The sequence below is a fragment of the Enterococcus quebecensis genome, assembly GCF_001730365.1.
In the GTDB taxonomy this organism is placed as follows: Bacteria; Bacillota; Bacilli; order Lactobacillales; family Enterococcaceae; genus Enterococcus_L; species Enterococcus_L quebecensis.
In genome coordinates, this window is record NZ_MIKB01000016.1 from 57,672 (window position 1) to 115,342 (window position 57,671).

A 57,671-nucleotide genomic window follows, 5' to 3' on the forward strand; every position below is an offset into this window, starting at 1 on the left:
CATTATATTGTCGATTATTTAGGACGACTATGGCCGTTTGGAGAAATCCCTGGTAATGATCCAGTCTTGATTTCAAATATGATGATCAAGCGTGTAATTGCAGAAAGTTATACGAATGAATATGAAGAAGCCTTTTCCTTTGATGTACTGCGTGCGACCCAAGTATTAAATCAACAAATTTCTACAGCATACATGACGACAGAAGATGCGATTTCCTATTATGAAACACTTTCTGGAATCATAGCAACGGAGTAGAGTATAAAAACGTAAAGAACGGAGCATGTTATGGGCTTTCACGTAGAAACAGCCGAAATGAAAAAGGCGTTGGAACAGTATCAAAAACTATCAAGAACCGCACAAGAACAATTAGATAATGCGAAAAGTTCAATGAATGGTATTATTAACAGTAATGCGATGCACGGTCAAGTAGGCCAAGCAATCGCATCAGATATCAATAATAATAAAAATGCCGTACTTGTTGGCTTAAAAAATAGCTATAAGTTAGTAGAAGCAGATCTCCAAAATACTTACGCAGATTTTGCAGGAACCACAGGAGAAACCTCACAAAGCGCGGTGTTAGATGAAGATGTTTTGACTAAGGCAAAAACAGCCATTGATAAATTTAAGACGGAACACAAAGAAAAAAGACAAACCATCAAATCCACTTACAGCGATATAGCCGATCTGATTTCGCTTTCCATGCCAAGCAGTAGTACCTTTACTAGTGCCTGTGATGAAGCAAAAAAACACTTGGATAAGATCATTCAAAAAGTTAATGAGTTTGATAGTAAGCAACAACCAAGCTCAGCAGAAGAGATTATCAATGCTCTATCTCAACAAATTAAAATGTCTGAAACAGCGAGTGGCTTAAGCTACACAGATCCAAGATTTATGGAATTTGTCTCACAAACAGGGTTAGCAGAATCAATCCAAGATATTGATAGTCAAATAGCCAAGGCAGAAGCAGATGCAAAATTAGCAGCGGAAAAAGCTGCAAAGGAAAAACAAGAACAATGGGCCAAAGATCATCCGCTAGAGAATGCCTTACGTAATTTTTCAGATGGCATCGGTTCTTGGTGGGGCGGGATTGTCAAAGGAACAAAAGGGCTTAATACAGAAGGCTTTTTCCTCTTAGAAACAGGCAAAGGCATTTTATTAGCCTTAGAATCTACAGTAGAATTTGTAGGAGAGGGAATCAGTTCATTAGCGATTGGTAGTGTACAAGTTGGGCAGCTTTTAGGTGGAGGAGTCGCAACAGGGATCAATAATTTACGGGGAGTAAAATCCCCAGATTGGATCGGAAAAGATTGGTCAGGAGCTGTTAAGAATGTTCAGGCACTGACGCCTTCTGCTATTCTTGAAATGAGTAAAGCCGCGATAGGCTCAATGGCTGATGACTTTAAACGTGGAGATATCTATGCTATGACGACAGATATTCTGACAGTAGGAACGATGTTAACGGCAGCGAATGGATTGAAAAACACTGCAAAGAATGTTACAACTAAGTTGAAAGCGCCAAAAGTTGGGTCAGTTGTGGATGATGTGGCTAAGCAAGCTAACAAAGCTGAAAAAATAATGAATAGCGCGGATGCTGAAAAATACGCTTTTAATGCAACAAAAGGTGCTAACAATTCAGATTCTATTGTATTAGGAAAATTTGACGGTGGTGGACCAACCGCTTATACTACTAAAGCTAAAAGAATTGGTGCACAATACTTTGAGTTGGATAATTGGGATGAATTAAGTAAAATGTATAGTGACAAAGAAATTTGGAAAATTAATGAAAAATTCTTAGATATACAAATTGCTTCTGGAAGAGATATATATTTTTCACATAATCCACTCGATTTTATTGGTGATGGTTCATTTTATTCACAAGAAATAGCATATTTGCAGAGTCACGGATTTGGATTTGAAAAGATAGGAGACCTTTGGCATGTTATCAGGTGATGAGAAATTTATTAATAAACACTATCTAGACTATACGAAAAAAAGTTTTTTGGAGTATTTTGGGCAAAATATATTTTTAAAAAAAGAAGAATATTCTAATGAGGCAGCAGGCATGGGATTCTATAGACTTAATTATGAATATTCAAAGTATCAGATAGTCTTCGAGTATGAAAGATTACGTTTTACAATTAGAATCAAATGGAAAGATGCTGTTTCAAATTTTTTCTCACAACATAAAGAACTATCAAATAGTTTAAAAGAAGAAGATATAAACCAGTCAATTTCTGTTCTAAAAAATGATATTGATAATGGTTGTTTGGATTTTTTTCGCATTTCAAAAAAAGGTGAAATAAAGAAGATTGAAGGGGCGCTTATTGATGGATCAAAGTTTTAATTTTGATAAACAAGTTGATGAGAAATATTTAAATAACAGATTACGAGTTTTGGAATACACAAATCAAGATATGAATTTAAGCCTTGAAAATAATAATCAAGTTTATATTGCAGTATTTGATATTCCAACAAAAACTAATATTATCGGTTTTCAGACTGAAACCTTAGCTTTAGTTTTTGGTTTAAATGTTCATCTTTATCATGGAAGTGGTTCAGTAATTACAAATTTAGAGCAATATCCAGAGGTGATGAAAGCAATGCAATCTTTATTACTTAGTAGCTCCCAAGCATTACCATATATGAAATTAATTGAGGATTTTAATTTCTACAATAGTGAGTATGTGAGAGTCTATTTAAAAACAGAGCAGGGTGTACATTTTAAAGAACTCAATAAAAAAGATAAAATTGACATTTTTTTGCAGAATATGATGAATTATGTTTTAAATGAGATTACGAAAACTAATGCTTTGAAATAAAAGGCACCTAATCATGAAACAGATAGCCAAGTGATTAAGCGTTGAATAGTAAGGACTAAACTGCTAATAGCTAACTAAACCCAAATGTAATTAGCTAATTAGTGTAGATTATGGGAACGGTATTGGTGGATAAGATACAATCACTAATGCCGATTTTCGTATATCAAAATTAAGAGGATAAATTTAAGAAAAATCCTAATTCAGATGTGTCTTCGTTGGAAATACATAAGCATATATGACAACAGAAGATGCGGTTTCCTATTATGAAACACTTTCTGGAATCGTAGAAACAGAGTAGACAGTAAAACATTAAGAAAGGAGCATATTATGGGCTTTCATGTAGAAACAGCCGAAATGAAAAAGGCGTTGGAACAGTATCAAAAACTATCCAAAACGGCACAAGAACAATTAGATAATGCCAAAAGTTCAATGAATGGTATCATTAATAGTAATGCGATGCACGGTCAAGTGGGCCAAGCAATCGCGGCTGATATCAATAATAATAAAAATGCTGTACTTGTCGGCTTAAAAAATAGCTATAAGTTAGTAGAAGCAGACCTCCAACAAACTTATGCAGATTTTGCAGGAACCACAGGAGAAACCTCACAAAGTGCGGTGTTAGATGAAGATGTCTTAACGAAGGCAAAAACAGCCATTGATAAGTTTAAGACAGAGCACAAAGAAAAAAGACAAACCATCAAATCAACGTATAGCGATATAGCCGATCTGATTTCGCTTTCTATGCCAAGCAGTAGTACGTTCACTAGTGCTTGCGATGAAGCAAAAAAGCAGTTGGATAAGATCATTCAAAAAGTTAATGAGTTTGATAGTAAGCAACAACCAAGCTCAGCAGAAGAGATCATCAATGTTTTATCTCAACAAATCAAAATGTCTGAAACAGCGAGTGGCTTAAGCTATACAGATCCAAGATTTATGGAATTTGTCTCACAAACAGAATTGGCAGAAGCAATCAAAGATATCGATAGTCAAATTATTAAGGCGGAAGCAGATGCAAAACTAGCAGCGGAAAAAGCCGCAAAGGAAAAGCAAGAACAATGGGCAAAACATCATCCAGTAGAAAACTTCCTTCAAAATATGTCAGATAGCATCGGCGATTGGTGGGGAAATGTTGTCCAAGGAACAAAAAATCTTTCTATTCCAAAAGGGTTTAAAGATATTCTTCTATTTGGAGAAGGGTTTCTTGGTGGAGCAGGTGAGATGGTCAGCTCAGTAGCCATTGGCGGTAGTCAAGTCATTCATTTAGGGGTTGAACTAGTCGAATGGGGACTTGATTCAGCGAGAGGTATTGAAACACCACAATGGAAACTAGACGATATCAAAGGGGCATGGGAAAATACGAAAGCGATTGGTAAAACATTAAATACGCTTGGAATGGGTATTCAAGCGGCAACGAATCCATGGTTATTGGCAGTGAGTCCAACGCATCGAGAGGCGTTGAAAGAAACCTTTGACATGGGCGCAGGAATCGTTAATACTATAGTTAACGATATAAAAACAGGAAATGCCTATGCGATAGGTGGCTATGTATTTGATGTAGCGAGCATGTTTGTCGGAGTTGGAGAAGTAAATGCGGCTCTGAAAGGCACGAAGGTAGCTGGTAAAATAGCTGAGGGATTAAATGCGTTCAAAGCAACAACGAAAGCTACTACGTTAGGTAAGTTAGGCAAAGTGACGTCGATGGTCGATAAAGGCTTGAAGTATGGAGATGATGCGTTAAAAGCCTTTATGACAAAAGTAAAGAATATTCCAATGCCAATAATGGACGAAATAGCACTTGCAGGTGGAGGAAGCGTCAAAGTTGTTGGTAAAGGAACATTGGATGATTATATGAAGGCAGCAAAAGCTAACTTTAGTAAGGGGAGCAAGTTAGGAAATAAATTAGACGATTTTGCTGCTAAGCTAGATGAAATAGAGGTAAGCTTTAAGAAAAATGCTAAACATGATGCAGAAGAATTTGCTCGTCAATTGAAAAATCAAGAAAAGGGAATGAATGAGCTGACAGTTGAAGAATATTTAGCTAATCGCGAAAGATATCTTGCAGAGGGTAGGGCGTTGGAAGGGAATATAGCACAACAAGCAGCGCGAGAACAAGCTTATACTAAAAAATTAAATGAATTACAAAAATCTGGCAAAACACTTTCTCAAGCAAAATCTGAAGCAAAACAGTGGTTAGACAAGCAAGCCGCATTGCACAATCCAGACCAGATAGCTGGCGGAAAAGCTAATATTATTGGAGGAATGGGTGACAAAGGAATTAATTCTTCATTAGGAAGTCAGTGGCGATATAGAATAGAAGCAGTTGATGAACAAATTCGAGCGATGGCAAAAAATATGACACCAGAGCAGTTGAAGAATACTCATTTAAATGTAAAATTGACTCAATAGATTGAGGGGGGACATATGTGGAAAAAGTATTGAATGATTTTAAGTTAGAGAAGAAAGTGCCTAGTGAATTGATTGATAAGTATGTAAACTTAGTTCCTGAAGAGATAATAGTAATGTGGAAGAATTATGGATTTGGAACTTTTATGAATGGATACTTTAAAAGTATAAATCCTGATGATTTTAAGGATATTTTATTGGAAACCTCACAAAGATATCAAGATGCAATTGTACTTTTTGCAACAAGTATGGGGGATTTAATTGTATGGTCAGATGATTATGTAAGACTGCTAAACTATAGATATGGTAAAGTTACTACTATTTTGCATACTTTTGATTTTTTCTTTAGTAACATTAGTGATTTGGAATTCAAGATTGAGGATTTACATTGGTTACCGTACCCAGATGCAATTGCCCGCTATGGAGAACCTTCTTACGATGAATGTTTTGGATATGTTCCGATCTTAGGGATGGGTGGTATGGAAAAAGTAGAGAATTTACAAAAAGTGAAACTCCGTGAACATATTTTAATTATTACCCATTTTATGGGGCCAATAAAATAATGTAAAATTATAATAAATTTAACTCAAATTAAAAAAGACAACTAGATCAAAAAGATGTTTGATCTAGTTGTCTTTTTACTGAAATATACATAGCGTGGGAGTAGTAATAGTTGCCACTATAAAATATATGATGTGGGTAATCACTATGTGGTAGTCGGTTTGGATTTCACTAAATTTGGTATCCATAATTCCACTTAGTATATAATGAGGTACGCGTTTCTAGAAATTGGGCGAACGCACCAAGATAAGATGTCTATAGAGAGGAGAAATTTGTATGTTTGAAGTAAAACAAGATAGTATTCTAGTACCTCCATCTGATGAAATAATAGAAAAATTTGAACGTTTTTATAGAGTAGCGTTACCAAACGATTATGTTGAGTTTTCGAAAAAGTATAATGGAGCAGTCCCTATCACTAACGTATTTAGTACGGAAAAGAATGAATACTTGATTGAGCGATTTTTATGTCTGCTTTCTAATGAAGAGAGAGACAACTTGGAGAATATAAGTTGGAGTGAAATAAGAGTAGTATTAACAGATTTAGATGCAAGACTGATTGATGATGAAGATTTACTGGGTATGAATATAATCCCTATAGCATCGCTTTTTGCGGGAGATTTTATATGTTTAGATTTTAGGGAATCTGAAAAAATTCCAAATATTTGTGTTTGGTTCCACGAAGAATCAGATGAATTTTCACCTGTTGTTGAGAAAATATCTTCTAACTTCACTGATTTTTTAAATAATTTACACAAATAACTTGATTTTATAATTATTTATCAATTAATTTTATAAAAAATATATAATGGTGTTAAAGTCAGAAGATGGTCTTCTGACTTTTTGCTATTTAAGAATAATTAGGGCACATCATTACAGAACCAAGCAATGTTGAACAAACTCAGTCTCGTTTGTTCTCAGAAATAAACTCCATAATATCCGCAGGTTGGCAATCAAGAGCAACACAAATCCTTTCAATAACATCCATCGAAACTTTCTCGTTTGCAGAAAGTTTTGCTAGAGTTGCAGTTCCGATCCCTATTTCTTTTCGTAATTGGGTTTTTGTCATTCCTTTATCAATTAATAGTTTCCATAAACGATTATATATAATTGGCATTTGTGAGGACCTCCTATTTTATTTGTCTCTTTAGTATAAAATCCTTATATTCATTAGTCAACATAATAAATTCGTTTAAACGAATAAATAGTTCTGTAAATAGAATTTAGTTTTTGACTGAATATTCATTTTGTGGTATTATATATTCATTAAAGCGAATAAAAAATTCTTTTTTACGAATGGCAAAGTGAGAGGAGCGTTAGAAGGTTTTAAAATAAGCAGGCAAAAAAGAAGCAGAGCTTTAATAAATAAGAAACGAATTTCTTGAATTAAAACTCTACTTTAGACAAGTAAATCATATCATAATTCAAGAAATTCTCCAAGTTTACAGAAAAATTCAAAGGAGAATTATTATGAAGAAAAAACTAATCATTGCTAAACAGAATAATCAGCCATTACCAAATGTTCCGCAACAAGACGTTTATACTATTGCAAATACGTTAGAACAACTTGCTTCATGGAATCTTATTTTAAACTTGCTTAACCAATTTTTTACTGAAAATCTCCAACCACTCGATAAGGATAAAGTAATGAGGGAATACTATGTTTGTTCAAAATTATATACTAATTTTCACAAAGATTTTTCGCAAACTTTACAAAAAATGGAAAGCCAGATTATCATTTTGAGAGGCAAAGAAAAAATTTAATTAAGTTGAATTTTATTAAATAAGCAGAATGGAGAGCCACTTTTAAAGTAGATAGAGAAGTAACAATGACGACATTACTTTATATCAAAAGAACAATTCAATCAGAAAAAAAGCTGATGGGGTTGTTCTTTTTTACTTGTCGTTATATGCTGTATAAGTAAGAATTAATAATGTTTTAGTTAATGATATCAAATAATAAATACATAAATTATAGATTGCCACAAAGATTGAGCTAGCAACTTATTTGGTGAATATTCACAGAACCAAAAAAGGAATAATACAGAACAAAATTAACGATTATTCCTTTGAAAAATATTTTATAGTTTTTATTCTTGATTACTACTGAACAGTTAAGAATATTTAATAATCTACGACTTTTTGCTAAAAGAATCGTAATAATCAACGGCATTGCAGAATTAGTAGACAAACTTTTCTTAAATCCAGAAGAAGTCGCATTTCTTTTAAATGGTGGTAATGATCACTTGCAACTTCTATTTATGGATAGTTTAACCAAAGTTGGAAATACGTACGGCGGATTGACGAATATGGTTAAAGAAAGTGTGTATCAAATTCTATTTGGTGGTAGTTTACAAAATCAATTATTTATAGAGAATTTACCATATACACAAAAAAATGTCGTCGTTCCTCGCAATGTACTTCATAGTTTGAAGGATGATTTATTCGAAGATATTGTTATACCGATGGAGGTAGGAGAATGAGAGAAGAAATGAGCACGCCCTTTTTGCCTCTAGGGAGTATTTTACGATTAGAAGAACCTGAAAATGATCAAATACTTTATGTAGTAGTTGCTCGAGCCATTGCGAAAAATGAAATGGACGCAATTTTTTCAAGATATAAAGTTGCGCCCCACCCATTTGGCGATGTACCAAGCCAAGAAGTATTCACAATTAGTGCTGACCAAATTGCTGAGATTATTTTTGAAGGCTATTCAGATCAAAAAGATCAAGAATTTTTAGATGATTTGTTAGTAAAGATGGCCAACGGTCCTATAGTTGCTCCAGAAGCACCCGAGCCAGAAGTGATTCAAGAACCTGAACCAATTTTGGATGAAGCGGAACAATTACAAGAAGATCCATTTTATAAATTTAGAGAGTAAGGAGAGAGAGTATGGGGAAGATTGCATCAAATCAAGGAGTGGCTCAAAATGCAGTTGCAGGAATTAGCAAAGTTTCCGTTAAAAGTGGAAAGACTTGTTCTTTAGGAAGAAGTAACATTTCGAGTATGAAACAAGGAGCTAAAGTAAGTAATCAGATTTTATCCGATTTATCGAAATTAGTTAGTTGTGTAAATGAACAAGCCAATAAATTCCCTAAACTTGCGGCAGTTATTGCTTCTCGTGATAGTCAAACGAGATTTAAGTAGGGAGGAAAACGTATGGCACAAGATAAAAATGAGAAGTTAAGAACGGAGTATACGCAAAAAATTGTTGAGAAAGAACGTCAAATTGACGATTTGAATAGTGAAAAACGACAGATTCAAGAAGTATTTGAGTCATTAGAAACGGAACTAACTCGAAATTTCCGACAGCTACAAGAATTAAATGATGAATTAATAAAAGAAGGGAGTTCTTCTGCTCGATGGGAGCAAGAAGAACTTCATGGGAAAAAGAAGCATTTCGGACAATTTTTTAAAGAACAAAAGCAAGAGTTAGCAGAAATGTATACAAAATCAGCTGAAGAGTTAAACGAAGAACGCACAGAAATCCAGAAAGAAAGGAATGAACTAACATGGGATTAGTCTATTCAAGTGGAGACTCTTCAAAATTGATGAGTGCCATGTCTAGTAATTTATCGACGGCAAAAAGCACCGTGAGTGACTTACGATCAGGAAGTCAGCGCTTAACCGCAGCCGTGGATGGACGTACCTTGTCAGGTGCGGCATATAATGCAGGAAAAGGATTATTTTCAGAATTAATCCTTCCAACGATAAGTCGTGTTACCACATCAATGGACGGCATACAAAATGATTTAGTAAAATATACAGGAGCGAATGCAGCGATTTCAAGTGAAGGTTTTCTAGATGAAGATAAGTTGAACATGCAGATGCAACTTTTGAAAGCATCCAAGGCTTGCTCTAGCAGCTTCAGCAAATGCGGCTGGAAATTTAGCGGCAGGGAATCCAGTACCAGGATTGAAAGATATGTTAAAGCATGCGCAAAATCGGTTGAATCGTATGGCAAATAGCATGCAGGATGATATCGACAAGGTACAGAAAAAAATTAAGAAGTTACATGATTTTTCGAGTCAGACGAATGGACTTTTTAGTAATAGCTTAAATGAGTTAAGTATTGCGATGCAAGGTGTGCTTGTATTGAATGGAACAGTTGTTAATAGTGACGGTTCTTATTCATTGCCAAAAGGGACGGATAAAAGTTGGTTTTCAAAAATGCATCCAAATTCAAACAAAATTCTTGGACAATCGTCTACTAATACTTTTTTGGAATTGTATAAGCAAACAGAAGCTTTACTAAAACCGGTAAAAGGAGGCAAGACAGACAATATTAAACGTTTTGAAATGTTGTTAAAACTTTATCCAGCCTCTGTAGTAAAAAAACTGCTTGCAAATGATGAATTTTGGATGTTAGCGAATAAACTTCCTTCTGGGTGGCAAACCAAACTAATTAATGGACTAGCTAAGTATGAAGCCTTTGGGAAGGCTGTAGTACAAGGAAAATGGATTCCCAAAGTAGATACATTAGGAAAAGCTTACGAATACTTTGGTAAAATTACGAATCCAATCAAAACTTGGGTAGGTGAGAGTCTAAAAAATTCCCAATTTGTTCAAGGTGCAAAACAGTGGGGCGTAGCAAAAGGGTTAGGGAAAGCAGCTACGGTAGCAACTTATGCACAACTAGGGATTACGTTTGTATCAAGTGGAGTAGAAGCTTATGGAAAGACAGGAAGTATTGGTAAAGGAGCTATCGGTGGAGCGATAGATACGTTGAAGAGTGTGGGGCCCCTTGAAGGAATGACAATTGGAGCAGCAGCAGGTGGACCTCTTGGTGCTGCTATAGGTGGAGCATTAGGTGGAATAAATGTTGCGGCTCAGTTTATCAATCCCCATTTATATGATGATATGAAAGATGGAGCTTACAAATTATATGATAAAGGTGCTGAGACAGTCAAAAATATTGGAAAAGGAATAAGTCAAGGCGTTGATACAGTGAAAAACGTTTTTAAAGACGTTGGAAATACTGGAAAAGCATTAGGGGAGGCTATATCTTCGATTAAACTCCCTAATCTTAAATTTGGGTGGTAGCTATGAAACAAAAGAATATTATGACTGCTAGTTTTGAAAAAAGTTTGAATTTATCCGATGATAATTTTATTAAGTATATGATAGAAGACACGAAAGAACGAAAAATTTTTAATGGAAAAAGCAAGATTGGTGTGACTCTTATATCTATTTTTTTGATTGGAATATTATACGTTTTGGCTATCTTTTCTACAAAGGGGATAGAGACTCCTTTTAAAGACAGCCCTGTCCCGCAACCAACAATCAATTTTTTGCCAATATGGTTATTTGGAATTTTATTAATAGTATGGTTTGCTTTTTGGGGATATTCAAGCAGCAAGAGCTATTTAAATGAAAAAATGTTTGCGAATTTTTTTAATGCGCATAATTTTTTGATATGGATAGTTATAGAGGCTAATTTATTGTTTTTGACTTTTTTTTTAAAATCTTTAACAATTATCGGAATAATTATTCTGTTTGGATATACAATTTTAATAAGCAAAAAACAATCTTTAGAAAAACAATTATTTAATATAAAATCAGAAACAAATAAGGTTGATAATACTATGCATAAAATAATTCACTATATGCTTAAGTATGGATGGCTAATAATATTACTTTGGATAGTATGGAAATTTATATTCCCGAATACTGACGGAGCTCGTACAGATATGATGGGATTTATTGGAATTGTTGCTATGTGGATAGCAATTGATATTGGATTTATTGTTCTAGAAGCATATTTATTTTTGCCTTATTTATTGTATGGATACTATAGATATAAATACCCAGAAGAATACAGAGATTGGGAAGGAAAGACCCAAATAGAATGGTATGGAGAGAAATATTTTAATAAACATATTAAAGGAACAGAGAAAGAGGAGAAAATAAATGACTGAAACAAAAAAATTATTACCCTTAGGAAGTGTTGTTTTACTTGAAGAAGGACTTCAAAAACTGTTGATTGTAGGTCGTGGAGCAATTTATACAGACCAAACTACAGGAAAAGATACTTTTGCAGATTATATGTCAGTATTATATCCAACGGGACTGAATCCAGAAACGACAATTTTCTTTAATCATGAAAATATAGATAAAGTGGTATTTGAAGGGTATTCAGATGAAGAAGAAGAAAGATTTATGGAAGTTTATGCAGAATGGAAAGATGGATTAGACGCACAAGATAAAGAAACAGGCAATTCAAATGAGTCAATTGGATTTTAGGTAGAACGATTATTTAAATAGCTACATCAGCGTATAATATAGATATATAGAAAATAGAAGTAATTGATGAGTATTTATTTGATAGATAATTAACAAATATACGCTATATAAAAAGGCAGTGTAAGTACTGAATTTTGGTATTTACACTGTTTTCCTATTCGTTTCAACCAGTTGTTCCAGACATATTTCTACTATATGAACCATTCTATGTAAATCAAAAAAAGCACTTCCCATTTCTGAGAAGTACCTGAAATAATCATATAAAAAAGAAAAATATTTCCATCACTCGACCAAAAAATCGCTTGCTTCGTCCGTATAAAACTCCCCTAAAATCTCCCGAACCTCATCCGTCGATTTCGTACCCATCAACTTAACCCGCAAATCACTAGCACCTGGAAATCCCTTAACATAAATCTTAAAGAAACGATGCAGTCCGACAATTGAACGTGGAACCATTTCAGCATACTGATCCTGTAAATCAACCTGCATCTCCAATAACCCCAGTAACTCTCGTGGAGAATGCTCTCTCGGTTCCTTCTCAAACGCATAAGGATTCTTAAAAATCCCTCGACCGATCATAATCCCATCTACACCATACTGTTCTGCAAGCTTTAAACCAGTTTGGCGATCAGGAATATCTCCATTAATCGTAATCAGCGTGTCAGGCGCTACACGATCTCGAATCTCCATAATTTGAGGAATCAGATCCCAATGAGCATCCACTTTACTCATTTCATTCCGTGTGCGCAAATGGACAGACAGGTTTGCAATATCTTGCTTCAATAAGTGAGTGATCCAATCTTCCATTTCTGCTATTTCGGCATACCCAATTCGTGTTTTTACACTAACAGGTAATCCTCCTGCTTTTGCAGCGTCAATCAATTCTGCAGCAACTTCCGGTCGTAAAATAAGTCCGCTCCCTTTTCCGCGACCAGCAACATTAGGTACAGGACAGCCCATATTAAGATCAATCCCTTTAAAGCCCATTTCAGCTAGGCCAAGACTCATTTTTTTGAAAAATTCTGGATTATCTCCCCAAATATGAGCCACCATCGGCTGTTCATCTTCAGTGAAAACTAAACGACCTCGCACACTCTCGATGCCATCTGGATGACAATAGCTATCTGAATTCGTAAATTCAGTAAAAAAAACATCAGGTGCGCCCGCTTCTTTTATGACATGGCGAAAGACCACATCTGTTACATCTTCCATTGGTGCTAAAACAAAAAAAGGCTTTGGTAATTCTGCCCAAAAATTAGTTGTCATTATATAATCTCCACTCTATTGCTCGCTATTAGTTTCGTAAAAAGCATAATCATTATACTAAGAATGCTGGAAAGAATCAAAGGGAAGATTTTACTGTTGGATTTTTTCTCTAAGAACTATTTATTTCACTTATTTTTAGTAAGTGATACAATAGGTTTATGAATTTGTTCCACAATAAAAAATGTAAGGGAGTTTTTGAAATGGCAACTATTAGTATTTTTGGTAAAGGAAATATGGGAACCGCAATTGGCGGTAATTTTGTAGATGCAGGTAATGAAGTAACGTATATCACAAAAGATAGTACGGTTGATCAATTGGGAGACATTGTTGTCTTAGCTGTGCCATATCCAGCAATTGCTGCTATTTTGGATTCATATAAGAACCTACTATCTGGAAAAATCGTGATTGATATTACCAATCCTGTTGATTTTAATACGTTCGATGGCTTGGTTGTCCCAGCAGATAGCTCCGCAGCAGCAGAAATCGCTAAAAAATTACCTAACTCAGTTGTGATCAAAGCGTTTAATACTACATTTGCGGCTACTCTAGCAAGTAAAAAAGTAGCGGGTGAGCATCAAACCACTGTTTTACTTGCTTCAGATGATTCAAAAGCAAAAGAACAATTAATAAATGTGTTAAATGGTAGTGGTTTAGGCATTATAGATGCAGGATCATTAAAACGAGCACGTGAACTTGAAGCGATGGGCTTTTTGCAAATTACGTTGGCTTCTGCTGAAAAAATCAGTTGGACTGGCGGATTTGGTATTTTTAAATAATTAAGAATAGAAATAAGGCCTGATAGCATGGTGTCTGTCAGGCCTAAAAACGGTATTGTATAAGTTTGTAAATAGAATCAGAAAACAGTTATAACTCCAAGTGATTCCTATTTTTAAATTGTTGTAACAAAATCCAATAGGTCATGATTAAAAATAGCCCGATCCAACGTAAAAACAAGCCATTTTCCTCATTCGTTTTTGGAAGTAGTTTTTGCGCAGTGTCTACAAAAATGGGGGCTTCTCTATAAACTTCGACAGTCACTTCACTCACGACATCTTCGGCACTTGCTATATTAGGGGAATAAAATAAACCAATAATGAATATCAGCAAGAGTGTTACAAGGAAATTATTTTTTTCTTTTGTAAAAAACATAGCTGGCTCCTCCCACGACCATTAAAGTAATGACTACAGCAAGTATGACCCAGATTCGATTATTATTTGAAAGGACTTCTAAACCTTCATTAAGGTAACCTGAATCAGATCGTGAAATGGAAAAGTCACTTTCCCAAACTGCATCAATATCCTTCGATTTTCCAACGATTTTTAAGACATAATCACCTGCTTTTAATTTAGAACTTGCAAGAGATAACTCAGGGGAGAATAGACTGTTTGGTGCTATTTCGACTCCAGACTTATGATCTTTATAAAGAATATCTGATGGTTTTCCTTGTTTATAAATTTCAAATGATAAATTTAGATCTCTGATAATATTTGGCATAGGATTTTCAAAGGACATATCTATTGCTTTTCCAAGGGGATTTTTTGCTAAAACCATGCCTTTATAGTTTAACTGGATATTTTTATTTTCTTTATTCACTCGTATTTTTACTGGAATGTTATAAGCAAAGACATTATTTAATCCCGCAGCAGGTTGCTCTTCATCTTCTTTTTCATGTATGTTGACTGCTCCCAAAATCGTACCGTCAAAATTATCCGTCTGAGATTTTAGCAGTACCTTGACTTGTTGGGTACTATTTGCGTTGACAGTAATTTCTTTTTGCTCTACAGAAGCAACTTGTGAAAATTTATAGCGTTGGCTTTTGTCGTATTTATGGTCGATATCATAGCTAATTGCACCATCTTTGGTTGTCATTCCATCTAAGAGAGCTAATTCCATCGTTTTGTTTTCATCGGATTCATTTGTGATCAGTAGTTCGATTGTTTGGTTAATTGTTGCCGTTGTTCCTATATTAAAATAATCCTCAGTATTGTCTAACTGGTTCTCTGGGATGACTGCTTTGACATAATAAGCTGTTCCAGCTGCGGAAGCAGTGCTGGGGATTAACATTAAGAAAAATGAGAGCAATAGAAGGGGAATAGGGAAAAAGACGTTTGTTTTCATTGCTTAAAACTCCTTTGCAAAAATTTTAGACGAGAGTCCAGTTCAAAATGGTGTGTATTTGATTTTAGAGCATGGAGCAAAACGAAAGAATAATTTTGCTCCATGCTCTTGTCAGATTGATTATACTTTAGGTGTTAATGTCCAAGTGATAGTTGCGCCATATACCCCGGTTTGTAATAAACTGCTTTGACCAATTGCCAATTGAGGGTTAAGTGTTACTGTTTTTCTTTCAGTATTGCCTTCTTGGTAGCCGACTGTAAGAATTTGATGCTCCTCACTATTATTCATAGTTACTTTATCAGTTGGTGACAACGTTTTATCTTCTGTAGATGGTTCTAGCACAACAGCTAGTTTATTTAGTAAAAATCCTTTGTTTCCAAAAGGTCCATCTGTTAGTTTTGATTTAACTGTCCAATCATCTTTGGAACCTGATCCTGTTCGTGTATCAACCACACTGATGGTTGCTTTTCCAACTTCTTTTTCTTTTAAAGTAGACGGATTATCTTTTGTATTTAATTTTTCAAAGATAATACTAGCTTCTGTATTGGCACTTTCGCTAAATTTCATTGTACCTGCTGTAGTAAGGTTTTCAACTTCTACAATAGCAGTACTTTTTACTGAGCCTTCTGCATCTTCTTCTGTTTTAATTGGTGGCATCACGATTAATTCGTTTTCTGGATTAAACGTAAATTCTAAAGGTAGTTCACCTGTGTAAGGTTCGTGTTCAACGGTAATAGTGATATCTTTACCATCCGCATCTTTACCATTTCTAGCATAGGTGAATCGCTTGTTATTTAGTTCTGTCAATTCTAAAGTTGCTGCATAGTTACTACCTACAGAGATATGTGTTCTTTCCTTGTTATCACGAATCACATCGTAATAACCAAAGTCTCCTCTAGATTTACCTGCTGTATCGAAGAATTCATATCTGCCTGATTTTTTGTCATAACGAGCTAATCCTAGGTAGCCTCTATTGTAATCAGAAACATCATTGCCATCTGCATCAAGTGCTTTTGTTCCTTGCCAAAAAGTAGAAGCAAGAATATCAATACCTGGTTGATCTTTGACAATTAAACCTGTTTCTTTCGATAAGACAGGAGGTTGCGAGGTAAACGTCAACTCACCTGCATAAGGGACATGTTCTACAAAGACAAAACCGTTTGATCCGTCTTTTTGTACACCTTGTCTGCGGTAAGTAAACATCTCTTTATCTAATCTCACCATATCAACGACTACTCGGTAACCTAGTTCAGAGAGTAAAATTCTTTTTTTACCATCGGGTGTAATGAAGAATACTCCTTTATCTCCACGAGATACATTGGTTTGTTTGTCGAAAAATTCATAACGGTTGGTAGTAGCATCATATTTTGCTCTACCAATAAAACTACTATTTTGACTTGTTACGTCGTTTCCTTGTGCGTCATAAACAAATGTCCCTTCCCAATTCGTTGAGCCTATTAGTTGGTTGGGCTCAAATTCTGCTGCAAAGGCTTTTGCTCCGCTTGTCACAGCTAATAACGTGAATAATAGTGTAAATAATGCGCAAACATAGGTATCCTTAAACGTTCCTCTTTTAATCATTTGTAAAACCTCCGTTTTTTTATTTGTATAACTAGTGCTTTCACTAATTAATGTTACTTCAAGTTAGTAAACGGGGAATAAACAAAAAATAAACAAAAGATAAATTTTTTTGTAGTTGATTTTTCTGGTAGTGCTAAAGGGTAATATAGAAGGTAGTAGTTTTAGAGTAACCAAAGAAGAGTTCAGGATTAAAAGAGGGTCAAAAAATAGCGGAAACAAAATAAATGGTGTTAGTCTAGTTTATTCTAAAGGTGAGTTTAAAGGTTAGGATTGGGTAGACTTTTCGGAAGTTAGAAGAGAGTAAAGCCGATCCCCAAAAAAACAGTCTTATTTGGAAAAAGATTAGATCAGAACGAACTGATTATATTAATCAGTATTGGTTTAGTGTACAATAAATATTAAAATGGAGGTAAGTTAATGAAAACAAAAACAATTATTAGTTATTGGGGCGCAAGTAACTTTGATAAACGGCTGAATGATTTTCTAGAGTATATTGAAGCTAATCAATTTGAAATTATTCAAATTGATTATCGACACAATTGGGCATTCTATTGTGCGAGTATTTTATATAAATAGTAGATAACAACTATTCAATAAATTTATACAGAATAAAAGTGGGAAAATAATCAGAAAAAAATTGATTATTTTCCCACTTTTTTGATCATAAGGTATATAAAAAGCACTTAAAGATATGGGGAAAGGGCGCCCAGAAACAGATGTCGCATGTGCAGTTAATGCCCTAGTCGGATTAGTTTATGTTCCTTTTTTATTGAACGACTGTCCATTCGTTAAGGGTCTTCCCATTGGCATCAATCAATTCTAACCAACTATTTGTTCCGCCGAAATATAAAAATAAGCCAACTTCATTTACGCTTTTTAAAATAATATCCTCAGTCGTTACATTATTTTTTATCTGATCTTTATGATCTTGTCTGATTCTTTCTCCCATTTTTGCAGAAAAACCTAGAGATCCGTCTTTGTTGAGAGGAGGATTGGCCATCATTGTTGCTCCGGCTTTTAGAAGCATTTCATTTCGTTTATACCAAAGAGCGGTTGCTTTACTTTCTCTTGTATCAATAAAAAACTCAATCTGGCTGATTTCTTTAGTCCATTTATGACGAGCTTTGGCAGGTTTTGCTTTGGCTTTTTTAGGTTCTTCATGATGTTTTAAATGATAACCAAAATTTTCAAGAACCAATAATACTTGATCTTTGTAGTCAGTAACTGTTTTTTCGTAGTTTACTGGGATTTTTGTGTCCTCTTGAGAGGTATTTACAAGTTTTATTCCGCTTTCTGTCGCATCGGCAATGAAAAGTTGTTCAAGGTATCCTAGCTCAACATCCCAGGGAGGGGTGATCGTGATAACTTTGTTAAAATCTATATCCTCATAAGAAGAGTTTGTTTCTGTTTTTTCAATTGCGATAATCGTGTTGTTTTTTAATAAAAAATAAATAGAAGGTTTTTCAACTATAACTTTTCGATCGTTCGTATTAACTATATTTATGGTACCCTGAGTATTGTCAAATTGAATCGTTGTTTTGTTTTCAGTGATAAGTACCTCTAGTTTGATTTGCATATGGGGCTCCTTTTGAAAAATAATTTTCTTTTTTATGTAGGTAACGCTTGAAATGATTTATTTAAATTTTATCATGAAATCAAGAATAAGTCCTATAGTGAAGCTGGAAATCGAAGTTCAAAGTTGTTCTATGAGCGATACAAAAGTGCAGAGATGCAAATGTATAGTTGTCTATTATAAAAAAGTTGAGCATTATCTGTTGACTTTTTCCTCGGATGGCAGTAAGATCTAAATGTAACTTAATTTGTTACTAAGAGTTGGAGTGATAGACATGGCCATGTCAACGAAATTAAGTGTTGCGATTCATATACTCAGTTTGATAGAAATCGGGCCTCCCGATCGTGTCAATTCTGAATTGATCGCTTCAAGTGTAAATACGAATCCTGTTGTAGTTAGAAGATTAATGAGCAAGCTGAAAAAGGCAGGTCTCATTCATACAAGCAGAGGAGCAACCCAAACCTATTTGCTGAAAAAAGCAGAAAATATTTCGCTTTATGATATTTACGAAGCAGTTGAATTAGATCATGAGGTATTCAATATTCACCAAAATCCTAATCCAAACTGTCCAGTAGGAGCAAACATTCAAACGGCTTTAGAAGAACAATATGCAAAAGTTCAAAACAGCATGGAATCAGAATTAAAAGAGATTGTATTGTCTGATGTGATTCATCAAATCAAGCAACGAGAGGCCTGAAAGTGTCTCTTCTCTTTTTTAAGTTAAAATGTAACAAAAAAAGTTTCATTAGAAGAAAGGAAGATTGAATATGAAAGTAGCAATTTTAGGAGCAAACGGAAAAGCAGGTTCAGCGATTTTGAAAGAAGCAAAAAAACGTGGATTAGAGGTTACAGCGATCGTTCGTGATGCAGCCAAGATCACTGATGGAACACCAGTTATTGAAAAAGATGTATATGGATTAACGACAGATGATGTGAAAGATTTTGATGTTTTGGTCAGTGCATTAGGTTTTTGGGGTGATGTTAGTGAGTTTACTGGTTCAACACAACATTTGATCGATATCTTAACAAATCAAAAAACACGTTTGTTGGTTGTTGGTGGAGCTGGAAGTTTATTTGTTAATCCAGAGCATACACTACGCTTAAGTGAGACACCAGAATTTCCAGAAGCATACCAACCATTAGCTACTGCAATGGGTAAAGGATTAGACTTATTGGAAGCGTCTAAAAATGTTAACTGGACATATATCAGTCCAGCAGCAGAATTTGATGCTGAAGGTCCTGCTACAGGTGAATATGTTGCGGCGGGTGAAGAATTGGAAACAGATAAAGAGGGTAAGAGCTACATTTCATATGCTGATTATGCGATTGCAATGGTCGATGAAATTCAAAATAGTGCGCATCTAAATCAACGCTTTAGCGTTCACCAATAGAATGATACTAAAAAAAGAATTTCCCTGTTAAGTGGGAAATTCTTTTTTATTGTTTTTTTAACCGAAACACTTAGAACAAGGAGTTAATCCCCTATTTTTAGCTTCCTCTAATGTCGCCGGAGTGTACGTTCCATTACCGCATTTACGATTATGATATTTGTCTCCAGTCCGAGTAACTAAAACCATTTCTCCAGTTGCTTGTGTGTTTGGCGCGGGCGTCTGAGCTGCTGCTGCCGCTTGTGCTTGCTGTTGTTCAGCTACCGCTTTTTGTGCTTCTTGTTCGGCTTTCTTTTGAGCTTCCGCGACTCTTTTTGCTTCTTCTTTTTGAGCAGTGAGGGTTTGTTTGACCTTTTCAACTCGTTTTGTTAACTCTGTATTATTGTTTGGAAGCTCGTTGATTTTAGCTAGTGCTAAATTGTAATGCTCATCTGTGGGTTCTTGTTCAGCTTTTTCTACCGCTTCACGGGCAGTTGCAATTTGTTTTTCAGTTTTCTCTTTTTCAGCGATTTTTTGTTGAAGAGTTGCGACTCTTTTAAACAAAGAATCTTTATTTAAAGTGGCTTTGGCTACCAAGGCTGCTGCCGAATCTATATGTTCTTTTGTTTGTTTTGTTTCTGCTAGTTCGACGGCTTCATAAATAGGTATGTTTTCTTTTACTATTGCTAGACGATTAGTGAAATCATCTTGTTCTTTAGTAAGTGAAGTGACACGAGTTGCAGCCTCATCATAATTTTTTTGAGTCGGCTTTTTTTCGGCTAAAACTAAAGCAGTTTCCGCTTTTTTGATTGATTCTTGTTCTTGTTTTTCTTCATTTAAAAAAGCAACGAAGGCTTTTGAGGGGCGAACCTCGATCGTTTTTGCTTTGTCATTGTCACCAATTGAAGCGACAAACGTTAGTTTCTTCGGTTGGTCATCTTTTAAGGTTGCTTCATAAGAAAATATGCCCTTTTTAGTTTTGATTTTTTCTCCATCTAGAGTGATATGACTTTGTTCATTTGTTTTTCCTGTGATTATTACTGTTCCTTGCGCATTTGTTTCTACGGATTCTTCAGTTAATTCAATTTGTGGGATTGCAGGCAGTGTGGAGCTAGCTCCAATCATTACAATAAAACTAATTCCGGTTAAAAGTAATGCTTTCTTCTTAGGTTGTTTTTTTATGAAGGATTGTACTAAAAAAAATCCTCCACCAATTACGCCTAAAAAACCAACCAACATAATAAACGTTCCCATAAGTGTCTTTCTCCTCCTTAGTTGTCTTAAATCTTTCACTCGCTAAAATACTAATTTTTAGAATTGATAAAATTTAGTGTCAGCTTCTAAAATTAGATGATATACGAATATACAAATTGTATCATATTATTAATAATTTGATAATTAATCCATCGTTTTAGAAAATAAAATGAGCGAAGTCGTTTAGAAGATATAAAAAAATTTCCTGTGATAAAATGAAATAAGAATCGTTTTCGTATCTTATTAGAGAAGAGGAGAAAAAATGAAAGCAGAGATTATTGCAGTTGGTACAGAGTTGTTATTAGGTCAAGTTGTAAACACGAATGCGACGTTCTTATCAGAAGAGTTAGCAAATTTAGGAATCGAGGTGTACTATCATACCGTTGTTGGAGATAATCCCCAGCGCTTAGAACAATTATTAGTTGAAGCGCAAAGTCGCAGTGACTTAATCGTTTTATGCGGTGGTCTAGGGCCGACGGAGGATGATTTAACCAAAGATATCGTTGCGGCGCACATCCATCATTCTTTAGTAGAAGATGAACAAGCATTAGCTCGTCTTCATGAGTTTTTTACTTTTTCAAAAAGTACAATGACAGAAAATAATTTGAGACAGACTTTAATGATCGAGGGCGGTATTGCTGTTCAAAATCCGACTGGTTTGGCTGTTGGAACACTGATTACTGAAGATGAAACAACATATCTATTATTACCAGGGCCACCTAGTGAGTTAAAACCAATGTTTCAGCAAAATGCCCGTCCGTTGTTAGAGGAACTTTTTCCACAAGAAGAGCAACTAATCTCTAGAGTTCTCAGATTTTATGGCATTGGTGAGTCGCAATTGGTGACAGAATTAAAAGAGTTGATTGATGAGCAAACCAATCCGACAATCGCTCCTTATGCCAAACCGAATGAAGTCACATTGCGTTTAACAGCTAAAATAGCTGATAAAGTAGAAGGTGAACAGTTGCTGGATCACTTAGAATCCCAAGTTATGACAAAAGTCGGTGAATATTTTTATGGGTATGGGGATGAGAACAGCTTAGTCAAAGTAACTGTTGATGCATTAAAGAAGCATGGAAAAACTATCTCGGCAGCGGAAAGTCTGACAGCAGGACTTTTTCAAAGTACCTTGGGAGATGTCTCTGGTGTTTCAGAAGTGTTTAAAGGAGGTTTTGTCACATATTCAGCTGAAACAAAAGAGCAATTTTTAGCTATTGATCGAAAATTACTCGAAAAAGAAGGAACGGCCAGTGAAGCCTGTGCAATTGCTATGGCAGAACAAACAAGAAAACTGGCTGATACAGATTTTGCTGTATCATTTACAGGTGTTGCGGGTCCTAATGAATTAGAAGGACAAGCAGCAGGAACCGTTTGGATTGCTTTGGCAGAAAAAGGACAACCGACAATAGCTGTACTCCAACATTTTAAGCGTGATCGAAAGTATATTCGTTTAAGTGCTGTGATGAAAGGTTTAGATTTGATTCGTAGAGCAGTAGATAAGAAAAAATAAAGAGGCGAATGTTTGTTCGTTTTTCTCTTGCTTTTTTTAAATAAACCAGTTATGATATATTTATTGAAAAGGAATTTAAATCGTTTATATATAAGGAGGATTATCGATTGGCAGATGATCGTAAAGTGGCCTTAGATGCCGCACTAAAAAAAATCGAAAAGAACTTTGGGAAAGGTTCAGTAATGAAATTAGGGGAAAAGATCGATCAACAGATCTCAACTATTCCTAGTGGTTCTTTAGCATTAGATGTTGCATTAGGTGTAGGTGGTTATCCCCGTGGACGAATCATCGAAGTTTATGGACCAGAGAGTTCAGGTAAAACAACCGTAGCTTTACATGCAATTGCATCTGTACAGAAACAAGGCGGAACCGCAGCCTTTATCGATGCAGAGCATGCCTTAGATCCTCAGTATGCACAAGCATTAGGTGTAAATATCGATGAGTTGCTTCTTTCACAACCAGATACTGGTGAGCAAGGATTAGAAATCGCAGATGCGTTAGTTTCCAGTGGAGCTATTGATATCGTTGTTATTGACTCAGTAGCTGCCTTAGTACCTCGTGCAGAGATCGATGGTGAAATGGGAGCAAGTCATGTTGGATTGCAAGCACGATTGATGTCACAAGCCTTACGTAAGCTTTCAGGTTCAATCAATAAGACGAAGACAATCGCAATTTTCATTAACCAAATTCGTGAAAAAGTCGGTGTTATGTTTGGTAATCCTGAAACAACCCCTGGTGGACGTGCCTTGAAATTCTATGCGACTGTTCGTTTAGAAGTAAGACGTGCAGAACAATTGAAGCAAGGAACAGATATCATCGGTAACCGTACTAAAATCAAAGTGGTTAAAAATAAAGTTGCACCACCATTTAAAGTAGCCGAAGTAGATATCATGTACGGCCAAGGGATTTCTCAAGAAGGAGAATTACTGGATATGGCTGTTGAAAAAGACATTGTTGACAAGAGTGGTGCTTGGTATAGCTATAAAGAAGAGCGAATCGGTCAAGGTCGTGAAAATGTCAAAGTTTATATGACTGAACACCCAGAAATGGTGGAAGAAGTTTCTAAACGAGTACGTGATGCATTTGGTATCGGCGATGGAACAACGACTGTTATTGAAGTTGAAGAAGGACAAGAAGAATTACCTCTTGACGGAGAATAATACACTTTATAAAACAAACCAATAAGTGCTTTTAAAAGCATTTCATTGGTTTGTTTTTTTCGTAGCAGCAATTATTTTCAACATAAGAGCTCTTTCGTCTAGAAAGGGCTTTTTTGAGTTGACACACTGGGATACAAACATTAGAATAAAGTTGTATGTAAATACACTTATGCAAGTAGGCATATTGATAATTGATTATAGTTTATCAGAAAACTACATGAATATTGAAAATTTGAAGATAGTCCGGAGGTGGAAACAATGGGTTTAGAAATTCTCCTCGCTATCATCGGTGTAATTGTCGGTCTTGGTTTAGGGTTAGTCGTTGCAAAATCACGTCATGAAAAGGCTATAGATGGTGCAAAGTCGTCTGCAGAAGGTATAATTGAACTTGCCAATAAAGAAGCGGAAACTCTGAAAAAAGCAGCTTTATTAGAAGCTATGGAAGAGAACCAGAAGTATCGTTCAGAAATTGAAAGTGAGTTGAAAGAAAGCAAAGTAGAACTTAAATCTCAAGAAAATCGTTTGTTACAAAGAGAACAAACGCTAGATCGTAAAGATGATTCTCTTGAAAAACGTGAAAACTCACTGGAAGAAAAAGAAGAGAAACTTGGTGCTAGACAGCAATTAATTGATGAGCGAGAAAAAGATGTAGAAGAACTAGTTGAAAAGCAACACCAAGAAATAGAACGTATTGCTTCACTATCAAAAGATGAAGCGAAAGACCTTATTATGAAATCAACAGAAGAAGAGTTAAGTCACGAGTTGACAGTAATGGTTAAAGAATCTGAACAACGTGCCAAAGAAGAGTCAGATCGAAAAGCTAAAAATTTACTTTCTCTAGCGATTCAACGTTGTGCAGCTGATTCGGTCTCTGAAACAACGGTTTCTGTTGTTAGTTTACCAAACGATGAGATGAAAGGAAGAATCATCGGTCGTGAGGGACGTAATATTCGTACGTTGGAGACTTTAACGGGAATTGATTTAATTATTGATGATACGCCGGAAGCGGTAGTACTTTCAGGATTTGATCCAATTCGTAGAGAAATCGCTCGTATGACACTAGAAAAATTAATTCAAGACGGTCGGATTCATCCAGCTCGTATTGAAGAAATGGTTGAAAAATCTCGTAAAGAAATGGATGAACGTATTCGTGAATACGGTGAACAAGCTGCCTTTGAAGTGGGTGCTCACACATTACATCCAGATTTGATCAAGATTTTAGGTCGATTGCGTTTCCGTACAAGTTATGGTCAAAACGTATTAAATCACTCGATTGAAGTAGCTAAACTAACGGGTGTTTTAGCCGCAGAAATTGGTGAAGATATTCAATTGGCAAAACGTGCAGGGTTATTACATGATATCGGTAAAGCACTGGATCATGAAATCGAAGGCTCTCACGTAGAGATTGGTGCTGAATTAGCTGCCAAATACAAAGAAAATTCAACAGTCATCAATGCGATTGCATCCCATCATGGTGATGTAGAAGCAACTTCTGTTATTTCTGTATTGGTTGCTGCAGCAGATGCTTTATCAGCTGCTAGACCAGGGGCTCGTAGTGAGTCTATGGAAAATTATATTCGACGCTTAGAAAACTTAGAAAATATTTCTAATGGATTTGAAGGAGTTGAATCTAGTTTTGCTGTACAAGCTGGACGTGAAGTCCGTGTAATGGTTAAACCAGATGAAATTACAGATTTAGAAGCTGTTCGTTTAGTTAGAGATATTCGTAAGAAGATCGAAGACGACTTGGATTACCCAGGTCACATCAAAGTGACGGTTATTCGAGAAACACGTGCAGTAGATTATGCGAAATAATAAAATGTAATATTGAAAGAAGCAAAGCCTCAAGGCTCATTGCTTCTTTTTTTGTTTTTTCATATAATTAGAAAAAATTCAGAATATTTTTACTGAAATTAACCTAGTGTTTTAATTACGACAACCCCACAACTTTGATATATTCGTTATAGTTTTTATTAAAATTGGGGGTTATTTATATGAAATTAAAGAAAAGTGCCTTACTGGGCTTAATTACTTTATCAAGTATTGCCCTAGTTGCCTGTGGCGGGAATGCTAGCAGCGGATCAAACAGTGATGAAAAAGTTTTTAGATTTGTCGAAAGACAAGAAATGCCAACTGCGGATCCTTCATTAGCAACAGATGAAGTAAGTTTTATTGCTTTAAATAATGTCTATGAAGGAATTTATCGTCTAGATAAAGAGAATAAACCTCAACCAGCAGGAGCGGCCGAAAAAGCTGTGGTTAGTGAGGATGGCCTAACATACAAAATTAAACTAAGAGAAGATGCAAAATGGACAGATGATAAACCAGTAAAAGCTGCGGATTTTGTTTATGGTTGGCAGAGAACAGTGGATCCCAAGACAGGATCAGAATATGCATATATGTTTAACTCTGTAAAAAATGCTGAAAAGATTTCTAAAGGTGAAATGAAGAAAGAAGAACTTGGGATCAAAGCAACTGGTGATTATGAATTAGAAATCACTTTAGAAAAAGCTACACCCTATTTCGATTACTTGTTAGCTTTCCCATCATTCTTACCGCAAAGACAAGATATTGCTGAAAAATATGGCAAAGACTATACAACAGCCAGTGATAAAGCAGTCTACAACGGACCATTCACTTTAACTGATTTTGATGGACCAGGAACAGATACGAGCTGGTCTTATACAAAAAATGATAAATACTGGGACAAAGATACTGTAAAACTTGATAAAGTAGCAATTGATGTTGTAAAAGAAGCGCCAACATCACTAAACTTATTCCAAGATGGCCAAGCAGATGAAGTGCCATTATCTGGTGAGTTAGCGCAACAAATGAAAAATGAGCCCAACTATATTACTTTGAAAGGTGCTTCAACCTTCTATCTTGAACCAAATCAAAGAGAAGAGAACTCACCTTACCGTAATGTAAACTTGCGTAAAGCCATATCTTATGCAATTGACCGCAAGGCTTTAGTCGAGCAGATTTTAGCAAATGGTTCAACAGTTCCAACAGGTTTAGTACCCGTTGGTCTAGCAACTGATCCAAAAACAAATGAAGATTTCACTAAAGAACTTGGTGACGAACTTGCTTATGATGTGGATAAAGCTAAAGAATCATGGGAAAAAGCGAAAGACGAGTTAGGTGTTTCTACATTATCAGTAGATTTACTGATTGATGATACAGACAATGCAAAGAAAATGGCTGAATATCTTCAAGGAACATTATCTGATACTTTGGAAGGACTAAAAGTATCTGTTAGCCCTGTACCATTCTCAGTTCGTTTGGATCGTTCAAACAAAGGAGACTTCCAAATTGCTGTGAGTGCTTGGGGGGCTGATTACGCTGATCCAAGTAGTTTCTTAGATTTATTTACAACAGGTAATTCGTATAACAGAGGACGCTATTCAAACCCTGAATATGATAAATTAGTAAATAGTGCAGCAACTACAAATGCAAATGATCCAGAAGCACGTTGGAAAGATATGCTAGATGCAGAGAAAATATTAATGGGTGACATGGGTGTTATTCCATTGTATCAAAAATCTGAAGCACATCTACGTTCTGATAAAATCAAAGATGTTGTATACCACCCAACAGGTGCGAAATATGACTTCAAATGGACTTATATTGAGGACTAAAAAATAGTAAGAACCTCTTCCAGTAATTTCGCTGGAAGAGGTTCTTACTATTTATATGACAAAGGTTAGGTAAGCTTATAAAAAGATCATCTACTCATAAAAATAAATGCATAGAAAAGTAAAGAACAGATGATCAAACTGAGGAGTATGATAAAAGGTTCCAAAGGCAATAATACATATTATTTATTATAAATTCAAAAAAACATTTCATATAGATTGAATTTACAATAAAAATATATAAAAAAGAACATTTATCTGCATTTTAATTTATTATGTGAATATACATATTACAAATAGGAGTTTACTCATGAAAAAAATAATCGCTAGTATATTCATTTTAATAACGGCATTATTCTTATTGCCGTTATCCAGTGAAGCAGCGCAAATCAATTTTTACGATATTGACACACTTAGTCCCGAAGAACAAGAAACTATTATCAAAGACAAGCCTTCAATAAGTTTGGAGAATGAACAATATAATCTCGTTTATCAAAAATCTTTGACTAGTTCTGGAACGAATGATCACACTCATTCAGGTAACACTTCAAAACCAATGAATCAATCTAGTTTACCAAAAGCCGGAGAGATTGATCACGTTAATTTACTATTATATGGAAGTAGTTTCGTTGCTGTTAGTTTATTTGCTTTATATAAACGAAAAAAGTACAGTCAATTGTTACTTATTATTATTATTCCAGCAACGATAGGAACAACTGCAATGACTGCGTTAGCAGCAGGAGACCCGCTGATTCCGTCAGAAAATATCTCAATTTATAATGGTGAAGTGAAAAGTCTTGAACCAGCTGTAATTGAGGGGTATACCTATGTTGGGTACTACTCAGTTTCAGAGACTACTTTGCCAGAAGTTGAGTCAACGGTCTTAGTACGTTATGTTGATGAAAATAACAATGAACTTCATGTATCGCAAACAATGACTGGTTTAATTGGTGAGAACTATGATGCATCTACAGAAAAATACAAGCTGCCGATCCAAGGTTATACTTTAAATGAAACAAAGCTACCAACGAATGCTATAGGGACTTTTGCAGAAAAAGAACAAACAGTCGTTTATGAATATAAAAAAGAGGCTGATAATAAAGGAACCCTAACTGTTCAATATTTAGACAAAAATGGGGATGAAATCCTGCCATCTGAGGTTGTGACTGGTGAATTAGGTCAGGCATTTCATATCGAGAAAAAAGAAATCACCAACTTTTTGTTTGAGCATTCAGAAGGTGAAATTGACGGAGTGTTTTCAACAGATGAAATGGTCATCAAATTATATTACACAGATGAAGCGAAAATAAATATTCATTATATTGATAAAAATACGAAAGCCCCGCTTGTTCTCAATGCACTTAAAGATTATGCAGATTACTTACGACCTGATGTGAGTGATATTGATGACTACTATTATACGAGTTCATACGATGGGAAGACCTATACTCTAGGTAGTGTTGTAACATCGGATCAACTGACTGTAAAAATTGGAACGGTGTATACTTTGCCAAAAGAAATCAGATTTTTAATGACGAAACCAGATGGACAAACGATGGAAACATTTTATTTTCCAAAGGTTGTTAATATGCCTGGAATAGGATTGATTACAGCTATTAGCAGTTATTCAAACTTTTTATACTTTAATGAACAACCAGAGTATATTCCAGAGAATTATACAGGGACTGCAGATCAACTTGAGATAGATGTAACGTATGAAGTAACTTCTACGACATATCATATTCCTGGATGGTAAGACTAAAAATAAGAACTTTTGAAAGAAATCGCTGTTGTTTATGATCAAAATGAAACGTGTAGAGAAACTCTAGGCAGAGCTTTCAGAACAGAGATAACGAATTGTTTACTAGAAATAAAGAGTATGTAAATAAACTATGTAAGTAGCTAATTTTTGGTTAAGCTTCTTGCATAGTTTTCTTGTTATTTGAAAAAATCTGATAAAATAAAAAAAACAGGGTCGCAGAGAATGCTAATCCAAGTAAAGGGACAGACAAGTAGTAGTTTAATATTGCGTTACTTTGGATTGTAAATATTTTTTCTTAAATCGCTAGGATTTAAGAAAAAATATCAGTGACTTCTTTATTCAGTGAACGAGCGATATTCAAAGCTAACGAGTCAGAAGGTTTATATCTTCCTTTTTCTATGCTTTTAATTGTTTGAACAGAGACATTGACTTTATCTGCAAGCTCTTCTTGACTAATGTCACTACTACTCCTAGTTTCTTGTAGATTATTCTTATTTTTGAGTGTTTTCTTCATAGCTAATCTCCTCTTTATTATTAATGCTAAGGTAGATACTTATTGAACTCTTTGGGGATAGATGTACAATGATTTTCTTGCTACAGATTTCCAGTATATCTCAAGAAAATCATTTTTCGATCCCGCTTTAATTTATAAGTAAACATTCCTTAATAGTAATAGTATCAGATATTCTTCTTGTTATAAACATATTATTTAAAGAACTTTTAAAAAAACATAAAGTAAAGTCTTTTTTTGTTTAAAAATAAGTATTTTATGCAGATGTATAACTTGAAGACGGATGATAAATGCTTTGGGAAAATAAATTTTTTTCATTTAAAAAGGGATTTTAACTGAGTTGGATTTTTCTATTAATTTTTTTAAAATACAATTATATGAAAAGCTTTTCCAAGAGTATTCGTTATGAAACCTTTCCTTCCTATCAAAAAACATCTATAATAACAATAGAAATTAAAAGAGAAGAGGAATTTTTTTGCGTATATTATTTATAGGGGATGTTGTTGGCTCGCTAGGTCGAGATACCATAAGCACATATTTACCAAAACTAAAGAAAAAATACCGTCCTCAAGTAACGATCTTAAATGGCGAGAATGCAGCAGCAGGCAGAGGCATCACTGGGAAGATTTACAAAAAATTTTTACAAGATGGTGTGGATGTCGTCACTTTAGGCAACCACACATGGGATAATAAAGATATTTTCGAATTTATTGATGATGCGAAAAAAATGATTCGTCCAGCGAACTTTCCGCAAGGGACGCCTGGACAGGGTATGGTGTTTGTGAAAGTCAATCAACTTGAGTTAGCGGTCATCAATATGCAAGCGCGTGTTTTTATGGCAGATATAGATGATCCTTTTCGTAAAGCGGAGGAATTAGTAGCTGAAGCACGTAAGCGGACGCCGTTGATTTTTGTCGATTTCCATGGCGAAACTACCAGTGAGAAACAAGCAATGAGCTGGTTTTTAGATGGGAAAGTCAGTGCCGTAGTTGGGACTCATACACATGTGCAGACAAATGATGCGCGGATTTTACCAGAAGGTACTGCCTTTTTAAGCGATGTGGGTATGACAGGACCATATGATGGTATTTTAGGAATGAAACGTGGACCAATTATTGAGAAATTCAGAACAGCATTGCCGAAACGTTTTGAGGTAGTTGAGGAAGGGCGCAGTTTGTTGTCTGCTTGTGTCATTGATATTGATGATCAGACAGGACGAGCAAAGAAAATCGAACCCATCCAGATCAGTGAAGATCGACCGTTTGAAGAATAATATAGACTAAGATAAATAAGAGATAAAAACAATGCTCTAAGCACAAAAGGAGCTGTTTTTATCTCTTTTTTTAATGTCACAACAAAAAATAATTTGAGCATTTGTGAACAAGAGAAAAGTAAAGTGTTCTATAATAAAGAAAAGAATCCGAGGGGAGTAAATAAAATAGCAGATTAGAAGGGGGCATTTATGCGAAATTCTTTTATGGGAAAGAAAGAGCGGATGAAGTTCGAACTGTTTAAATCAATTGTTTTCTCAAAGAATGGGTTGAGCTTCAGCGAGTTACTGCAGAAATATGATTTTACGAAAAGTACCCTCAGCAGATATATTAATGACTTGGCAAAAGAAGTGGAAGAGTCATTTGATGAGAAGGTTCATTTAGTACAAAACAGTCAGACAGGTACCTATCAAATCCAAACAGCTGAATCTTATAGCGTCGGTTATTTGATTGATTATATCCATTTGTTTTACGTTGAAAAAAGCGGTATTTTTTTCATTTTAGATCGGCTATTGAGAAATCATTATACAACGATTGAAGCGATGGCTCTTGATTTACACATGAGTAGCTCATCAGTCTACAAGCAATTGCGGGTATTAAAAGAGATGCTCGTTCCTTTTGGTGGCAAAATTTCCTTTGATCAACATTCCAGTCCTTTGATCGGCAATGAAATAGGGATTCGACTGTTTAGTTTTTATTCATATTGGTCAGTCTTTAAGTCAACTGAATATGGGAATAATAATTATCCTGAATCGTGGTGGGAAGTCGAAGAAATCGAGGGTTATTTTGATCATACGACTTCGTTATCAGAATCACAACGTGCAAAATTACGATTTATCCAGCTGATTACCCTGAAAAGAGTACTCTGGCAAAAGAATTATGTAGAAATATCTGAAGAATTTATGTCAGATATTGCTTATTTTGACACCAAAGATGCAGAATTGTTGCCCTTGCTTAAACAACGGCTTACAAATGAGTTGTATAAAAAAGAACGCGCATTATTATTGTATGCCACTAGAGGGTTAATCTACAATTTAGATTCACAGGAAACGAAAAAGAAAATCGTTCAAGATTATCAACAATCATCATTAGAAATAGCGGCCTATACAACGAGGTTAATGGCAGAAGTACAGCAAGAATTTGACATAGAATATACAGAAGAAGGGTATATTGATTTTTATTTTTACTTGCTTATTTTATTGATTTACATCAAGCACATCAATATTGATATTTCAGGTTACTATAAAAACGGACTATCTTTTCATTCAATGATTGATTACGATGAATCAAATGTGGAAGTTTTCCGAAAAATCACTAGAATTATTGAACAACAGGTGTTTTATTCCAAAATAAATAAGAAATCATTGAAAGGTGTTATGTCAATTCTTTCATTGACAATTTATTCAGGAATTTACTTAAGTAAAAAAGCAGGAAGTATGTCGATTTGTGTTATTTTCAATAATAATTTGATTTTGGCTGATGGGATTAAGAAAGTTATTCTAGATGTTTATAACAAGGATCGAATCAAGTTCACTAATGATGTGTTAATAGCTGATTTGGTTATCTCGGACTCTTATGAGGCAGTAAACCCTCAGACAGAACATTTCTATTTTGATGAGCAGTTGAATCCAAAACAATGGGGAAAAATGATCGATACGATTAATAAAATTTTTTACAAAACAATTTTTTAGTTACAGTAGGAACCAGAACATAATCGGTTAGAAATATCTATTTTTTCGCTAAAATATATTTAATTTTTGATAAAGCTATAACAAAACAATCAACTGTTTTGTTATAGCTTTTTTTACTGTAAACAATAGGTTTTTCAGGTGAAGAACTGTTGTTTTTTTGAAAATGAAACAGATTGTTTCATAATTATATAAATTTTTTCTGAAAAAAATTGTATTATTTCATTGTAATAAAAAACGCTTGTAATTATTTTTGTGCAATGAAAAAAGTAGATAGGAGGAGAATCGATGAAAAAGCATAGTTTTAGTTTATTCATTTTAATGTTCTGTTTGTTACATGTGTTTAGTTCAACGCAGGATGTTTTTGCAGATACTTCTTCTCCACCTTTAGGATATCCGCTAGGGGTTTCAACAAAAACTAATTTAACAGCTGGCGGCACACTTTATTTTAATACCGATCAGTTACAGGAAAAACAACTTGTTGGTCAGTTTTTAGCGAAAAATATTACATCTAACGGTTCCTCAGGACTATCCAAGAGCGGTTTTCAAAATTATCAACAATCGTTGCGCCAATGGGATCGGGAACAAATCGATCCAGCGATTGTTTCTGAGACGATTACTGGTAGTGATATTATCCGTTTGTATGCTAATGAACAAAGTTTTAAGTATGTTGATGGTGAAGACTTGCATTTTTATATCAGTGATTTGCCAACGGAAAAGCAATTGAAAGATGCGTTACAGTACTATCCTGGACTACGGGAAAATTTTTCTAAAAGAATCTACAATGACTCCCTAGAGTCATTTCCGACATTTGTGGACAATGGTATTTCAGATTTCTCTCAAGTAACGAGTAACATTCAATCTGTCAGTGATTACTATGCAGGGTTGATTGATACAGAAGAAGCCGTGATCTATAATTCAGCGGTTCAATCGGCAGAGATAAATACGGCGAAAAAAGTTGTGAACCCAAATGACTGGGGAGGACAATCATCAATTCAGATCAATGTTGCTTTGAAAAAAGGAGTGACGGCTCAAGCTGTTGCAATTGTTGATATTGATGGCCGAATTGATCATTTTAAAAATGCTCAGGATATATCAATCAATTATACCAATTACGATCCAGATACAATGTTGCCGCCATATGTGATTATTAATTATAAACATTTTCCATCGTTTAATTTCAGTGGCAGCACGTTTTTCCATGCGACTGCTTACCCAAATCTACCAGGGGATGAAGAGTACAAGTTTGAAGGGAATAACGGGATCTTTTTTGAAGGGAAATACGCAGATCAAGCTGTTCCTTTAATAAAATCAGACAGTCATACAATTTCTGAAGAGTTAAAAGATAAAACCTATAAAATTGCTACACATCTGGTTCATAATTTTAATGATGAAGAAGAAGAGATCAAATTTAGAAGTAATGCGTCAATATTTATCGGCACAGTGTTAGCGCCACGAGCCTCAGTTATATTAGATGATACTCAAGGACGAGTGCTAGGAAGTGTTATTTCTGGATATGATATCCATACGAACATGCCAGTCAGTACTGAAGAAAGTACGGGGATGTTTGACTATGACGATTTTCCAGGGCTAGGTGACATTATCAATGGTGAAGAATTGGAAGCACCAGTCAAATCTGGAGAACAATTTGATTACAACGGAACTGAAAAAAGACAATTATATAGTATTTCACAAAAAATACCGGCTTATTCACAACGTTTTCCTATCCAGACATTAAAAATTACCGATAAGCTAGAGGATGCAGTAGAACTTTCTGGAGAAGATGTATCTATTAAAGATGAAGCGGGTAGTGATGCAACAAATCGTTTTACGATCAGTACAAATGAAGCAAATGAACTAAGTATTGAAGCGAAAACAGAAAGCTTGGCCGACAAATCATTTTATGGAAAAATATACACGATGGAATTGGTTGGCAGCTTAAATTTAAATCAAGAAGAATTAATTGATCCAACAATCAATCAAATTGTGATTCCAAACACAGCTATCGTTACTGCAAATGAGGAATCTAAGGTGAGCAATGAAGCTCTACTTAAAGTTGATTTGATCAAAGGTGAACCGATTATTGTAAAATATTTGAATGAAGATGGACAAGAAATTGCGTCCACTGAAGTCTTGGAAGGAAAAATCAACATGCCTTATCAAGCAAAGGCCAAAGAAATTTCAGGATATACATTGATAAAGACACCAGAAAATGAATCAGGGACATTTTTAACGAAAGAACAAACGGTTGTCTATAATTATCAAGGTCACTTGAATTTTTCAGCGGTACCAACGCAAATTAGTTTTGGTACGCATGACTTATCAGAGAAAGATGAAGAGTACAAGATTGAGTCAAAAGATAAAGACCTCGTTGTGAAAGATACAAGAATCTTAGGTTCAAATTGGCAATTAAGAGCAACCCTGAGTAAATCTCTGACTGGCAACAAAACACAGCGTAGCTTGCCAGAAGCGTTGTGTTATGTAAAAGATGGTCAGTCGTTCCCTATACGAGTAGACTCATCAACAGTCATTCAATCAGCAGTCACAACGACGCATGATGAGTATAACGTCACCCACCATTGGACAACCTCTGATGATGGATTGAAAGTCTCCGTGAAGTCGGGAGAAGTGTTAGCAGATCAATACTCGGGAGAGATTCGTTGGGAATTGTACGATGTTGTGCCCAATGATTGAAAGGCGTTCAGTTATGAAAAATAAAAAAAGAAAATGGCTTCAATTGTTAGTGTTGTGTTCTTACTTTTTTTCTCTAACTGAAATGAAAGAAAGCCAAGCCGCAGAAAATAGCAAAGCAAGCATCGGTTTTTACGAAGTTGATAACAAAGAGCAGCGCCTACCTAAAACAGGTGATGATCAACAAAACAAAGAATTACGAATCAGTGGAATATCCATTCTGTTATTTATAACTGGAATGATATCATATAGAACTTTAAAGAATGAGGAGAGAAAGTAAATGAAAACAAACAAAATTTTAGTCGGATTTACACTAGTATCAATGGTTTTAAGTGGAAGCGTCATTGTAAATGCAGAGGAAGTAGCTAAACCAACCTCAAAAAGTGACATTGGTTTTACTGCACCTACAGAAGGCGCATTAACATTATTAAATGTCGCCGATTTTGATTTCGGTTCTAATCCGATTTCAGCTAAAGATGAAGTGTATAAAAATAAAGTAGAAACAACAACAACAGTTCAAGATATCCGAGGAACAGAAGCTGGTTGGACAGTCCAAGTTGCTGAAAATGGACAACTTAAAGCCGACAAAAAAGAGTTAGAAAATGCTCAAATTACCTTAAAAACACCAACAATTTCAGAAAAATCAACAGGTAAAGCCAATGCTAAAAAAGATGTGGTATTAAATACAGATGGGTCCGCAACAACAATATTAGATGCTACGGCAGGTCTTGGTAATGGTGTGACAATTGAAAGTTTTGATAAAGATGCAGCTGTTTTAGAAGTACCCGGTGAGACGGTCAAAGTAGCGAAACAATACGAAACGACATTGACTTGGACATTATTAGATCAACCAGAAAACAATTAACATAAATTAGTGAGCGGAGCAAACTTAAAGCCGTTTTGCTCTGCTCGGTAAATGTACATAGAAATCAAAAAAATGGAGGAATTTATATGTTGAAACGAACGCTTAAAGTTTTGTTGCCGCTGATAGGGTTTGTATTTGGGTGTATGGTAGGAACACTGAATGTCTGGGCACAAGATGCAGGTTATGAAGTAAAAGCAGTTCCTTCAACGAAGCAAGTCGATGAGACAAAAACATATTTTGATTTACGACTTACGCCAAAAGAAACTCATACCATAAAAGCGAAAGTCACCAATCGTTCTGATCAAGAACAAATTATCCATACCCAAGTCAAGACAGCTACAACCAACACAAATGGAGTGGTGGAGTACATCAATAGTGATAAAAACCAATCAATCAACTTACCCTATGATTTAAGTAAGTTGGTCAAAACAAATACACAAAAAATTACCTTAGCACCTCACGAATCAACAGAAGTGGAATATACTATCACAATGCCGGAAAAAGATTTTTCAGGAATTTTGTCAGGCGGGATTGTTTTCACTAGCGAAAATACAGAAGAACCTGAAAAAACAACAGCTGATGTAGCCATCAAAAATCAATTTGGGTATGTAATCGCACTAGTTCTTCACGGGAATAAAGAAGTAACACCGAATCTAGAATTATCAAAAGTAAGCTTAGGGCAAGTCAATAATAGAAATGTGGTCTTTGCCCATTTGGCTAACCCTAACGCAGCCTATTTAAATCGAATGAATGTAAATGTAAAAATCACAAAGAAAAATACAGACAAGATCCTTTACGAAACGAGTAAAAGTGAACTGCAAATGGCACCGAATTCGGTTTTTAACTACCCAGTAAGTTTACAAGAAACAGAATTTAAGCCAGGTAAATATCTATTAGCTATTCATGCAGAATCCAAAGGGAAGGCTTGGGATTTTGAAAAAGAGTTTGAGATAAAAGCGAAAGAAGCTCAAACATTGAATGACAAAGCGTATATTCATCGGGATAAAGATAAATACGTACTTTATCTAGTGATCTTCTTGGTGTTATTAGTATTGATTATTTTATTTATGATATATAGAAAAAGACAACAAAAAATCAAAGCTTTGGAAGAACAAGTAGAAGAATTAAAGAAACAGTAATAGATTATCCAAAATAGAATGTAAAGTAAAGGAGTGAGGCACCCCAGTGGAAGGGGAGCCTCACTTTTTTATTTAAATACTATTTCCAATTTTTAGCGTATGTTATACAATAAACTGCAAATAATGTATTTAACAAAGAGGTAGGGGGACGGATGATGAAGATGAAAAAAGGATATTTAAGAGCAGCGATTATTGGTGCACTATATGTTATTGTTCCTCTGATTTTAGGAGCGTTAATCAGCTTTTGGATCAAAACGTCAATTTTTATACCGACTGCTGTTATTTATGCGGTCATGCTTTTGTTTTTAGTGCCATCAGACAGTTTGTTTCATAGTGTTGTGGATTACAACGCTAAAAGCATCAACCCAACGTATAGACCTGCAGCATCAACGTCTACTGGTGGAAAGACAAATGAACTGATCCATTTTGTCTTAGTATTCATTTCCTTAGCCCTATGTTTGTTGGTTTTGTATGTAAGCTATCTATAGAAAGGAGGCGTGCTGTTTTCTTTCCTGTGAACTGTTGATTCTACTAGATGTATGTTAAAATAAATAGACTTACTTTCTAACAAAATATTACCCAAAATGAAGGTGTGAAAACATGGAGCCATCCATTACAGATAAAGGAATCAATGAAGAGTTAACTAAATTATTAGCCTTAATCGGCGAAGACGATCTGATCAAACGCTACAAAGAACTGGAAGAAAAAGTTCAAAATAATGAAAAGCTCACGGATCTTGTGGAGCAAATTAAAGCTGCTCAAAAAGATGCGGTTCAATTTGCTCATTATGACAAACCGGAAGCGGAAAAAGCAGCAATCAAACGAGCGGATGAGCTGACCAAAGAATTTGATGAACATCCCTTAGTTGTCGCATATAGAGAACAATTGATGGAAGCCAACGACCTCTTACAGCACGTCACAGACATGATCCAATATAGAATCAACGAAGAATTAGAGAAGGAAGGGTAACAATGCCGCAAAAAACCAAGAACACACCGATGATGGAACAATACTTAGCAATTAAAGATCAATATCAGGACGCTTTCCTATTTTACCGATTAGGCGACTTTTATGAAATGTTCTATGAAGATGCAGTTAATGCATCACAATTATTGGAATTAACCTTAACTAGCCGTAATCGGAATGCTGACGATCCGATTCCAATGTGTGGTATACCTCATCATGCAGCTCAAGGCTATATTGATACATTGATCGAAAAAGGCTATAAAGTAGCCATTTGCGAACAAGTAGAGGATCCTAAAACAACTAAAGGAATGGTCAAGCGTGAAGTTGTTCAGCTGATTACTCCAGGAACTGTAATGACTAGTAAAGGCTTAGATGCCAAAGACAACAACTATTTAACTGCTATTGTGGAAGAAAATGGTATATTTGGTTTAGCCTATGTGGACTTAAGCACTGGAGAGTTGAAAACTGCTGTCTTGGGTGATGAAGACGGCGTAATCAATGAAGCGTCAGCACTTCAAACGAAGGAAATCGTTTTAGGCAGCCCGCTATCAGAAACATTACAGCAAACACTGAAAGATCGTTTAAATATCATTTTTTCTGAGCAGAACCAAGCGGAAGAAAATGCGGAATTTAGCTTTTTAACAAGTGAATTAACGCATCCTTTGGAAGTGGAAGTAACTGGGAAACTACTAACCTATTTAACGACTACTCAAAAACGGAGTTTAGCCCATATTCAAAAAGCTGTGGAATATCAGCCAGATCATTTCTTAAAAATGGATCACTATTCTAAGTTTAACTTAGAGCTGACTCAATCGATTCGGACTGGCTTGAAAAAAGGCACCTTATTGTGGTTATTGGACGAAACTAAAACCGCAATGGGCGGCCGTTTGTTAAAACAATGGTTAGATCGTCCTTTGATTCAAGAAAAACAAATCCAAACCCGTCAAGAAATGGTTCAATCCTTATTGAATGCCTACTTTGAACGTGTTGATTTGCAATCAACATTAACGAAAGTCTATGACTTAGAGCGTTTGGCTGGTCGTGTAGCTTTTGGGAATGTGAATGGACGTGACTTGATCCAACTAAAAACATCGCTAGAACAAGTGCCTCTTGTTCGTGAGCTGATTGTAGGGATTAACCAAGGTGAATGGAATGATCTATTACTAGATTTAAATCCAGCAGAAGATATTGTTGAGTTGATTAACCAAGCAATCAATGAAGAGGCTCCCCTTGCGATTACAGAAGGAAATATCATTAAAGACAATTACAATGAAAAATTAGATGAGTATCGTGATGCTATGCGCCACGGTAAGCAATGGTTAGCTGAACTAGAAGCAAAAGAACGCCAAGAAACAGGTATCAAAACCTTGAAGGTAGGCTTCAATCGAGTATTTGGTTATTATATAGAAGTAACAAAATCCAATCTGGCAAATTTAGCTGAAGGAAAGTACGAAAGAAAACAAACCTTGGCTAATGCAGAGCGATTCATTACTCCTGAGCTAAAAGAAATGGAAACGTTGATTTTAGAAGCAGAAGAAAAATCAGTGGATTTAGAATATCAATTATTCTTAGAAGTTCGAGAACAAGTCAAAACTAATATCGAACGTCTGCAAAAATTAGCGAAAACCATTAGTGCAGTTGACGTGTTGCAAGCATTTGCTACAGTGAGCGAAAGATATCAATATGTTCGTCCAACGCTTAAAAGCAACAGCAAAGAACTACACATTGTTGAAGGACGTCATCCAGTTGTAGAGAAAGTCTTAGGACACCAAGAATATATTCCAAATAGTGTGCATATGAGTAAAGACAATATTATCCTACTGATCACAGGACCAAACATGTCTGGTAAGAGTACTTACATGCGCCAGTTAGCATTGACTGTTGTAATGGCTCAAATCGGTTGTTTTGTCCCAGCTGAATCTGCGGAGCTACCGATTTTTGACCAAATTTTCACTAGAATAGGTGCGTCAGATGATTTGATTGCTGGTCAAAGTACCTTCATGGTGGAAATGATGGAAGCTAATCAGGCACTACGTCATGCTACGCCAAATAGCTTGATTTTATTTGATGAACTAGGTCGAGGAACTGCAACATATGATGGGATGGCGTTGGCACAAGCAATTATTGAGTACATCCATCGAGAAGTTAAAGCGAAAACATTGTTCTCTACCCATTACCACGAATTGACTGTCTTAGATGAAACTTTGACTGGATTGAAAAATGTTCACGTTGGTGCGGTAGAAAAAAATGGCGAAGTGGTCTTCTTGCATAAAATGATGGACGGACCAGCTGATAAAAGCTACGGTATTCATGTAGCCAAGATTGCTGGTTTACCAAGTGTTTTATTAGATCGTGCAGCAACAATCCTTTCTGCATTAGAATCAGAAGAACAACCACTTAAGGCTATTGAATACACAAGTGAGATCAAAGAAGATACAGAACAATTATCACTATTCAAAGAAGTTTCCACAGATGAATTAGGTGTGATTGATACACTAAAGAAAATCAACCTATTAGAAATGACACCAATGGATGCTTTAAATAAATTGCACGAGTTACAAAAAAGAATTTAAACGTAGAGAAAAAAACTGAGCAAGGAAGGGATCGGACAGATGGGGAAAATACAAGAATTATCAGAACAACTTGCCAATCAGATCGCTGCTGGTGAAGTAGTAGAACGTCCTGCATCAGTTGTTAAAGAACTTGTGGAAAATGCGATCGATGCCGGTAGTACTCAAATCGATATTTTTATTGAAGAAGCAGGATTAAAAACGATTCAAGTGATCGATAATGGTGAAGGAATCGCAAAAGAAGATATTCTTAGTGCGTTTAAACGCCATGCAACGAGCAAGATTCATACAAGGGATGATTTATTCCGCATTCGCAGTTTAGGATTCCGTGGAGAAGCATTGCCCAGTATTGCTTCCGTTTCTGAAGTCATTGTAGAAACTGCTGTTTCTGAGGAAGAAGAAGGCAGTTATGTTCAGATGAAAGGTGGTAAGGTGGAAGAACATCGTCCTGCTCCTTTAAGAAAGGGAACAAAAATTACGGTTTCTAATTTATTTTTCAATACACCCGCTCGTCTAAAATATGTCAAAACGATTCAAACGGAGTTAGCTAATGTAGGCGACATCGTTAATCGTTTGGCCTTAAGTCACCCTAATGTTGCTTTTCGTTTAGTTCACGATGGCAATAAAATGATGAATACCACTGGAAATAGCGACTTGAAACAAACAATTGCTGGCATTTATGGCATTGGGACAGCAAAGAAAATGCTGAAAATCGAAGCAGAAGATTTAGACTTTAAGTTAACAGGTTATATTTCTTTACCAGAAGTAACTAGAGCAAGCCGTAATTACTTATCAACAATCATCAATGGACGTTACATTAAAAATTTCGCCTTGAATAAGGCGATTGTTGATGGCTATGGCTCCAAATTAATGGTAGGACGTTTCCCGCTTGCTGTATTAGAAATCGAGATGGATCCGCTATTGGTTGACGTCAATGTCCATCCAACAAAACAAGAAGTTCGCTTAAGTAAAGAAAAAGAATTGATGGTCTTGATTAGTGAAGCGATTCGTGAGGTTTTAAGTCATGAACAGCTGATTCCAAATGCAGCAGATAATCTCCGCTTTAAAAAGAAAGTTGAGCAGCAACCTAAAGTTGAACAAATGGAAATTCCTTTAACTTCACAAGAGGAAACGGCTAAACCTATTCGTAAACCAGGGAGCTTAGGATACGATCCAGCCAGTGGGAACTTTTTTGTCAAAGAAACCACTGCAGGATTTTCCACTCAGAAACCTGCACACGACCAAGAGAAACCAGATGAAAAAATCACTAAAGAAGAGCTTGATAGAGAAGCTTTGATGGCACATGCTTTCAGCTCGCCATATGAAGAAACGCCAATTCTGGTTGATTCAAATCCAACTGAGCTTTCAGTTGAGCCGAAAGAGTCAGCGGAAGTCCAAAAAGAAGAAGCTACAGCGGTAGATGAACAAGTTTATGAAGAAGAATTAAGCCATCATCCAGAATTTGATTTTTCAGCAACTAACTCTCAACGGGAGTTAAATCAAGCACTGAATAAATTATCAGATGAACGACCGAAAGAACGTTTCCCAGAATTAGAGTATTTTGGTCAGATGCACGGAACCTATCTTTTTGCTCAAAGTAAAAACGGGTTATACATCATCGATCAACATGCCGCTCAAGAGCGAATTAAATATGAATATTTTAGAGAAAAAATCGGTGAAGTAACCGATGATTTACAGGAATTACTTGTACCGATCGTCATTGATTATCCAAACAGTGATGCATTAAAAATCAAAGAACAAAAAGAAACATTAGCAGAAGTTGGTATTCATTTAGAAGATTTTGGACAAAATAGCTTTATTGTTCGTTCGCATCCAACATGGTATCCTGCAGGTGAAGAGGAGAACATTATCCGTGAAATGATTGATATGTTCTTGACCACAGGAAAAGTCAGTGTAAAAAAATTCCGTGAAGCCACAGCGATTATGATGAGCTGTAAGCGTTCGATTAAAGCTAACCATTATTTAAATGAACAACAAGCTAGAGTGTTATTGAAGGATCTTGAAACTTGTGAGAATCCCTTTAATTGCCCACATGGTCGCCCTGTACTGATCCACTTTACAAATTCAGACATGGAAAAAATGTTTAAACGAATTCAAGATCCACATTAAAAAATGATATGAGGAAGAAGGTTTATACAAATGGCAGTGATATTAGCTTCCCAATCCCCTCGCAGACGTGAGCTGTTAGGGAGAATCGTTTCTGATTTTGATGTTGTTCCAGCTGATATCAACGAAGAAGTCAAAAGCTATTTTACCCCGATGGATTATGTATTAACAATGGCGGCGCAAAAAGCCACGCATATTGCAAAACAATATCCAAATGATTTAGTTATCGGTTGTGATACGATCGTGACAATTGATAATGAAATTTTAGGGAAACCGACTTCCAGAGATGATGCGTTTCGAATGTTACGTCAATTAAGCGGTCGCACACATAAAGTGTATACAAGCATCGTCTTAATGAAAAATGATCAAGAATCTTCAGCTACAGTTCCTGCAACGGTGGAGTTTTATGAGTTATCAGACGAGGAAATCAATCGTTATTTAGATACAAATGAATACAAAGATAAGGCAGGAGCATATGGTATTCAAGAACAAGGGGCCTTATTAGTCAAACATATTCAAGGGGATTACTATTCGATTATGGGATTGCCGATTGCTACCTTGTATCGGATGCTGCCAACTTTCGAGTAGTGATTAAATGATGAAAGAAGGAATTAAATCAATGAAATGTTCTCAAACAAGAGCCATTCAAACACATATGATCACCTATCCTCATTTGAATTTTCATAAGACTTTATTTGGTGGTCAATTAATGGCTTGGTTGGATGAAACTGCTGGCCTATCAGCTGTTCGAGTGTCAAGAGCCGCAATCGTGACAGCGTCCGTTGATCATTTAGATTTTCTAGCACCTTTAAAAGCGAATCATTCAGTGTGTATTGATGCCTATGTATCAGGTGTTGGTACACGCTCGATGGAGATATTCGTCAAAGTGATTGGTGAGGACTTGTTCACAGGAGAACGCTATTTGGCGGGAACTTGTTTTATGACTTTTGTAGTGCCAAAAGGAGCTAGCTTGCCAGATACAATCGAACCTGAAACAAAAGAAGAACAATTTATCTGTCAAGGCTATGACGCAAGAAAACAATTCAGACAAGCGAAACGCCAAGAAAGTATCAACCTTGCTAAACACATTGATTTGGATATTCCTTGGAATTAATAATCAACTTGAACACTTATTTTCTAAACAGAAAATGAGTGTTTTTTGCTCAATGATGCTATGATAAGGTTAACTAAAATGCAAGGGTGTGATTTGTCATGGAAAAACCATCAAAAGAAGAGTTGAAAGAAAAGCTATCCGATATTGAATACGCTGTAACTCAGGAAAATGCAACGGAACGACCTTTTACTGGCAAATATGACGATTTTTACCAAGAGGGAATTTATGTGGATATTGTTAGTGGCGAACCACTTTTTAGTTCAAAAGATAAGTATGATGCAGGCTGTGGTTGGCCAGCATTTACTAGACCAATTGAAAAACGTGGAGTTAAAGAAAAAGCTGACTTTTCCTTGGGTATGCATCGAGTAGAAGTTCGTAGTAAAGAAGCAGACTCTCACTTAGGGCATGTTTTTACAGACGGGCCACAAGATCAAGGTGGCTTACGTTATTGTATCAATGCGGCAGCGTTACGTTTTATCCCAGTGCAAGACTTAGAAAAAGAAGGTTATGGAGCATATAAGGCGTTATTTGAATAGCTATTTTCGCTTATCTGAGCAGTAATAAATGCTTGGATAGGTTTTTTTTATGCAGTTATAAAAGGAAGACTGGCTGATTCTTTTTATTACATGAAAATAGTTGCTATTTGTCTTTGTTTTTAGTAATATAAGAATATTCAGAAAGATTAGAATTAAGAAAGAAAATCATTGATTATTAAGGAGAATAAGATGAAAAAGACAAAGGTGACAAAATTAGTGAGTGTTATGATGCTATCAACCTTAATGTTGACAGCTTGTGGAGGAGGAAGTAATACTGATTCCACAGATAGCAGTACGAAAGGGAAAAAAGCGAGTGGGGAACAGCTTTTTAAATTAGTCGTACAACAAGAAATGCCTACAGCCGATTTATCATTAGGAACAAATACTATCAGTTTCTCAGCATTTAATAATATTTATGAAGGATTATACCGACTAGATGCAAAAAGTAAACCACATGCTGCAGGTGCTGCAGAGATGGCTAAGAAAAGCGATGATGGACTTACTTATACATTCAAGCTAAGAGAAGATGCAAAATGGTCGAATGGTGATCCCGTAGTAGCCGCTGATTACGTTTATGGCTGGCAACGTACCGCCGATCCTAAAACGGCTGCAGAATATGCATACATGTTTGAATTGGTCAAAAATGGAGCGGATGTTTCTGCAGGGAAAAAAGGGTTGGATGAACTAGGTATCAAAGCAATCAGCGATTACGAATTAGAAGTAACGCTAGAGCATGAAACACCATACTTTGATTACTTGTTAGCTTTCCCGTCATTTTTCCCTCAAAATAAAAAAATAGTAGAGGAAAAAGGCAAAGATTACGCATCAAATAGTGAGTCATCTGTCTATAATGGTCCCTTTACATTAACTGATTTTGACGGTGCAGGGACGGATACTGAATGGTCTTACACAAAAAATGATCAGTACTGGGATAAAGATACAGTCAAATTAGATAAAATCGAAGTAAAAGTAGTAAAAGAAGCACCAACTTCGTTGAATCTTTTCCAAGATGGACAAGCAGATGACGTGATTTTAAGTGGAGAATTAGCGAAACAAATGGCGGAGGATCCAGAATTAGTTATCGAAAAAGATGCGCGTACTTCTTATCTTGAATTCAATCAAAGAGACGAAAAATCTCCCTATCGTAATGCTAATTTAAGAAAAGCTATTTCTTATTCAATTGACCGTGATGCTGTTGTTGATCGAATTCTAGGAGATGGATCTGTTGCATCGACTGGATTGGTTCCAGAAGGAATGTCTTATTCTCCAAAAGACAACAAAGATTTTGCAGATGAAAACAAAGATGTCTTGAAATACGATAAAGAAAAAGCGAAAAAATATTGGGATAAAGCCAAAAAAGAATTAGGTATCAGTACATTCAAATTAGATATTGTAGGAGATGACACTGATTCTACGAAAAAAATATTAGAGTATATCCAAGGTGCAGTGAAAGAAAACTTAGATGGCGTTGATGTCACTGTGACAAACGTACCATTTACTGTTCGTTTAGATCGTGGTAAGAATGGTGACTTTGAAGTGATTATGGGTGGTTGGGGTGCTGACTATGCAGATCCAAGTAGCTTCACTGACTTATTCTTAACAGGGGGTTCTTATAACAGAGGACGTTACTCAAATGAAAAATACGATGAATTAGTCAAAGCTTCAGGTAGTAAAGATGCTTCTGATCCAGAAAAACGCTGGACTGATATGGTGGATGCTGAGAAATTATTGATGGACGATATGGGAATTGCTCCTGTTTATCAAAAAGCAGAAGCACATATGCGTAGTAAAAAAGTCAAAGGCGTTGTAGCTCACGGAGCTGGCGCGAGATATGACTATAAATGGACGTATATTTCTGAATAAAAAAAAAGAGTCAGTACGAATTTAGTTAGAATTCGTACTGGCTTTCTTTTTATCCATAAGTAGCTCTTTTTCAAGCTACTGATTTTTGGTAATCTATGCTAAAATAGAAACATATGTGCGTGCAAAACGCAAGAAACGGTGAGGCAAAATTGTGTTTGTCTTAGTGTATGTAGAAAGGTGAAATTATGTACGAGTATATTATTGGTAAAGTTACCTTTATCAGTCCTTATTATATTGTAGTAGAAACAAACGGTATCGGCTATCAGGTTTCTGTAGGTAATCCTTACCGTTATTCTGGAAAAACAGATCAACAAATCAAAATTTATGTCCATCAAGTCATCCGTGAAGATGCTCATTCACTATACGGATTTGGTGATTTAGATGAAAAACAACTATTCCTAAAACTAATAAGTGTCTCAGGAATCGGGCCGAAAAGCGGATTAGCAATCATGGCGTCAGAAGATCATGGTGGTTTGATCAATGCGATTGAAAGTGAAGATGCTACTTATTTAACCAAGTTTCCTGGTGTAGGTAAAAAAACCGCACAGCAGATGGTTCTAGATCTCAAAGGAAAATTAGGTGAGTTGGAAACTTCTGATGCCGCTGTTGAAGCAATGGCTAAAACACCGAATATCCAATCAGCAAATCAATCCCTAACAGAAGCATTAGAAGCATTAAGTGCGTTAGGCTACAGCGAAAAAGAAATCAAACGAATTACACCAAAACTAGAAGAATTAGGCACCCAAGCCACAGATGAGTACTTACGCAACGCATTGAAATTCATGATGAAACGCTAAGGAGGAATAGCTATGACAGAAGATGAAAGACTACTTTCCGCTCAAACAAGCGAAGGTGAAGAGTCACTGGAAAAGTCACTGCGTCCCCAATTTCTCGAACAATATATCGGTCAAGACAAAGTCAAACAAGAACTAACGATCTATATTGAAGCGGCTAGAAATCGGGAAGAAGCGTTGGATCATACACTTTTATACGGCCCCCCAGGACTGGGTAAAACAACAATGGCGATGGTGATTGCTAACGAGATGCACGTTAATATCCGTACAACAAGTGGACCCGCAATCGAGCGAGCTGGAGATTTAGTGGCGATTTTAAATGAATTGGAACCAGGTGATGTCTTGTTTATTGATGAAATTCATCGCTTACCTCGTGTAGTCGAGGAAATGTTGTATTCTGCCATGGAAGATTTTTATGTGGATATTATGGTAGGTCAAGGAACCACTGCCCATCCAGTTCATTTTCCCTTGCCACCATTTACATTGATTGGTGCAACAACCAGAGCGGGAATGTTATCAGCACCTCTTCGTGATCGTTTTGGGATTATTTCTCACATGGAATATTATGAAACGCAGGATTTAAAAGAAATCGTTCTACGTTCTGCCGATATTTTTCAAACAGAGATCGTTGAAGACGGTGCATTTGAAATTGCCCGTCGTTCCCGTGGAACACCTCGTATCGCTAACCGTTTATTGAAGCGCGTACGTGATTTTGCTCAGGTTCAGTCAAATGGTACGATTGATCGAAACATTGCAGATCAGGCACTAACATTATTGCAAGTTGATCATCAAGGGTTGGATTATGTGGATCAAAAATTATTAAAAACAATGATTGAATTATACGGCGGTGGTCCGGTTGGTTTAAGCACATTAGCTGTAAATATCAGTGAAGAAACTGAGACGGTAGAAGATATGTATGAACCCTATTTAATTCAAAAAGGGTTCATCAAGCGAACACCAAGAGGTAGAATTGCAACAGCTCTAGCTTATGAACACTTTGGCTATGAGTCTTATTATCAAGAATAATGCAACGAACTAAGTTATAAATGAAATGAGGTATGTAGGCATGATTACAATCAATGATATAGCGAAAATAGCCGGTGTTGCTAAAAGTACGGTATCACGTTATTTAAATGGTGGATCAATCAGCAGTACAACGGCAAGCAAGATCGAAGCTGTTATCAAAGAACATAATTATGTTCCAAGTACCTTTGCTCAAAGTTTGAAAGCGAAAAACAGTCGTCTAATCGGTTTTATTATTCCTCGCTTAGATTCGCGAGCGGCAATCGCAACATTGGAAGGAATTGATAAGAAAGTTCAAGAACACGATTATCAATTATTAATCGCTAATACGAATCAAAGTACAGAAGAAGAAGTTCGTAGAATTTATGCCTTTGCCAAAGAAAAAGTGTCAGGCATTATTTTAATGGCTACTGAAATCACAGAAAAACACATTCAAGCTGTAAAAGAAGTAGGAATTCCAACGATTTTTGTTGGTCAAGAACACGAAGAGGTTTATTCCGTTGTTCATGATGATTACCAAGCGGGTTTTGAGTTTACCCGGCAATTATTAGCTCTTGGGCATCGTAAAATCACTTATTTTAGTGTTGCTGAAAATGACCACGCAGTAGGAGTTTTACGTAAAAAAGGAGTATTAGACGCCATCAAACAAGAAGCACCAAGTTCCGTTGACGTGGTAGAAACAACCTTTAGTATGGTAGATGCCATAGATATTGGCATGAGCCAACTAGAAAGTAATCATGACAGTTTATGGATCGCTGCTACTGATAATATAGCAGTAGGATTGCTGAAGGCTGCTCATACAATGAAAGTGGCGGTTCCAGAGCAACTTTCCTTAGCAGGATTTGGCGGATATGATATCAGTGATTATGTTTATCCCTCGTTGAGCACTGTACATTTTCGATATGTTGAAGCAGGGGAACAAAGTTTTCATTATTTAGACCAACTGATCAAAGGTGAAGACATTCCTAAAAAGACGGTGATTGATTTTGATATTTATCATCGAGAGAGTGTTGCTGATTTGACATAGAGTATAATAAAAAAAGGATGAAATAAGACTGTTTTTAGTGTTATTTCATCCTTTTTATTATTATTTTAAAGCCCATAGATAATAAAAAAGATTGACAATTATTTGAAAGGGCTTTAATATAAAGTTGTAAAACCGGTTCCAAAAAAATATTTTTTTAGGGTTTTAAAGAACCGGTTCCGAAAAAGGAGGGAAACCAATGAACTACAAAAAAATTGCTGAAGAAATCTTACAAGCTCTTGGTGGCAAAGAGAACATCGAAGCTGCAACACATTGTGCAACAAGACTTCGAGTGGTTTTAAAAGATGACCAATTAAAACAACAAAGTCAATTAGAATCAATCGAAGTAATTAAAGGAACGTTCGATAATGCGGGGCAATTTCAAATTATTTTAGGTAGTGGAACCGTTAATGAAGTATATGCAGAGTTTGCGAAGTTGACTGAGTTACAAGAAATGTCTACTAAAGAATTAAAAGAAGTAGGGTCAAAAAAATTAAACCCAATCCAACGCGGTGTAAAAATGTTATCAGATATCTTTATCCCAATTATTCCAGCTATTGTAGCTTGTGGATTGATGATGGGGTTGAACAATATTTTTACAGCAGAAGACCTATTCTTTAAAGGCCAGTCATTGATTACTGCGTATCCTCAATTTGAAGGAATAGCAGCAATGATTAATACCTTTTCCAATGCGGCCTATGTTTTTTTACCTGTACTGATTGGTTTTTCTGCGGCTGGGAAATTTGGTGGTAATCCGTATCTTGGTGCAACGTTAGGGATGATCATGGTACATCCAGATTTGATGAATGCTTACAATATCGGTAAAGAAGTAGCCGATTCATGGAATTTATTTGGTTTTCATATTGAAAAAATTGGGTATCAAGGAACAGTTCTCCCAATCTTAGTTGCAGCCTACCTTTTAGCCAAAATAGAAAAAGCTTTGCGAAAAATCATCCCTTCTGTTTTAGATAATTTATTAACGCCATTATTAACTCTTTTTATTACGGCCTTTTTAACGTTTGTTATTGTAGGGCCAGTCACACGAGAAGCAGGAAATTTAGTAACAGATGGATTGATCTGGTTATACGAAAATACCGGATTTATCGGTGGTGGAATCATTGGATTGTTTTATGCACCTTTAGTCATTACAGGAATGCATCATAGTTTTATTGCAGTAGAAACACAATTATTAGCAGAGGTCGCCAATACTGGTGGAACATTTATATTTCCCATTGCCTCCATGTCTAATGTTGCGCAAGGAGCTGCTTGCTTAGGAGTGTTATTTATTACGAAAAATGAAAAAATTAAAAGCCTAGCGACCGCATCTTCGATTTCTGCTTATTTGGGAATTACTGAGCCTGCGATGTTTGGTGTGAATTTGAAATTACGTTATCCGTTTTTCGCAGCAATGATTGGTTCATGTGTGGGTTCAGCCTTTATCACAGCGTTTCGTGTGAAAGCAGTGGCACTTGGCGCAGCAGGACTTCCAGGTGTTATTGCGATTACCCCTTCTTCAATTTTAGTATTTGTGTTTGGTTTGATTCTTACAACATTAGTAACCCTTGGAGCGACGTTTATTTTAATTAAAACGGGTAGAGGTACTGATGAAATAGTGAATGATGAAAGTCAATCACTTAATCCATTCAAAAGGAAAGCTGTGATTAAACAATGAAAAGTGGAGAATTTTTTTCAGAATGGACAAAAGAAAAAAGGTATAAACGCTATGAAGAGTATTCAAAAAAAGAAATCCAAGCGCTTGAAAAACAAGTTTATGACAGTGAATTTCGTCAAGTTTTCCATATTCAGCCGAAATCTGGTTTATTAAATGATCCGAATGGTTTTTGCTATTTTGATGGTGCCTATCATTTGTTTTATCAATGGTTTCCGATGGGACCTGTCCATGGTCTGAAATATTGGTACCATCTTTCTTCAAAAGATTTAGTAGAGTGGCAAGAAGTTGATATAGCATTAAGACCAGATACTGAGTATGATAGCCACGGTGTTTTTTCAGGAAGTGGTCTAGTTGTTGGCGATGAATTGTTTTTGATGTATACGGGAAATGTTCGGACTGAACAATGGGAGCGAATCCCTTATCAACTAATTGCTAAAATGGATACCAATGGAAAAATCCAAAAATGCATTCCGCCAGTAATTGAAGGAAGCTTAGAAGGATATACAGATCATTTTAGAGATCCAAAACTTTGGGAACAGTCGGGGAAATACTATGCAGTTATTGGCGTCCAAAGGCAAAATGAAACGGGAGCGTGTTTGTTATTTCAATCTGAGGATGTACTAAATTGGTCAAGTGTAGGAGAAATCCAAACAAGCTTGCAGAATTTTGGTTATATGTGGGAATGTCCTGATTATTTTGAACTCGAAGGATATGGAGTTTTGTTGTTTTCTCCACAAGGCTTGGAACCTTTAGAAGATCAATACCAAAATATTTATCAGACCGGTTATATTGTAGGTCAGCCCCTTGAAGTGGCAACGGGTGAGTTTGATCATGATGTATTTCAGGAATTAGATGCTGGGTTTGATTTTTATGCCACACAAACGACAGTAGCGTCAGATGGACGTCGGATTTTGTTTGCTTGGATGGGATTACCAGAAATCGCTTATCCTAGTGATAAAGACAATTGGGCGCACTGCTTGACGATTCCTCGTGAACTTCAATTGGTTAATGGGCGTTTATACCAACAACCAATCAAAGAGCTGAGAAAATTAAGAAAAGAAAACATCCAAATTAATCCAAACGTTTCAGAGACACAACAATTATCAGAACTAACAGGAATCACCTATGAACTTGAAACAGAACTATCATCTACAGCAGAACAGTTTGGTTTATTACTTAGAGGGAAAGGGAAAAAAGGAACAAAAATTTATGTCGATCAAGTGAAACAAAAATTGATCTTAGATCGCACAGATAGTGGATTTCCTTTTGCAGAAAATTACGGAACAATCAGGCAAGTCCCCTATAAAAAATCTACCATCAAACTACATATTTTTGTGGATACATCATCTATAGAAATTTTTGTTAATGATGGAGAAGTAACATTCACTGCCAGAATTTTTACAGAAGATTTTCAAAATGAAATTTCAGTGATCAGTGAAAATGGTACAACACAAGCAATCATTAATAAATGGACTATTTAAACATGCCAGAATCATTTGACTATAAACTCAAGTGATTCTAGCATGTTTTAATTTATAAAAAACAGAGTAATAATGGCAGATCCATCACAAAATAAAGCGAATCTTCCCTATTAATCACAATATACAGAAAAAATCCAGATTAGATACAAATAGAATCCATAAAACTTTGCTAAAGTTAATTTATCAAATAAGCAGTGGAGGAAAGACAGTGAAAAATAAAAAATTAAAAATAGGATCAGCAATAATTATAATGGCAATAATAGCAGGAAGTGCATATTTTTTATTAACGAAAGAGGATAAAAAAATTGATGCTAAAGACACGTCGCCTGTTGTATCAAAAACGGTGATGGATGTGATGAAGGGTTCTCAAAAAGGAACAGATGCCATATTGGCTGGGACGGTTCTACCAAATTCAAAAAGTAAGATTGCACTGGATGCGACTAGAGGAATTGTTACAGAAGTTCATGTAAATGAAGGAGATACCGTAACGAAAGGACAAGCGCTATTTACATACTACAGTGTGGATAATGAGACAGAATTAAAAGATGCTAGACTTGGCGTTACGAATCAAGCGAACACTGTTACACAAAAGAGAGAAGCCGCAGATCTAAAATGGAAGGAGTACAACAAGAAGAAAGCTAATGCGACAAAAGATGGAACCTCAGAAGAAGATCTTAATACGGCATACATGGAAGCGTCAAATGCAGAAGCAGAAGTTGCTAGTGCTCAGATAGAAGTAGACAAAGCGCAGCTTTTAGTAGATAAAGCAGAAGAAAAAAATTCACAAAATACAGTCAAAGCTCAGTTCGACGGAGTAGTAAAATCAATTGATAAAGATCAAATGAATAAACCAGCTCCAGAAAAAAGTGAAACGCCATTTATGGAAGTGATTGATGCATCTATTCAATACGTAGAAGGCAAAGTAGACGAGTTTAACAAAGATAAATTTACTGTGGATCAACAAGTACAAATTATCGATAGAAATGATAATAAACAAGTTTGGACAGGGAAAATCACAAAAATCGGTAGTTTGACAACAGATGATGGTGGCGAAAAGAAAGAAGAGGAAAACCAAAACACCTCTAAGTATCCATTTAAAGTTGTTGTTGATAAATCAGACACGCCACCATCGATTGGAAAACATGTATATGTTAAAGTCGTTCCTAAAGCACCGGAGCCAGGCAAGGTTGTATTACCCACAGGTTATCTAGTGAAAGAAGACAAAAACACATTTGTCTGGAAATCAGTAAATAATAAATTAACAAAAACAAAAGTAGAAGTGGGCGAAGAAAACCAAGAAGAAGGTACAGTAGAAATCAAATCAGGCATCAAACAAGAAGATGCTATCGTTTATCCAACTGCTGATTTACAAGAAGGGATGGAGGCTGAACGAGATGCTCAACCTAAGTGATATTCGCAAATCTTATTGGCAAGGTCCAGAAGAAGTAGAAATTCTTAAAGGAATCAACCTATCTATTTCAAAAGGAGAATACGTATCTATTATGGGGCCATCTGGTTCTGGCAAGTCTACATTGATGAATATTATAGGCTGTTTAGATAAACCTTCAAAAGGAATATATCGTCTGAATGATAGAAATGTAGGAGAAATGAAAGACTACCAACTAGCAGATTTGAGGAATGAAACAATTGGTTTTGTCTTTCAAAATTTCAATTTAATGCCTAAATTATCAGCATTACAGAATGTTGAATTGCCACTTATTTACTCAAAAGTTGATCGAGCAACACGTCGAGAAAAGGCCTTAGAAGCTTTGAAAAAAGTTGGTTTGGAAGACCGAGTATCTTTTAAACCATCTGAATTATCCGGAGGACAAAAGCAAAGAGTAGCAGTAGCCAGAGCATTAGTCACGAATGCTGATTTTCTCTTAGCAGATGAGCCGACAGGTGCTTTGGACACTCAAAATAGTGAACAAATAATGGAATTGTTTTCTGAATTAAACAATGAAGGGAAAACGATTATTATCATTACTCATGAACAAGAAGTTGCTGATTATACAAAAAGAAAAATTATTCTAAGAGATGGTTTTATAACGAAAGATGAGGTGGAGGAAAAAGTCTATGCTTGAAAATATTAGATTATCCCTACAATCCATTTGGGCCCACAAACTCCGCTCTGTTTTGACCATGCTAGGAGTGATTATCGGCATTGCAGCAATTATTGCAATTTTTAGTATCATCGAGGGAAATACTGCAAATATGAAAAAACAATTTGTCGGTGGTAACAATAATACAATGGACGTTGAGTATGGAAGAAAAAGTCAGTTTAATGGTTCAGGATTCAGTGAAAATTCAAAAGAAAAGAAACCTACGTATATTCCAATACTGACACAAGATCAAATGAATGAAATAAAAAATCAAACAGGCATTAAAAATGTTGCTATCAGCTATGAAAAAGATTCTAAAATTTATCAAGGACAAAAAAGTGAAAACACCTCAATAACAGCAACAACATCAAATTATTTTGAAATGGACAAAAAAAGAGTTGTTGAAGGACGGTTATTCACAGACGCTGACTATACAGGAAGCCAGCAATCCATAGTAATGAACAAAAAAGCGTATGATGCTCACTTTCCCAAAGGTGGGGGAGTTGGAAAATATGTAGAAATCAACGGTTATCCGTTTCAAATAATTGGTGTATATGAAGATGAACAGAGCCAAGATGACATGATGATGGGCTTTGGTGGAAGAAGTGAAGCGATTGTCCCAATCAGCCAATGGGATAAAGTAACAAACGAACTAAATCCAGAGCCAAAAGTGATGATTCAAACGGAAACAACTGATCAACTAAAAACGAAGGCGCCAGAAGTTGCGGGTTTATTGAATGCTCTAATACCAGCATCTGATTATGAATTTGGTGTTCGTAATTCTGAAAATATTGAAAAACAATTAGAACAATTCAATCGTTCAAACTTCCTACTTCTTGCCGGCATTGCCAGTATTTCTTTAGTAGTTGGAGGTATTGGCGTCATGAATATTATGTTAGTTTCTGTAACAGAACGGACAAGAGAGATCGGTGTGAAAAAAGCATTAGGAGCCAGAAGAAAAATTATTTTAGAACAATTTTTAGTTGAATCAGTAACATTAACTGTTTTTGGTGGACTATTAGGAATTATTCTAGGTATAATAATTGGTAAGACGGTGACATCAATTATGAATTATCCATTCATCGTTTCAATGCTTTCTGTGGTTGGAAGTATCGTTTTTTGCTCAATCATAGGGATTGTATTTGGACTAATGCCAGCTGTTAAAGCATCTAAGTTAGATCCTATTGAAGCTCTTAGATACGAATAGTATATAGAAAAATTGTGAACTATAGTTGACGGAGTACGTGCTGTTCAACTATAGTTTCTCTGTCTATTAAAAAATATTTTTGAAGGGGGATGTTAGGATGAAAACAAAAATATTAGTCGTTGAAGATGATACAATGACCAATCAAGTGATTACTGATTTTTTAGAAGAGAAAGGATACGAGGTGCTTTCAGCTTTGGATGGTGAAGAGGCATGGCAAATAATTGAAGAAGAAGAATTGAATTTAATCCTTTTAGATATTATGCTACCGACAATCAGTGGGTTGGAATTGTTAGAAAGAATTCGAAAGACATCTGATGTGCCGATTATTATGTTGACTGCAATCGATCAAGAACATACACAATTGATTAGCTTTAAGCAAAAAGTCGATGACTATGTAATAAAACCATTTTCACCAACGATATTGGTAAAAAGAGTCGAAGCCGTTTTAAGAAGATCAGAGCAAGTTTCCGAAGTAGAAAAGCAAGAAGTTCATCATGGAGACGTTCGAATAAATTTTGATTCATCTATGATATTTTTTAAAGATGACCGCATTCCTTTAACAAAAATAGAATACAGAATTGTTGAATATTTAGCCAAAAATAAAGGGCGTGTTGTGACACGAGAACAATTAATTGAAACGATTTGGGGATATGAATTTACGGCAAATGATCGAGTTATTGACAGTCACATGAAAAATATTAGGAAAAAAATACCAAGCTTGAGAATCGAGACAATCAAAGGGATTGGCTATATGTTAGAGGCAGAAAAATGAAGACAAGAACAAAGACATTTATTTTTACGTCAGTAGTTATTAGTGTAGGTATCACATTTAGCTTTGCTTTGCTTTATTATTTTTTACCGTTAGTATATGAAAGTGATAAAAGAGCTAGCGCAATTAAAAGTAGTAATGAAGTGATTGAGAAGATAGACAATCAGCCAATCGAAAAAATTCAAGAAGTAGTAAGTAACGAGGAGGCAAGACAAGGCGCTACAACGTGGTTTATAGAAGACTCGAAAAATCAGTTTATCTATCCATTTTTTGTTGAAGACAATAACAAAAATCTTAGAGACAACGATATGCTTGTTATTGCCTCGGCAGATTCTATCGTACCTATAATATCTACCACGATTAAAGATTCACAAGGGAAAAAATATACAGTGAAAGTCAGCATGTTCTCAGAGCCAATCATGGCAGTGAAAGCTACGTTGTTAAAAATCTATCCATATATTCTTGGTTTAAGCTTTTTGGTTGGGGGGATTGGCGCCTATATTTACTCCTATTGGGCAACAAGAAGAGTAAATAGAATAAGTAACAGAACAAAAAATATGGTTATGCTAGCAGAGCCAACAGACTATGTAGTTAAAGGGAAAGATGAAATAAGCGAGTTGGAAAATAACATTCAATTTTTATACCTCTCATTATTGGATAACATCCAATCATTAAATCTGGAGTTGGAAAAAAGTAATGCTGTTGAACACTCGAAGTCAGAATTCATGCGTATTGCTTCTCATGAACTTAAGACGCCAATTACTGCCATGCTTGGAATCATTGAAGGGATGATTTTGAACGTTGGTCGCTTTAAAGATCGAGATTACTATCTGAAGGTATGTAAAGAAATATTAGAATCACAAAGTCAATTAGTTCAGGATGTTTTATTCATCTCAAAATTAGAAAGTCCAGAAAAATTTGAAACATCAAATGAAGTGTTCTCACTAACCGAGTTGTTTAATGAAACGCTTGATTTATTTGAACTTATGTCTGTTCAAAAAGAATTGA

At 35.6% G+C, this 57,671-nt stretch carries 57 protein-coding genes (2 of these 57 cut by a window edge); 49 read left to right on the forward strand and 8 right to left on the reverse strand.

Annotated elements, in window-relative coordinates; all coding sequences use genetic code 11:
* From BCR23_RS11470 to BCR23_RS11500, 7 genes are all read left to right on the forward strand, one after another.
* Window positions 1–255, forward strand: the end of a protein-coding gene (locus BCR23_RS11470; protein ID WP_069635623.1) for a DUF4176 domain-containing protein. It extends 456 nt beyond the left edge of the window; the window shows 255 of its 711 coding nt (coding positions 457–711); its start codon lies off the left edge, out of view; the stop codon is at window positions 253–255.
* A 30-nt stretch (window positions 256–285) separates the two neighbouring features.
* Window positions 286–1,950 carry a T7SS effector LXG polymorphic toxin gene (locus BCR23_RS11475; RefSeq protein ID WP_069635624.1) on the forward strand — a complete coding sequence of 555 codons (1,665 nt, stop codon included), beginning with the start codon at window positions 286–288 and terminating at the stop codon, window positions 1,948–1,950.
* Complete coding sequence (locus BCR23_RS11480) at window positions 1,937–2,344, forward strand: hypothetical protein (protein WP_069635625.1); 408 nt, start codon at window positions 1,937–1,939, stop codon at window positions 2,342–2,344. The genes BCR23_RS11475 and BCR23_RS11480 overlap by 14 nt, the downstream gene beginning before the upstream one ends.
* Window positions 2,328–2,819 carry a hypothetical protein gene (locus BCR23_RS11485; RefSeq protein WP_069635626.1) on the forward strand — a complete coding sequence of 164 codons (492 nt, stop codon included), beginning with the start codon at window positions 2,328–2,330 and terminating at the stop codon, window positions 2,817–2,819. The genes BCR23_RS11480 and BCR23_RS11485 overlap by 17 nt, the downstream gene beginning before the upstream one ends.
* Before the next feature lie 327 nt (window positions 2,820–3,146).
* Window positions 3,147–5,225 carry a polymorphic toxin type 15 domain-containing protein gene (locus BCR23_RS14540; protein ID WP_083241960.1) on the forward strand — a complete coding sequence of 693 codons (2,079 nt, stop codon included), beginning with the start codon at window positions 3,147–3,149 and terminating at the stop codon, window positions 5,223–5,225.
* A 17-nt stretch (window positions 5,226–5,242) separates the two neighbouring features.
* Entirely contained in the window at window positions 5,243–5,785 is a 543-nt protein-coding gene (locus tag BCR23_RS11495) for a T6SS immunity protein Tdi1 domain-containing protein (RefSeq protein ID WP_069635627.1), read from the forward strand.
* 274 nt (window positions 5,786–6,059) lie between these two features.
* Window positions 6,060–6,542: an SMI1/KNR4 family protein gene (locus BCR23_RS11500; protein WP_069635628.1), complete on the forward strand. Its 483-nt coding sequence runs from the start codon at window positions 6,060–6,062 to the stop codon at window positions 6,540–6,542.
* Window positions 6,543–6,681: 139 nt separating this feature from the next.
* On the opposite strand, the gene BCR23_RS11505 is transcribed toward BCR23_RS11500, so the two are convergent.
* On the reverse strand, window positions 6,682–6,897 hold the full coding sequence (locus BCR23_RS11505) for a helix-turn-helix domain-containing protein (protein WP_069635629.1): 216 nt from the start codon (window positions 6,895–6,897) through the stop codon (window positions 6,682–6,684).
* Between the two features lie 353 nt (window positions 6,898–7,250).
* On the opposite strand from BCR23_RS11505, the gene BCR23_RS11510 reads away from it, so the two are divergent.
* The 9 genes from BCR23_RS11510 to BCR23_RS11545 all read left to right on the forward strand — a co-directional run bounded on the left by BCR23_RS11510 (window position 7,251) and on the right by BCR23_RS11545 (window position 12,023).
* Window positions 7,251–7,544 (forward strand): hypothetical protein, encoded by a 294-nt coding sequence (locus BCR23_RS11510; RefSeq protein WP_069635630.1) that lies wholly within the window; start codon window positions 7,251–7,253, stop codon window positions 7,542–7,544.
* 332 nt (window positions 7,545–7,876) lie between these two features.
* Window positions 7,877–8,263 (forward strand): hypothetical protein, encoded by a 387-nt coding sequence (locus tag BCR23_RS11515; protein WP_069635631.1) that lies wholly within the window; start codon window positions 7,877–7,879, stop codon window positions 8,261–8,263.
* Window positions 8,260–8,661 (forward strand): DUF4176 domain-containing protein, encoded by a 402-nt coding sequence (locus BCR23_RS11520; RefSeq protein WP_069635632.1) that lies wholly within the window; start codon window positions 8,260–8,262, stop codon window positions 8,659–8,661. Before BCR23_RS11515 ends, BCR23_RS11520 begins: the two co-directional genes overlap by 4 nt.
* A gap of 11 nt (window positions 8,662–8,672) precedes the next feature.
* Entirely contained in the window at window positions 8,673–8,927 is a 255-nt protein-coding gene (locus tag BCR23_RS11525) for a hypothetical protein (protein ID WP_069635633.1), read from the forward strand.
* 12 nt (window positions 8,928–8,939) lie between these two features.
* Window positions 8,940–9,302, forward strand: coding sequence for a hypothetical protein (locus tag BCR23_RS11530; protein ID WP_069635634.1), 363 nt, complete (start codon window positions 8,940–8,942; stop codon window positions 9,300–9,302).
* Window positions 9,293–9,748 carry a hypothetical protein gene (locus tag BCR23_RS14985; RefSeq protein ID WP_338030593.1) on the forward strand — a complete coding sequence of 152 codons (456 nt, stop codon included), beginning with the start codon at window positions 9,293–9,295 and terminating at the stop codon, window positions 9,746–9,748. The genes BCR23_RS11530 and BCR23_RS14985 overlap by 10 nt, the downstream gene beginning before the upstream one ends.
* Complete coding sequence (locus BCR23_RS11535; protein WP_338030594.1) at window positions 9,705–10,823, forward strand: hypothetical protein; 1,119 nt, start codon at window positions 9,705–9,707, stop codon at window positions 10,821–10,823. The genes BCR23_RS14985 and BCR23_RS11535 overlap by 44 nt, the downstream gene beginning before the upstream one ends.
* A gap of 2 nt (window positions 10,824–10,825) precedes the next feature.
* On the forward strand, window positions 10,826–11,698 hold the full coding sequence (locus tag BCR23_RS11540; RefSeq protein WP_069635635.1) for a hypothetical protein: 873 nt from the start codon (window positions 10,826–10,828) through the stop codon (window positions 11,696–11,698).
* Window positions 11,691–12,023: a DUF4176 domain-containing protein gene (locus tag BCR23_RS11545; protein ID WP_069635636.1), complete on the forward strand. Its 333-nt coding sequence runs from the start codon at window positions 11,691–11,693 to the stop codon at window positions 12,021–12,023. Before BCR23_RS11540 ends, BCR23_RS11545 begins: the two co-directional genes overlap by 8 nt.
* Before the next feature lie 282 nt (window positions 12,024–12,305).
* On the opposite strand, the gene BCR23_RS11550 is transcribed toward BCR23_RS11545, so the two are convergent.
* Entirely contained in the window at window positions 12,306–13,289 is a 984-nt protein-coding gene (locus BCR23_RS11550; protein WP_069635637.1) for a tRNA dihydrouridine synthase, read from the reverse strand.
* 200 nt (window positions 13,290–13,489) lie between these two features.
* On the opposite strand from BCR23_RS11550, the gene BCR23_RS11555 reads away from it, so the two are divergent.
* Window positions 13,490–14,065, forward strand: a complete 576-nt coding sequence (locus BCR23_RS11555) for an NADPH-dependent F420 reductase (RefSeq protein WP_069635638.1) — start codon at window positions 13,490–13,492, stop codon at window positions 14,063–14,065.
* Between the two features lie 88 nt (window positions 14,066–14,153).
* Here the strand turns inward: BCR23_RS11555 and BCR23_RS11560 are convergent, their stop codons facing one another.
* The 3 genes from BCR23_RS11560 to BCR23_RS11570 all read right to left on the reverse strand — a co-directional run bounded on the left by BCR23_RS11560 (window position 14,154) and on the right by BCR23_RS11570 (window position 16,989).
* Window positions 14,154–14,438 carry an LPXTG cell wall anchor domain-containing protein gene (locus BCR23_RS11560; protein WP_069635639.1) on the reverse strand — a complete coding sequence of 95 codons (285 nt, stop codon included), beginning with the start codon at window positions 14,436–14,438 and terminating at the stop codon, window positions 14,154–14,156.
* Window positions 14,413–15,408 carry a DUF916 domain-containing protein gene (locus BCR23_RS11565; protein ID WP_069635640.1) on the reverse strand — a complete coding sequence of 332 codons (996 nt, stop codon included), beginning with the start codon at window positions 15,406–15,408 and terminating at the stop codon, window positions 14,413–14,415. The genes BCR23_RS11560 and BCR23_RS11565 overlap by 26 nt, the downstream gene beginning before the upstream one ends.
* A 120-nt stretch (window positions 15,409–15,528) precedes the next feature.
* Window positions 15,529–16,989 carry a DUF4822 domain-containing protein gene (locus BCR23_RS11570; RefSeq protein ID WP_069635641.1) on the reverse strand — a complete coding sequence of 487 codons (1,461 nt, stop codon included), beginning with the start codon at window positions 16,987–16,989 and terminating at the stop codon, window positions 15,529–15,531.
* A gap of 417 nt (window positions 16,990–17,406) precedes the next feature.
* Between BCR23_RS11570 and BCR23_RS14785 the strand changes: the two genes are divergently transcribed.
* Window positions 17,407–17,565 (forward strand): hypothetical protein, encoded by a 159-nt coding sequence (locus tag BCR23_RS14785; protein WP_167352174.1) that lies wholly within the window; start codon window positions 17,407–17,409, stop codon window positions 17,563–17,565.
* Between the two features lie 190 nt (window positions 17,566–17,755).
* Here the strand turns inward: BCR23_RS14785 and BCR23_RS11575 are convergent, their stop codons facing one another.
* The gene (locus BCR23_RS11575) at window positions 17,756–18,565 is read right to left on the reverse strand and encodes a hypothetical protein (RefSeq protein ID WP_069635642.1); all 810 of its coding nucleotides are present in this window, start codon (window positions 18,563–18,565) and stop codon (window positions 17,756–17,758) included.
* A 271-nt stretch (window positions 18,566–18,836) separates the two neighbouring features.
* Here BCR23_RS11575 and BCR23_RS11580 point away from each other — a divergent pair, with 271 nt between their 5' ends.
* Window positions 18,837–19,259, forward strand: a complete 423-nt coding sequence (locus BCR23_RS11580; protein ID WP_069635643.1) for an Rrf2 family transcriptional regulator — start codon at window positions 18,837–18,839, stop codon at window positions 19,257–19,259.
* A 70-nt stretch (window positions 19,260–19,329) separates the two neighbouring features.
* Entirely contained in the window at window positions 19,330–19,953 is a 624-nt protein-coding gene (locus tag BCR23_RS11585; protein WP_069635644.1) for an NAD(P)-dependent oxidoreductase, read from the forward strand.
* A gap of 57 nt (window positions 19,954–20,010) precedes the next feature.
* On the opposite strand, the gene BCR23_RS11590 is transcribed toward BCR23_RS11585, so the two are convergent.
* Entirely contained in the window at window positions 20,011–21,183 is a 1,173-nt protein-coding gene (locus BCR23_RS11590; RefSeq protein ID WP_069635645.1) for a hypothetical protein, read from the reverse strand.
* A 262-nt stretch (window positions 21,184–21,445) separates the two neighbouring features.
* On the opposite strand from BCR23_RS11590, the gene BCR23_RS11595 reads away from it, so the two are divergent.
* The 5 genes from BCR23_RS11595 (at window position 21,446) to BCR23_RS11615 (ending at window position 29,244) form a co-directional block, all read left to right on the forward strand.
* A complete protein-coding gene (locus tag BCR23_RS11595; protein WP_069635646.1) occupies window positions 21,446–22,693 on the forward strand; it encodes a competence/damage-inducible protein A in 1,248 nt (415 codons plus the stop codon).
* 107 nt (window positions 22,694–22,800) lie between these two features.
* A complete protein-coding gene (recA, locus tag BCR23_RS11600; RefSeq protein ID WP_069635647.1) occupies window positions 22,801–23,853 on the forward strand; it encodes a recombinase RecA in 1,053 nt (350 codons plus the stop codon).
* A 258-nt stretch (window positions 23,854–24,111) separates the two neighbouring features.
* Window positions 24,112–25,668, forward strand: a complete 1,557-nt coding sequence (rny, locus tag BCR23_RS11605; protein WP_069635648.1) for a ribonuclease Y — start codon at window positions 24,112–24,114, stop codon at window positions 25,666–25,668.
* 179 nt (window positions 25,669–25,847) lie between these two features.
* Window positions 25,848–27,491, forward strand: coding sequence for a peptide ABC transporter substrate-binding protein (locus BCR23_RS11610; RefSeq protein ID WP_069635649.1), 1,644 nt, complete (start codon window positions 25,848–25,850; stop codon window positions 27,489–27,491).
* Between the two features lie 307 nt (window positions 27,492–27,798).
* Window positions 27,799–29,244 (forward strand): MucBP domain-containing protein, encoded by a 1,446-nt coding sequence (locus BCR23_RS11615; protein WP_069635650.1) that lies wholly within the window; start codon window positions 27,799–27,801, stop codon window positions 29,242–29,244.
* Window positions 29,245–29,560: 316 nt separating this feature from the next.
* Here BCR23_RS11615 and BCR23_RS11620 read toward each other — a convergent pair whose 3' ends face one another.
* The gene (locus tag BCR23_RS11620) at window positions 29,561–29,764 is read right to left on the reverse strand and encodes a helix-turn-helix transcriptional regulator (protein WP_069635651.1); all 204 of its coding nucleotides are present in this window, start codon (window positions 29,762–29,764) and stop codon (window positions 29,561–29,563) included.
* Between the two features lie 472 nt (window positions 29,765–30,236).
* Between BCR23_RS11620 and BCR23_RS11625 the strand changes: the two genes are divergently transcribed.
* From BCR23_RS11625 to BCR23_RS11740, 24 genes are all read left to right on the forward strand, one after another.
* Window positions 30,237–31,034, forward strand: coding sequence for a TIGR00282 family metallophosphoesterase (locus tag BCR23_RS11625; RefSeq protein WP_069635652.1), 798 nt, complete (start codon window positions 30,237–30,239; stop codon window positions 31,032–31,034).
* Window positions 31,035–31,223: 189 nt separating this feature from the next.
* Window positions 31,224–32,723 carry a helix-turn-helix domain-containing protein gene (locus BCR23_RS11630; protein ID WP_069635653.1) on the forward strand — a complete coding sequence of 500 codons (1,500 nt, stop codon included), beginning with the start codon at window positions 31,224–31,226 and terminating at the stop codon, window positions 32,721–32,723.
* 285 nt (window positions 32,724–33,008) lie between these two features.
* A complete protein-coding gene (locus BCR23_RS11635) occupies window positions 33,009–35,414 on the forward strand; it encodes a MucBP domain-containing protein (RefSeq protein WP_069635654.1) in 2,406 nt (801 codons plus the stop codon).
* 13 nt (window positions 35,415–35,427) lie between these two features.
* The gene (locus tag BCR23_RS11640) at window positions 35,428–35,691 is read left to right on the forward strand and encodes an LPXTG cell wall anchor domain-containing protein (protein ID WP_167352175.1); all 264 of its coding nucleotides are present in this window, start codon (window positions 35,428–35,430) and stop codon (window positions 35,689–35,691) included.
* Window positions 35,692–36,276 (forward strand): WxL domain-containing protein, encoded by a 585-nt coding sequence (locus BCR23_RS11645; protein ID WP_069635656.1) that lies wholly within the window; start codon window positions 35,692–35,694, stop codon window positions 36,274–36,276.
* An 86-nt stretch (window positions 36,277–36,362) separates the two neighbouring features.
* A complete protein-coding gene (locus BCR23_RS11650; RefSeq protein WP_069635657.1) occupies window positions 36,363–37,415 on the forward strand; it encodes a WxLIP family cell surface protein in 1,053 nt (350 codons plus the stop codon).
* A gap of 155 nt (window positions 37,416–37,570) precedes the next feature.
* On the forward strand, window positions 37,571–37,903 hold the full coding sequence (locus BCR23_RS11655; RefSeq protein WP_083241961.1) for a hypothetical protein: 333 nt from the start codon (window positions 37,571–37,573) through the stop codon (window positions 37,901–37,903).
* Window positions 37,904–38,015: 112 nt separating this feature from the next.
* On the forward strand, window positions 38,016–38,384 hold the full coding sequence (locus tag BCR23_RS11660; RefSeq protein ID WP_069635658.1) for a YlbF/YmcA family competence regulator: 369 nt from the start codon (window positions 38,016–38,018) through the stop codon (window positions 38,382–38,384).
* A gap of 2 nt (window positions 38,385–38,386) precedes the next feature.
* Complete coding sequence (mutS, locus tag BCR23_RS11665) at window positions 38,387–40,954, forward strand: DNA mismatch repair protein MutS (protein ID WP_069635659.1); 2,568 nt, start codon at window positions 38,387–38,389, stop codon at window positions 40,952–40,954.
* A 39-nt stretch (window positions 40,955–40,993) separates the two neighbouring features.
* Window positions 40,994–43,081, forward strand: a complete 2,088-nt coding sequence (gene mutL, locus BCR23_RS11670) for a DNA mismatch repair endonuclease MutL (protein WP_069635660.1) — start codon at window positions 40,994–40,996, stop codon at window positions 43,079–43,081.
* 30 nt (window positions 43,082–43,111) lie between these two features.
* Window positions 43,112–43,666 (forward strand): Maf family protein, encoded by a 555-nt coding sequence (locus BCR23_RS11675; RefSeq protein WP_069635661.1) that lies wholly within the window; start codon window positions 43,112–43,114, stop codon window positions 43,664–43,666.
* A 31-nt stretch (window positions 43,667–43,697) separates the two neighbouring features.
* Window positions 43,698–44,192: an acyl-CoA thioesterase gene (locus BCR23_RS11680; protein ID WP_083241967.1), complete on the forward strand. Its 495-nt coding sequence runs from the start codon at window positions 43,698–43,700 to the stop codon at window positions 44,190–44,192.
* A gap of 98 nt (window positions 44,193–44,290) precedes the next feature.
* Window positions 44,291–44,728, forward strand: a complete 438-nt coding sequence (gene msrB, locus BCR23_RS11685) for a peptide-methionine (R)-S-oxide reductase MsrB (protein WP_069635662.1) — start codon at window positions 44,291–44,293, stop codon at window positions 44,726–44,728.
* A gap of 189 nt (window positions 44,729–44,917) precedes the next feature.
* Window positions 44,918–46,591, forward strand: coding sequence for a peptide ABC transporter substrate-binding protein (locus BCR23_RS11690; RefSeq protein WP_069635663.1), 1,674 nt, complete (start codon window positions 44,918–44,920; stop codon window positions 46,589–46,591).
* 185 nt (window positions 46,592–46,776) lie between these two features.
* The gene (ruvA, locus tag BCR23_RS11695; protein ID WP_069635664.1) at window positions 46,777–47,388 is read left to right on the forward strand and encodes a Holliday junction branch migration protein RuvA; all 612 of its coding nucleotides are present in this window, start codon (window positions 46,777–46,779) and stop codon (window positions 47,386–47,388) included.
* 12 nt (window positions 47,389–47,400) lie between these two features.
* Window positions 47,401–48,411, forward strand: a complete 1,011-nt coding sequence (gene ruvB / locus BCR23_RS11700; RefSeq protein ID WP_069635665.1) for a Holliday junction branch migration DNA helicase RuvB — start codon at window positions 47,401–47,403, stop codon at window positions 48,409–48,411.
* Window positions 48,412–48,451: 40 nt separating this feature from the next.
* The gene (locus tag BCR23_RS11705) at window positions 48,452–49,435 is read left to right on the forward strand and encodes a LacI family DNA-binding transcriptional regulator (protein WP_069635666.1); all 984 of its coding nucleotides are present in this window, start codon (window positions 48,452–48,454) and stop codon (window positions 49,433–49,435) included.
* Window positions 49,436–49,631: 196 nt separating this feature from the next.
* Window positions 49,632–51,104: a sucrose-specific PTS transporter subunit IIBC gene (locus tag BCR23_RS11710; protein ID WP_069635667.1), complete on the forward strand. Its 1,473-nt coding sequence runs from the start codon at window positions 49,632–49,634 to the stop codon at window positions 51,102–51,104.
* On the forward strand, window positions 51,101–52,585 hold the full coding sequence (locus BCR23_RS11715; RefSeq protein WP_069635668.1) for a sucrose-6-phosphate hydrolase: 1,485 nt from the start codon (window positions 51,101–51,103) through the stop codon (window positions 52,583–52,585). Before BCR23_RS11710 ends, BCR23_RS11715 begins: the two co-directional genes overlap by 4 nt.
* A 208-nt stretch (window positions 52,586–52,793) precedes the next feature.
* On the forward strand, window positions 52,794–53,996 hold the full coding sequence (locus BCR23_RS11720) for an efflux RND transporter periplasmic adaptor subunit (RefSeq protein ID WP_069635669.1): 1,203 nt from the start codon (window positions 52,794–52,796) through the stop codon (window positions 53,994–53,996).
* The gene (locus tag BCR23_RS11725; RefSeq protein ID WP_069635670.1) at window positions 53,980–54,669 is read left to right on the forward strand and encodes an ABC transporter ATP-binding protein; all 690 of its coding nucleotides are present in this window, start codon (window positions 53,980–53,982) and stop codon (window positions 54,667–54,669) included. The genes BCR23_RS11720 and BCR23_RS11725 overlap by 17 nt, the downstream gene beginning before the upstream one ends.
* Window positions 54,662–55,894 carry an ABC transporter permease gene (locus BCR23_RS11730; RefSeq protein ID WP_069635671.1) on the forward strand — a complete coding sequence of 411 codons (1,233 nt, stop codon included), beginning with the start codon at window positions 54,662–54,664 and terminating at the stop codon, window positions 55,892–55,894. Before BCR23_RS11725 ends, BCR23_RS11730 begins: the two co-directional genes overlap by 8 nt.
* 97 nt (window positions 55,895–55,991) lie before the next feature.
* Complete coding sequence (locus BCR23_RS11735) at window positions 55,992–56,666, forward strand: response regulator transcription factor (RefSeq protein ID WP_069635672.1); 675 nt, start codon at window positions 55,992–55,994, stop codon at window positions 56,664–56,666.
* A protein-coding gene (locus tag BCR23_RS11740) for a sensor histidine kinase (RefSeq protein ID WP_069635673.1) crosses the window boundary here: on the forward strand, window positions 56,663–57,671 show its 5' portion. Its footprint extends 380 nt past the window's final position; the window shows 1,009 of its 1,389 coding nt (coding positions 1–1,009); it begins with the start codon at window positions 56,663–56,665; its stop codon lies beyond the right edge, outside the window. The genes BCR23_RS11735 and BCR23_RS11740 overlap by 4 nt, the downstream gene beginning before the upstream one ends.

Excerpts from the sequence above, each read along its gene's own strand:
- BCR23_RS11475 (WP_069635624.1), top strand. The coding sequence starts at position 286 with ATGGGCTTTCACGTAGAAACAGCCGAAATGAAAAAGGCGTTGGAACAG.
- BCR23_RS11480 (WP_069635625.1), top strand. The coding sequence starts at position 1,937 with ATGTTATCAGGTGATGAGAAATTTATTAATAAACACTATCTAGACTAT.
- BCR23_RS11485 (WP_069635626.1), top strand. The coding sequence starts at position 2,328 with ATGGATCAAAGTTTTAATTTTGATAAACAAGTTGATGAGAAATATTTA.
- BCR23_RS14540 (WP_083241960.1), top strand. The coding sequence starts at position 3,147 with ATGGGCTTTCATGTAGAAACAGCCGAAATGAAAAAGGCGTTGGAACAG.
- BCR23_RS11500 (WP_069635628.1), top strand. The coding sequence starts at position 6,060 with ATGTTTGAAGTAAAACAAGATAGTATTCTAGTACCTCCATCTGATGAA.
- BCR23_RS11505 (WP_069635629.1), bottom strand. The coding sequence starts at position 6,897 with ATGCCAATTATATATAATCGTTTATGGAAACTATTAATTGATAAAGGA.
- BCR23_RS11510 (WP_069635630.1), top strand. The coding sequence starts at position 7,251 with ATGAAGAAAAAACTAATCATTGCTAAACAGAATAATCAGCCATTACCA.
- BCR23_RS11520 (WP_069635632.1), top strand. The coding sequence starts at position 8,260 with ATGAGAGAAGAAATGAGCACGCCCTTTTTGCCTCTAGGGAGTATTTTA.
- BCR23_RS11525 (WP_069635633.1), top strand. The coding sequence starts at position 8,673 with ATGGGGAAGATTGCATCAAATCAAGGAGTGGCTCAAAATGCAGTTGCA.
- BCR23_RS11530 (WP_069635634.1), top strand. The coding sequence starts at position 8,940 with ATGGCACAAGATAAAAATGAGAAGTTAAGAACGGAGTATACGCAAAAA.
- BCR23_RS14985 (WP_338030593.1), top strand. The coding sequence starts at position 9,293 with ATGGGATTAGTCTATTCAAGTGGAGACTCTTCAAAATTGATGAGTGCC.
- BCR23_RS11535 (WP_338030594.1), top strand. The coding sequence starts at position 9,705 with ATGTTAAAGCATGCGCAAAATCGGTTGAATCGTATGGCAAATAGCATG.
- BCR23_RS11540 (WP_069635635.1), top strand. The coding sequence starts at position 10,826 with ATGAAACAAAAGAATATTATGACTGCTAGTTTTGAAAAAAGTTTGAAT.
- BCR23_RS11545 (WP_069635636.1), top strand. The coding sequence starts at position 11,691 with ATGACTGAAACAAAAAAATTATTACCCTTAGGAAGTGTTGTTTTACTT.
- BCR23_RS11550 (WP_069635637.1), bottom strand. The coding sequence starts at position 13,289 with ATGACAACTAATTTTTGGGCAGAATTACCAAAGCCTTTTTTTGTTTTA.
- BCR23_RS11555 (WP_069635638.1), top strand. The coding sequence starts at position 13,490 with ATGGCAACTATTAGTATTTTTGGTAAAGGAAATATGGGAACCGCAATT.
- BCR23_RS11560 (WP_069635639.1), bottom strand. The coding sequence starts at position 14,438 with ATGTTTTTTACAAAAGAAAAAAATAATTTCCTTGTAACACTCTTGCTG.
- BCR23_RS11565 (WP_069635640.1), bottom strand. The coding sequence starts at position 15,408 with ATGAAAACAAACGTCTTTTTCCCTATTCCCCTTCTATTGCTCTCATTT.
- BCR23_RS11570 (WP_069635641.1), bottom strand. The coding sequence starts at position 16,989 with ATGATTAAAAGAGGAACGTTTAAGGATACCTATGTTTGCGCATTATTT.
- BCR23_RS14785 (WP_167352174.1), top strand. The coding sequence starts at position 17,407 with ATGAAAACAAAAACAATTATTAGTTATTGGGGCGCAAGTAACTTTGAT.
- BCR23_RS11575 (WP_069635642.1), bottom strand. The coding sequence starts at position 18,565 with ATGCAAATCAAACTAGAGGTACTTATCACTGAAAACAAAACAACGATT.
- BCR23_RS11580 (WP_069635643.1), top strand. The coding sequence starts at position 18,837 with ATGGCCATGTCAACGAAATTAAGTGTTGCGATTCATATACTCAGTTTG.
- BCR23_RS11585 (WP_069635644.1), top strand. The coding sequence starts at position 19,330 with ATGAAAGTAGCAATTTTAGGAGCAAACGGAAAAGCAGGTTCAGCGATT.
- BCR23_RS11590 (WP_069635645.1), bottom strand. The coding sequence starts at position 21,183 with ATGGGAACGTTTATTATGTTGGTTGGTTTTTTAGGCGTAATTGGTGGA.
- BCR23_RS11595 (WP_069635646.1), top strand. The coding sequence starts at position 21,446 with ATGAAAGCAGAGATTATTGCAGTTGGTACAGAGTTGTTATTAGGTCAA.
- rny (WP_069635648.1), top strand. The coding sequence starts at position 24,112 with ATGGGTTTAGAAATTCTCCTCGCTATCATCGGTGTAATTGTCGGTCTT.
- BCR23_RS11610 (WP_069635649.1), top strand. The coding sequence starts at position 25,848 with ATGAAATTAAAGAAAAGTGCCTTACTGGGCTTAATTACTTTATCAAGT.
- BCR23_RS11615 (WP_069635650.1), top strand. The coding sequence starts at position 27,799 with ATGAAAAAAATAATCGCTAGTATATTCATTTTAATAACGGCATTATTC.
- BCR23_RS11620 (WP_069635651.1), bottom strand. The coding sequence starts at position 29,764 with ATGAAGAAAACACTCAAAAATAAGAATAATCTACAAGAAACTAGGAGT.
- BCR23_RS11630 (WP_069635653.1), top strand. The coding sequence starts at position 31,224 with ATGCGAAATTCTTTTATGGGAAAGAAAGAGCGGATGAAGTTCGAACTG.
- BCR23_RS11635 (WP_069635654.1), top strand. The coding sequence starts at position 33,009 with ATGAAAAAGCATAGTTTTAGTTTATTCATTTTAATGTTCTGTTTGTTA.
- BCR23_RS11640 (WP_167352175.1), top strand. The coding sequence starts at position 35,428 with ATGAAAAATAAAAAAAGAAAATGGCTTCAATTGTTAGTGTTGTGTTCT.
- BCR23_RS11645 (WP_069635656.1), top strand. The coding sequence starts at position 35,692 with ATGAAAACAAACAAAATTTTAGTCGGATTTACACTAGTATCAATGGTT.
- BCR23_RS11650 (WP_069635657.1), top strand. The coding sequence starts at position 36,363 with ATGTTGAAACGAACGCTTAAAGTTTTGTTGCCGCTGATAGGGTTTGTA.
- BCR23_RS11655 (WP_083241961.1), top strand. The coding sequence starts at position 37,571 with ATGAAGATGAAAAAAGGATATTTAAGAGCAGCGATTATTGGTGCACTA.
- BCR23_RS11660 (WP_069635658.1), top strand. The coding sequence starts at position 38,016 with ATGGAGCCATCCATTACAGATAAAGGAATCAATGAAGAGTTAACTAAA.
- mutS (WP_069635659.1), top strand. The coding sequence starts at position 38,387 with ATGCCGCAAAAAACCAAGAACACACCGATGATGGAACAATACTTAGCA.
- mutL (WP_069635660.1), top strand. The coding sequence starts at position 40,994 with ATGGGGAAAATACAAGAATTATCAGAACAACTTGCCAATCAGATCGCT.
- BCR23_RS11675 (WP_069635661.1), top strand. The coding sequence starts at position 43,112 with ATGGCAGTGATATTAGCTTCCCAATCCCCTCGCAGACGTGAGCTGTTA.
- BCR23_RS11680 (WP_083241967.1), top strand. The coding sequence starts at position 43,698 with ATGAAATGTTCTCAAACAAGAGCCATTCAAACACATATGATCACCTAT.
- msrB (WP_069635662.1), top strand. The coding sequence starts at position 44,291 with ATGGAAAAACCATCAAAAGAAGAGTTGAAAGAAAAGCTATCCGATATT.
- BCR23_RS11690 (WP_069635663.1), top strand. The coding sequence starts at position 44,918 with ATGAAAAAGACAAAGGTGACAAAATTAGTGAGTGTTATGATGCTATCA.
- ruvA (WP_069635664.1), top strand. The coding sequence starts at position 46,777 with ATGTACGAGTATATTATTGGTAAAGTTACCTTTATCAGTCCTTATTAT.
- ruvB (WP_069635665.1), top strand. The coding sequence starts at position 47,401 with ATGACAGAAGATGAAAGACTACTTTCCGCTCAAACAAGCGAAGGTGAA.
- BCR23_RS11705 (WP_069635666.1), top strand. The coding sequence starts at position 48,452 with ATGATTACAATCAATGATATAGCGAAAATAGCCGGTGTTGCTAAAAGT.
- BCR23_RS11710 (WP_069635667.1), top strand. The coding sequence starts at position 49,632 with ATGAACTACAAAAAAATTGCTGAAGAAATCTTACAAGCTCTTGGTGGC.
- BCR23_RS11715 (WP_069635668.1), top strand. The coding sequence starts at position 51,101 with ATGAAAAGTGGAGAATTTTTTTCAGAATGGACAAAAGAAAAAAGGTAT.
- BCR23_RS11725 (WP_069635670.1), top strand. The coding sequence starts at position 53,980 with ATGCTCAACCTAAGTGATATTCGCAAATCTTATTGGCAAGGTCCAGAA.
- BCR23_RS11730 (WP_069635671.1), top strand. The coding sequence starts at position 54,662 with ATGCTTGAAAATATTAGATTATCCCTACAATCCATTTGGGCCCACAAA.
- BCR23_RS11735 (WP_069635672.1), top strand. The coding sequence starts at position 55,992 with ATGAAAACAAAAATATTAGTCGTTGAAGATGATACAATGACCAATCAA.